Below are 56,849 nucleotides of genomic sequence, written 5' to 3'. Positions count from 1 at the left end.
CCACCAGGGCACCCACCTGATCCCCGCAGACTTCATCGGGTTCGCGCAGGCACTCGACGATCTGCCCGCCGGCGACGGATCGATGCAGCAGGTGCTGGTCGCGAACATGTTGGCGCAATCCAAGGTTCTCGCCTTCGGACGAACCGCGGAGCAGGTGCGCGCCGAGGGCGTCGCCGAAGCTCTGATACCGCACAAGGTGATGCCCGGCAACCGTCCGTCGACGACGATCCTGGCACGGCGCCTCACGCCGTCGACACTCGGCCAGCTGGTGGCGCTCTACGAGCACCAGGTGTTCGTGCAGGGTGTGGTGTGGGGCATCGATTCGTTCGACCAGTGGGGAGTCGAACTGGGCAAGGCACAGGCGACCGCGCTGACTCCTGTCCTGGCCGCCGACACGGACCCGGCCACCGGCGATTCGTCGACCGACCACCTCGTCCGCGTCTATCGGGAGATGTCGAAGGGAGATCGCTGATGCCCGCGTTGAAACTGCTCAAACTCCCACCGCCGGTCACCGAGGAGTGGGAGTGGCAGATGAACGCGTCGTGTCGCGACATCGACGGCTCGCTCTTCTTCCACCCCGACAACGAGCGGGGCGAGGCACGGGAAGGCCGTGTGGCAGCCGCCAAGCGGATCTGCGAAGGCTGCCCGGTCCGTCGCGAGTGCCTGCGGTATGCGCTCGAATCCGGTGAGCGGTACGGAATCTGGGGTGGCACGACGGAGGAGGAACGGCGCGCCACCCGGGCACGTCGCCGCGTCCGCTGAGTGAGCCCGCCTCCGGCCTGAGTGAGTCCGCCTCCGGCGGAGTGAGTCCGCCTCCGGCGGAGTGAGCGAATGTATCGTCTGCTCGACTCGATCGAGCAGACGATACATTCGCTACCGTAATCCGGCTGGTCGCGAGCCCTGTCGGATCGCAGGCTACGAGCCGGTGTACGGTACTGCGCCCGGGCTGGGAGAACACGGTCGAGATCCGGCTGCGGTCACAGGGTGAGTCATCGCTTCGATCGGCGGTGTCGGCCCGCGGAGAGCGCTACCATCCGTTCACCGAAGCTTCATCCACCGACGATCGGATCCGGAATGGGCAAGCTCGAGAAGTCGCTGTCCGAGGACGAATTCCTACTGGTGCGGGAAACGAAGAAACAGCAGATGGCGGAGCTCGACGAAGATGAGCTGCTCCTCCTCCACGCTCGGGTCAGACGTGCCCGCAACAAGTACGTCAAGCTCTATCGGCGGGCGGGCGCCGAGAAGGTCGGGAAGAAGAAGTCGCGGGCTGCGGGCAAGAATGCCAACGTGCGCAACGCCGCCAAAGCGGAGGTGTTCGAGAATGCGCTGGCCCGGGTGAGCCGGCAACTCGGTGCCGTGGCGCGTGCATCCGCAGAATCGCTCAAACAGGAGCGGCTGGCGCGTGCACGCCGCGACAGCTTCGTACCCGGCGCTGCTGTGCCGGGTAGCGGCGCGGTGTCGTCGCCGGGTGTGGACCGGGTGGATCGGACCCGGGAGTCACCCGGACGGATGAAGTACGAAGCCTCGACGAGCGCTGCGGGCGCACGTCGTCAAGCGAAGAAGGACGACCGCCACAGCTGACGCGTGCGTCGACACCGAGCCGCGCGGGAATCTCCGGGGTGGGTCGAGATTGGTCAGGAGGGCGTTCCGCAGCTCGGTCGCACCCCGGATGAAGTAAAACTCTCGTGATGAGAGAGTGATATTCTCATCGAAGTCGTCGACGGTTCCGGTTCCAGCGCGTGGTCGAGCGAACGGTACCGTCGCTCGATCGAACGCAGCGAGGGTGCCGTTCGCTCAGAACGGCGTCGTCACCTCCCGGCGAAACCGCGGGAGCAGAACGTCCAGACCTCGTCGGACGTGATGGGCCCTGCCGTGAGGTCGTCGCCGCTGGACTGCGCGATGAACATCACGGTCTGCATGGTCATCGCGGCTGCGTGGCGTGGATCGACGTCGTCGCGCAGGCCGCCGGCCGCCGCGACCTTCTCCATCAACTCCGTGAACAGCGCGAGCATCGGTGCGTGCGCGACCTTCACCTCGGTCGGGTGGGTGAGCAGCAGTTGCGGCGTGAAGTCCGTGAACAAGGGGCGCTGCGCCGCGGGATCCGGTCGCGACGACTCGAACAACAACTCCACTGCGACGCGGAGCTGATCGAGCGGGTCGTCCTGGCCCGCTGCGGCCGCGCGGATCTGATCGGCCGAGCGGCCGAGAGCGTCTTCGAACAGGGCCAGCAGAAGTTCGTGCTTGCCGTCGAACTGCAGGTAGAAGCTGCGCAGCGACTGCTTCGAGCGGTCCACCACCTCTTGTACCGTGAAGTCGGTGCTGCCCTTCTCGGTGATGATCGCCTGGGCGGCGTCGAGGAAGCGCTGCACGCGTTGTTCGGCACGCAGTTTGGCGGTCCGGATGGACCGCTCGACGGCGCGCTGCTTCCAGGCCGGCTCTTCGCTGGAGCCGGTCACCGCGGGGTCTGCCCTGTGCTGCGTGGAGCGAACATAGCTGCACTGTACCGGAGAAATTTCGCCTTCCGTGCCGCGCCCCGCCTGCTGATTGCCGCGAACGAGATGATTACTTTCCCTCACAGGGAACGATGTTCTCGCAGGAAGGTCGACTCCTGCGACGGGAGGCGAAGAGGAATGCTCTTCGAGTTCGATTCCGGTGAGGGGGATGCGAATTCGAGGTGAGGTGAGGTGCCACCACCCGCTCCACGGCGACCGCGAGGCGGGCGGTGGGTGTTCGACGACTACGCGAAGATGATCGCGCGCTCCGGACAGTTGGACGCGGCATCGCGCACCGCGTCCGCGTGCTCGGTGGGAACCTCGTCGACGGTCACGACGGCGTAGCCGCCGTCGCTGAGATCGAAGACTTCGGGACACGTTGCGAGGCAGACGCCATGGCCACGGCACGCGTCATCGTCGACACGGACCTTCACTTGTCGGCGCCTTCTGCGACGGTGTACTCCAGGCCGAGGTTCATCAGACCGCGGAGGATGAACGTCGGCAGGTAGGCGAACTTCCGATCGCCCTCCGGGCCGTGCACCTTCTCCGAGATCGTGATGTCGGTGGTCCGCTCGAGGAGTCGCTGGATGCCCACGCGTGCCTCCGTGCGGGCGAGCGGTGCGCCGGGGCACGAGTGCACGCCTCGGCCGAACGCGATGTGCGTACGCGCGTTGCGTCGATCGAGTTCGAAATCGGCCGGGTCGGAGAACTGCCGGGGGTCGCGATTGGCGGCGCCGTTGACGAGCATCATGATCGTTCCGGCCGGGATGTCGACGCCGCCGACCTCGGTCGGCACCTTGGCGAGCCGGAAGTCGCCCTTGATCGGGCTCTCCATGCGCAGCGTCTCTTCGATGAAGTTGGTGATCTTCTCCGGATTGTCGCGGAGGGTCTGCTGGATCTCGGGTCGCTCGGCGATGATCCGGAGTGCGGAACTCAGCAGTCGCACCGTGGTCTCCTGACCCGCGGAGAACACGTTCGCGGCGATGCGGAGGACGTCGTCGACCGGGGGCAACGTGCCGTCCGGGAAGGTCGCGGTTGCGAGCCCGGTCAGGACGTCGTCGGTGGGGTTCGCGCGCCGCTCCTCGATGTACTCGCCGAACTTCTTGTAGAGGAACTCGAGGGGGTTGAGTTTCAGTGCCTCGCCCTCGGTGCTGCCGAGCGAGAAGCCGCCCTCCGTCGCCAGGTTCAGGCCGGCGATGAACTCCGCGTGGTCGCTCTCCGGAACACCGAGGAGGTCGGCGATGACGAGCATCGCGAAGGGGCCGGCGAATTCGGTGATGTAGTCGCCTTCACCCTTGGCGAGGACGTTGTCGAGGAGCTTGTCGGCGAGGCGGTGGATGAACTCCTCGTTCTCCTTGAGGCGCTTGGGGGTGATCAGGCGCATCAACAGCGCGCGATGGTCCGAGTGCTGCGGGGGGTCCATCGTGGGGAGCTGGTCGTGCATCGGAAGCGACGGCCGATGCTCTTCGATCAGATCGGTGAGGTCGTCGCTGTCGTCCGGGATGGGGAAGCCCGAGAAGGGGCCGGTCACCGAGATGCACGACGAGAAGACCTTCTCGTCGCTGAGGACCTGGACGGCCTCTTCGTATCCGGTGACCATCATGACGTTGTGATGCGGTTCCCGCTTGACGGGGCATCCCTCGCGCATCGCGTCGTAGTAGGGATTCGGATCCTCGACGAGGTCGGGGTCCGTGAAGAAGTTCTTCGACTCGAGTTCGGTCATCCTGGTCCTCTCAGGGGCACGGGGTGGGCTGCTGACGAAGAACGGCGCTGCCCGGCAGGCCCGCTCGCGCCGCGTCCGACGCGCGCGTACACCGCTCTTCATGATCATCCAACCACGCTCCAGAACCGGCTCGCCGCCGCCGTATTTCGTACATATCGGACCTGTGATCGGCTACAACGGGAACGGGATCCGATGTGGTCGATCATGGCGGGGCCGTGGATGAGATCGGCCCGGGCGCCACCGCGGTCGGGGGTGCGGGGTTGTTTCCGGACTTCGGCGGGGAGGGTCGTGACCGGCGAGTGCATGAGGCGCATCGGGGTGCGCGCGTCGTCGGGAAGGTCGTCGAGGTGATGAATCGCGCATGAGGACCTCGGTGGGTGACCTCGGCCACCGTTTCGCTGTGCCACCGCGGAGCTGGTGCGGGCTTGCGGTGCTCATGTGACTCACGAGGCGGAATTTCGGGCATTTCAGGAGTGCTTGATCAGAATGTGTCAATTCGACACGCCGCCGTTGCCTGCGGTAGACGTAGTCTGTAACGAAATCGTGATCCTTTCGTTATCGACTGGGTCGTACGGGCCGAGAGGGCCGAGCAGGCAAGGAATCGAATTTGTCTTCCACATCCCGGAACATCGAGCAGAACGCAGCCGAACGTCGGCGTCCGTCCGCGGCCCGGTTGGGCAAGTGGGCCTCCGTCGTCCTCGTCGCCGGGGCGGTGACCGTTGCGGGAACGACGGTCGCGCACGCCACCGGGGAGCGCGCCACCGCGGGCCTGTCGTGGACGGGCGCGGACGAAGCGCTGTCGACGGCACCGCAGGTGCTGACCATCCCGGGGATGGACGTCTCGGACTACGCGGAGAAACTGCGCCGCGCCACCGAACGGGAGCAGCAGCGCCTCGCCGAACAGGCTGCGGCGGCAGCCGCCGAGGCCGAGCGGATCGCCCACGAGGAAGCCGAGCAGGCGGCCCGTGAGGAAGCGGCCCGCCGTCCCGCGTCGGTGTTCCCCGCCGCGGGGGTCTTCACGTCCGGTTACGGTGCCCGCTGGGGCACGCACCACTTCGGAATCGACATCGCCAACGCGATCGGTACCCCGATCCTCGCCGTCACGAACGGCACCGTCATCGAGGCCGGACCGGCGTCGGGCTTCGGTCTGTGGGTGCGCGTCCAGCAGGACGACGGCACCGTCGGTGTCTACGGACACGTCGACCAGTTCAGTGTGTTCGTCGGCCAGCAGGTCGCTGCCGGCGAGCAGATCGCCACCATGGGCAATCGCGGCCAGTCGACCGGACCGCACCTGCACTACGAGGTGCACCTCGCCGACGGCACCAAGATCGATCCGGCGCCGTGGCTCGCCTCGCGGGGCATCCCGGTCCCGGGCGCACACCGCTCCTGACGCACCCCCACCCGTGCGCACTTCTGGTAGTGGGAACTACCAGAAGTGCGCACGGGTCACCAGATCTTGACGCGCTCCTCGGGTGCGAGGTACAGGGCGTCGTCCGCGGTGACGTCGAACGCGTCGTAGAACGCGTCGATGTTGCGGATCACCCCGTTGCACCGGAACTCCGGCGGCGAATGCGGATCGACCGTCAGGCGTCGTAGCGCCTCCTCGTCGCGAACCTTCGTGCGCCACACCTGCGCCCACCCGAAGAACACGCGCTGCAGCCCCGTCAGGCCGTCGAGGACCGGAGCCTCCTCGCCGCCGAGCGCGATCTCGTACGCGGTCAACGCGATCGACAGTCCACCGAGATCGCCGATGTTCTCACCGATCGTGAAGCTGCCGTTGACGCGGTGACCGGGAAGGGCCTTCGGTTCGAATCCGTCGTACTGGGCGATCAGTGCGGTCGTGCGCTTGCCGAATTCGGTGCGATCCGAATCCGTCCACCAGTTCTCGAGATTGCCGTCACCGTCGTACTTCGCACCCTGGTCGTCGAAACCGTGCCCGATCTCGTGTCCGATCACCGCACCGATCCCGCCGTAGTTCGCGGCGTCGTCCGCGTGCAGGTCGAAGAACGGCGGCTGCAGAATCGCTGCGGGGAACACGATCTCGTTCATTCCCGGGTTGTAGTAGGCGTTGACCGTCTGCGGAGTCATGAACCATTCGTCGCGGTCGACGGGGCCACCGAGCTTCGCCAGCTCCCGGTCGTACTCGGCCGCGTACCCGCTGCGATAGTTGCCGACGAGGTCGTCACGGGTCACCGTCACCGCCGAGTAGTCCCGCCACTTGTCGGGATACCCCACCTTCGGGGTGAACCTGTCGAGTTTGCGCAGCGCGGCCGCCCTGGTCTGCGGGCTCATCCACTCCAGGTTCGTGATGCTCCGCCGGTACGCCTCGATGAGATTGTCGACGAGCACCTGCATGCGGACCTTCGCCTCCGCGGGGAAATGCCTTTCCACATACAGTTTCCCGACGGCTTCGCCCAGCAGATCCTCCACGAGCGACACGCCGCGCTTCCAGCGTTCCCGGATCTCCTGCGCACCGGTGAGGGTGCGGCCGTAGAAGTCGAAGTTCTCCTCGACGACCGCCTCGGTCAGATAGGGCGCGCGGGCCCGCAGCACCCGCCACGCCGCCCAGGCCTTCCAGTCGTCGAGGGATTCCCGGGTCCACAACGCGGTGAACGTGTCGACGAAACTCGGTTGCCGCACCACGACCTCGGCCCACTGGTCGACGGCGGCACCGGCCGCGGTGACCCAGCCCGACCAGTCGAACCCGGCGTGGTCGGCGACCAGGGCGTCGAAGGTGACCAGGTTGTAGGTCAGGTCGGCGTCGCGACGCTTGACGACATCCCAGTGTCCGGCGGCCAGTTTCGTCTCGAGCGCCAGCACACGCTGCGGATCGTGGTCGAGTCCGGCGAGAGCGAACATGCGGCCCATGTGCGCGACGTACTTGCCGCGGATCTCGGCATGGCCGTCCTCCCGGTAGTACGACTCGTCGGGAAGACCGAGCCCACCCTGCGCCAGGTGCATCAGGTACCGCTGTGAATTCTTCGAATCCGTGTCGACATAGTGGGCCAGCGCCCCCGGCACGCCCACGCGCTGCAACCGGCCGAGGACCGCGGCCAGCTCGCCGCGGTCGGCGGCGTCCGCGATCGCGCCGAGTTCGTCGGCGATCGGTGTCAGTCCCGCCGCCTCGACGGTGTCCGTGTCGGTGAAGCTCGCGAACAGATCACCGATCTTGCGGGCGTCGGTGCCGTCGGCCGCTCCCGATGCCGAGGCCTCCTCGATGAGGGTGCGCACGTCGACCTCGGCCTTGTCGGCGAGGGTGCGGAAAGCGCCGTCGAGCGCGCGATCGGCCGGGATCTCGTGTTCGGCGAGCCAACGACCGTTGACGTGCTCGAACAGGTCGTCCTGGGCTCGCGTGGCCTCGTCGACGTGGGTGAGATCGATTCCGGATCGGAGCTCCGGTCGGTGCGAGGTGGTCATGCGTTCCATCCTTACACCGAAACGCCCGATGATGCCCTCGCGTGGCGAACTCCCACGGAACACCGACCCCGCACCTACCATCGGGGCGGATTGTGAGGAATCGCGGGGTACGGAGGTATCACGACGTGACGGCAAGCGACGACGACACGATGGGGGTCGAGGACGACGGGTGCACACGGATGCTCGTCGACCCCGCATTCCTTCCTGTCGCCGACCAGTTCTTCCGCATGTTCCACAAGCCGAGCCAGGGCGGCGGAGCCCTCGCCGCGTATCTGCACGGCGAGCCCGTCCTCGACATCTGGGCGGGCTGGGCCGCGAAGGACCGCCACTGGACCCGCGACACGGTCGCCCTGTCGTTCTCCACCGGCAAGGGCGTCGCCAGCACGGTGCTGCATCGCCTCGCCGACCGCGGGCTCGTCTCCTACGACCGACCGGTCGCCGAATACTGGCCCGAGTTCGCGGCCGCCGGGAAGGGCGGGATCACCGTGCGGCACCTCATGTCGCACCGCGCGGGACTGCACCGGGCGCGGGGGCTCGTCCCGGGCCGGTTCGGATTGCTCGACGCCCAGAAGGTGGCGACCGCGCTCGCCGCCGCCACCCCCGACCCCCGCCGCTTCCGCGGGCCCGGCTACCACGCCGTCACGTACGGAAACCTCGTCGCCGAGGTCGCGTCACGTGTGACGGGCACTCCGTTCGAGGAACTCGTCCGCACCGAGATCGCCGAACCCCTCGGCGAGGACGAGTTCTGGTATCGGGTTCCCGTCGATCAGCGGCATCGCATCGCCCGGGTGTTCCCGAAGGTCAACTTCCTGCCCGCGCCGTGGGACGCCGCGAGCAGTGTGCTGTCGCGGCTGCCGGGTGTGCGTGGTCTCGCCGAGGCGGGCATGGCCGAGGGATTCGACGAGGTGATGCGCAGCCCGCAGGCGCACGACGCGGTGATGCCCGGCTGGAACGGGGTGTTCACCGCCCGCGCGCTCGCCCGCATGTACGCGGCGCTCGCCGGCCGCGGCCGCATCGGAGACGTGCAGTTGCTGTCCGAGGACACCGTCCGTCAGTTGCTCGAGGTGCAGACGCGCAGTCACGACTACGTGATCGGGATCCGGGCGAACTGGCGACTCGGCTACCACCCGGGCTGGGTCGCGATGCGCCGGCAGCCCACCGCGTCGGTGGGGCACTACGGGTTCGGTGGGTCCGGAGCGTTCGGCGACCCGGAGACGGGTCTGTCCATCGCATTCGTCACCAACCGTCTAGGAAACGTGTACACCACGATCTCCGACGGCCGGTTCCCGCGGCTCGGTGCGGCAGCGGTGTCGGTGGCGCGACGGATCTGATCCGCGGCACCCCGTCACGCAGTGGATGTCAGCTCACGCAGCGGCCATCAGCTGCACGCTCGTCGATGCCCGCACGAACACGGTGCCGTCGGCCGCGGTGAGCGCGGTGTCCACCGACGCCAGGCGACGGCCCGCCCGGGTGACCTTCGAACGGACCAGCACGTCCGGGCCCGGAACGGCGGGGGACCGCAGGTAGTCGACGGTCAACTGCAGCGTCCGGTACTCCTGACCCGGCGCGGTGAGGGTCTGCGCGGCGAGCGACGAGGCGACGTCGACGATCGACACGAGCACCCCGCCCTGGATCGACCCGATCGGATTGGCCGTCCACTCGGCGGGCGCGAGCGCACCCTCGATCGTGCCGCGTGCGGCCGCGTCCACCCGCATACCGAGGACCCCGGCGAGCGGACCCCGCGGGATCGAGCCGTCGGCGATCCCCGCGACGATGTCGAGACCCGATCTCGACGCGAGCAGGTCGGAGTCGGCCCACGCTTCGGGCTCGGGCACGGACCGTTGCTCCGCGGGCTGCGCGGTCGCGGCGTCGACGGGCACGCGGCCCACGACCATCGATCGCCCGGTCAGGTGCAGGACGAGTCGGCCGTCGTCGTCGCGGATCTCGGCGGCGGACAACCCGACCGCGTCGTCGAAGTGGAGGCTGCGGGCCGTACCCGACACCGAACCGGTCTGCGGGAAGGTGTCCGCGGTGGAGGCGCTGAGCTGCGCGAGCACGCCCTGCGTGTGGATTCCGGTGGCGAGTTGGCGGGCGAGTCCGGCGGGATAGCCGACCGCGATGTCGGTGAGCACACCCATCGACCCGATGGTGGTGCGACCGCGGTGGTCGTAGAACCGGGGCCCCACCGGCTGGGTGACGGTGATCGTGCCGTTGCCGGTGACGTCGACGCCGACGCCGGTGAACAGGGACGGGCGGTCGAGCGGGCGGGTGATCTCGGTCCTCATGGACTATGCCTATCACCGCGCCTCGTGCGCCAGAATGGCGGCCTGGATCCGCGACTGCAGGCCCAGTTTGTGCAGGACCCGAGCGACGTGCGTCTTCACGGTCGTCTCACCCACCCCGAGTCGCGTCGCGATCTGCCGGTTCGACAGCCCCTCCCCGATGCAGTCGAACACCTCGCGTTCCCGGCCGGTGAGCGTGTCCAGCCCCGGCACCGGCGTGGCCGGTGGGCGGTCCTGTTCCGTCGCGAAGGTGCCGATGACGGTGCGGGTCACCTCCGGGGCGAGCACCCCGTCACCGGCGTGGACCGAGCGCACCGCGCGCAGCAGATCGTCGGCCGAGGCAGTCTTCAGCAGATACCCGCCGGCGCCGGCCCGCAGGCTCCCGAAGACGTACTCGTCGATCTCGAAACTGGTGAGGACCAGTACGCGGCTGCCGGTCTCCGCGACGATCGCGCGGGTCGCGGCGATCCCGTCGGTGTGGGGCATACGGATGTCCATGAGCACCACGTCGGGTTTCAGTGCGCGGACCTGAGCGACGGCGACGGCGCCGTCGGCGGCCTCGCCGACCACCTCGATGTCGGGATCGGATTCGAGGATCATGCGCAGGCCGCTGCGGATGGCGGCGTGATCGTCGGCGAGCAACACGGTGATGGTCACGAGGGGTCTCCGGTTCCGTTCCTGATCGGAAGGTGGGCTTCCGTCCGCCACAGCCCGTCCGTCGCGGCGGAGCGGGCCCGGCCACCGACGACGGCGGCTCGGTCGACGATGTTGCGCAGGCCGTGCCCCACCGCGTCGTCGGTGGGGGTGTCGGCGCCGAGCGGGTTCGTCACCGAGATCGTCAGTTCCCGGCCGTCGACCCGCAGCGCGATGTGGACGGCCTGCCCCGGTGCGTGTTTCGTGGCGTTCGTCAGGGATTCCTGGATGATGCGGTACGCGGTGACGTCGACGTCCGCGTCCATTCCGGGCAGGTCGACGGTGTCCACCGTGACGGGTGTGCCGCTCGCCTCGGCGGAGGCGACGAGCACCGACAGGTTGGCGAGGCGCCCCGCGGTCGCGGCGTCGTCGTCGGTTCGATCACCGCCGTCGCTGCGCAGCAACGCCACCATCGTCTGCATCTCCCGCAACGCCTCCACACTGTTCGACCGCACCGATTCGAGGACGGTCACGGCTTTTTCCGGGTTGCTGTCGCCGAGCCGCAACGCTGCTTCGCTCTGGATCGCGATGGCCGACAGGTGCCCGGCGACGATGTCGTGCAGATCCCGTGCGAGACGTTGCCGTTCGGCGGTGACCGCCGACGCGCGATCGAGCTCGGCGACACGCGCCAGTGCGCGGGCCTTGGCGCGTTCGGTGTCGGCCGCTTCGCGATGCGTCCGAACCGACCGGCCCCACCAGATCGGCAGCATCACCAGCAACGCGCCCATCGCGGCGACGAACACCCCGACCCGCAGATCGTCCAGGGCGACGCCGATACCGACAGCGAGCAGCAGGACCGGCACGATCGGTGCGCGTTCGAGCACGACGCTCAGTCGGGCACTGCCGTACAGGGTCGCGGCGAACAGCAGGTCGCCGTACGCGAGCCACACCGGCAGCGACACTCCCAGTGCCGCGTCGACGGCGACGGGAACGGACGCCAGCGCCAGACCGAGCAGGGGGTGCGAGCGGCGCAACAGGATCGGCAGGCACGTCGCGGCGAGGACGAGCACCCGCACCCGCGTGGACGGGCCGATGTCGTCGTCGTAGACCAGTTGCGCCAGGTCCAGGGAGTACAACACGATCCCGCACGCGAAGTACGCGAGCGCGATCAGGAACGGGGCGCAACGGTCGAGCACAGACGCCATTCGACCACAGGGGGCGGGTTCCGACGCCGGACGTCGTCCGAAGTGATGACGCCGCGCCACCCGTACGGCGGACGCGCCGACGATCGTCGCCGGGCCACCCTCGAAGCATGTTCGACAGCCACATCACCGCGTTCATCATCGCGAGCGAGATCGGTTTCTGGATCGCCCTCGCGCTCGGTCTCCTCCTCCGCTATCCGCTGCATCTGCCGAGACCGGGTGCCGTGGTGCTCGCACTCATCCCGTTGATCGACATCGTGCTGCTCGTCGCGGTGGCGATGGACCTGCACCGGGGGAGCGAGGTCGGCCACATCCACCGGATCGCCGGCGTCTATCTGGGGGTGAGTGTCGCGTTCGGGCCGAGCGTCGTCCGCTGGGCGGACCGCCGCGTCGCATACCTGTTCGCCGGTGGTGAGAAACCCGTTCCCGCGCCCAAGGACGGCCCCGAGGCGTTCCGGAACGAGTGCCGCAGTTTCGGACAGTGGCTGATCGCCGCCGGAATCAGCGGTGCGGTGATCCTGGGGCTCGGCGCGACCGTCGCGGACGACACGCAGAGCGCGGCACTCGAGTCGGTGTTCCCGATGCTCGGTGTCGTCACCGTGATCTGGCTGATCACCGGACCGGTGTGGGTGCTCGCACGAACCTGATCGCCGACCGCGATGAGTTCTGCGCGGTCGGGCGGTCTGTATCCCGTGACAGCCGTACACCGATCACAGGGAGACCGACATGTCCCGAATGCTGTTCGTCAACATGGCCGTCGAGAACGTCGCCGCGGCACGCGCGTTCTTCGACAAGCTCGGATTCACCTTCGACGAGACGTTCTGCGACGAGAACACCGCGTGCCTCGAGATCAACGACCGGACGTACGTGATGCTGTTGGAGAAGCCGCGTTTCCGCGACTTCATCAACGACGACATCTGCGACACCACCCGCGCCCGCGAGACGCTGCTGTGTGTGTCCGCCGACAGCCGCGAGGCCGTCGACGAACTCGTCGACGCCGCGATCGCCGCCGGCGGCAGCGAATGGGTCACCGAGGGCGCGCGGAAGGCGAACGCGGAGATGAGCGAGTACTCGCACGGCCGCGCGTTCCGTGACCTCGACCGGCACGTGTGGGAAGTGATGTGGATGGACGTCGCCGCCGCGACGAAGGCGTGGGAATCCGAGGCAGGGAACTCCGAGGGTGCCACCGCCACCCAGGCATGAGTCCGCGCGCCGGATTCGGGGTGTCAGGTTCGGGCTTCCGGTACCTCCGGAAGCCCGAACCGCTCGAACAACGCGACGGTGTCGTCGGCGAAGAACACGGTCACGTGAGTGACCTTCCCGTCGATGATGTCGAGCACCTGGAGCTGAAACGGACGGTGCACGCCGTCGGCGCCGCGCATGTACAGGCCGAGGGCGGGCTGCCCGTTCGCGACCGTCGGAAGCAGCACCTGATCGCCGGGGCCCTTCGCCGGGCAATTGTGCTTGATGAGCGAGACGATCGCGGCCGGTCCCCGGTACCAACCGTCGAACGGCGGCATCTCCCAGATCGCGTCCTCGGTGAGCATCGTGACGAGCGAATCGATGTCGTACTTCTCGAATCCGTCCACCCACTTCTGGACGAGTGCGCGAGTCTCCGACGTGTCGGGTTCGCTCAATTCGGCGTCGGAGAGTTCGGCATCGCGAATCTGCGCGCGGGCACGTTGCAGCAGGCTGTTGACCGCGGCGACGGTGGTGCCCAGTGCCGCGGCGACCTCCGATGCGCGCCACTGCAGCACATCGCGCAACAGCAGTACCGCGCGTTGCCGCGCGGACAGGAACTGCAGGGCCGCGACGAACGCGAGCCGCACCGAGTCGCGGGACGCGACGATCGTCGCGGGATCGGTGGGGTCGTCGACCCTGCCGTCGTCGGTGTAGGGGCCGGGCAACGGTTCGAGCCACGGCACCTCCTTGCGTTCGACGAGGTCGGCGGTGGGGTCGGAGCCGGGCGCGCCCAGCCCGGTGGGAAGGGGCCGGCGCTTGCGGCCGTCGAGCGCGGTGAGGCACACATTGGTGGCGATGCGATGCAACCACGTCCGTAGCGACGCGCGACCGTCGAATCCGTCGTAGCCGCGCCAGGCCCGCAGATACGTCTCCTGCACGAGGTCCTCGGCGTCGTGCAGGGATCCGCTCATGCGGTAACAGTGCGCGAGGATCTCGCGCCGGAACGGCTCCGCGAGCGTCATGAACTCTGTGTCTGCGGTCGTGAACTCTGTGTCTGCGGCGGTGCCCGCGGCATCGTCGAGGAGTTGGTCCGTCATGGGTCCGTCCGGTTCGGTGGCCTGCATGGACAACTACTCGTCCGAGGGTAGTCGGAGGCACCGACAGGCAACAGCCCGAAGCGTCGTTCCGGGGCTCGATCGAGAACTGACCGGCAGGTAACCTGCACTCGGCTGCGTCGCGGTGGGCGCGGCGGAGCACCGATTGGGGGCAGGCGTTGCAGGAGAACTCTCGCCGGGAGGATGCGCCGGAGACGGACGACCGCGCACAGGAAGGGCCGGTGGGGCCCGACGGGCCCGTGGGACCGTTCTCCGGTGGCCCCCCGCCCGGCGCGCTGCACGTCGAGCGGCCGCCGCTGGAACGTTTCGGGCTCGCCGAACTGGGCCGTGCCGTGGTGGTCGTGGGCGCGCTCGTCGTCTTCGTGACGTGGGCGCTGCTGCGGTGGACGGTGCGCCCGCGTGAACGCAGCGTCGTGGTGGCCGCGGCGAACGGCACCGTCGACGCCTTCGAGCACCTCGGTCCCACCTTCGTCAAACTCGGCCAGCTGATCGCATCGTCGCCCGGACTGTTCCCGGCGCCCCTCGCCGACGCCTGCCTGCGGATGCTCGACGACGTGCCCACGTTTCCCTCGGAACAGGCCCGCGCCGTCATCGAGGCGGATCTGGGACACCGCATCGACGAGATGTTCGCGTCGTTCGACGACGTCCCCCTCGCTGCGGCGTCGGTCGCGCAGGTGCACGGATGCGTGCTGCGTGACGGTCGCCCGGCCGTGGTCAAGGTGCAACGCCCCGATATCGCCCGCCGGATGCTGGTGGATCTGCGCGCGGCGTACGTGGGTGCGAAGATCCTGTGCGTGTTCGAGTTCTTCCGGATCGCGAACACCCCCGCGATCATCCGGGACCTCTACACCGCGACGACGACCGAGTTGAACGCCGCGGTCGAGGCGGATCGTCAGGATCGTTTCCGCGGCAACATCGGTGCGTTCGGCGACAACCGGTTCGTGACGGTACCCGAGGTGTACTGGGACTGGTGCGGTCCCCGCGTGATCTGCATGGAGCGGTTGCGGGGGCGTCCACTCGACCGGGTCGTGCCGGGGCAGGGCGGCATCGACAGTTCGCTGCTGGTGCGCCGCGGTGTGAAGGTGTGGATCGAGGCCGTCCTGCTGCACGGGCCCTTCCACGGTGATGTGCACGCCGGCAATCTGTGGCTGCTCGACGACGGGCGGGTCGCGATGCTCGACTTCGGGATCGTCGGCGAGCTTCCGGAACAGTGGCGGACGGTGATGCGCGAGTTGTTCCGGGGGGCGTTGCTCGACGGGAATTTCGTGTCGGTGGCGCGAGCGATCCGGGGGCTCGGCGTGGCCGCGGATCTCGATGTGGACGACGCGGCGGTCGGGAGGCAGGTGGCCGAGGCGTTCGGTTCGCTGCTCGGGCGCGACATGGGGGACCTGCGGCTCAGTGAGCTGATCGGAGCCCTGGTGTCGCTGGGCCGGATGTGGAACATGACCAGCCCCGAGGAACTCGTGCTGTTCGGCAAACAGGTCGGCTACTTCGAGCGGTACGCAACGGCACTGGCACCGGGTTGGGTGCTGGGGCGTGATCCGTTCGTGTTCCGCAACGTCTTTCCCGACGAGGTGTCCATAAGAATTGCCGAATCGGGTGTGAGCCTTCCCGACTGACCGAAACGCGCCGGGGCCCTTTACAGCCCGGTCCACCCTCCGTAGTTTAACGATCGTTCGACCCGATTATGGCGCGGACCACATCGATACGGAAGGACCAGGCCCCTCATGTCTGCAGCACCGGAGTCCGCATCGCAGGACGTAGTCCTCGCCACCCGCGACGGACACGTCGTCACCTGGACGATCAACCTTCCGGAGATGCGCAACCCGATCTCCGGCGACGACGTCGTCGAGCGCCTCGTCCGACTCGTCGACGAGGCGAACACCGACGTCGACACCCGAGTCGTGATCCTCACCGGGGCGGGCTCGGCGTTCTCCGCCGGCGGCAACGTCAAGGACATGGCCGACCGCACCGGCATGTTCGCCGGGGCACCGCACGCCCTGCGCGACGGGTACCGCCGCGGGATCCAGCGACTGCCGAAGGCGATCTTCCACTGCGAGGTGCCGATCATCGCCGCCGTCAACGGACCCGCGGTCGGCGCCGGTTGCGACCTGGCGATGATGTGCGACATGCGGATCGCCTCGACCACCGCGTTCTTCGCCGAGAGCTTCGTTCGGCTCGGCATCATCCCCGGTGACGGAGGGGCATGGTTGCTGCCGCGCGCGATCGGTGCGGCCCGCGCCGCCGAGATGGCGTTCACCGGCGACCGCGTCGACGCCGCAACCGCACTCGACTGGGGCATGGTGTCGCAGGTCGTCGAGCCCGACGAACTCCTCGGCGCCGCCCGTGCGCTCGCCGACCGCGTCGCCGTCAACCCGCCGCACGCTCTGCGCATGACCAAGAAACTGCTGCGCGAAGGCCAGCGCGTCGACCTCGACACCCTCCTCGAGCTGTCAGCGTCCCTGCAGGCGCTGTCGCACCACACCGAAGACCACCGCGAGGCCCTCGCCGCGTTCCTCGAACGCCGCGAGGGCGACTTCCGCGGCCACTGAACCGAACCCGAACCGTAAGGACACCACCGTGAAACGTTCGATCATCACCGAAGATCACGAACAGTTCCGAAAGATGGTGCGCGACTTCATCGAACGCGAGGTCGTGCCGCACCGCGAGGAATGGGACGACGCGGGCCGGCCCCCCAGGTCCTTCTTCGAGCGTCTCGGCGAACTCGGGATCCTCGGCATCCAGGTGCCCGAGGAGTACGGGGGCGGCGGCGAATCCAGCTTCGTGTACAACGCGATCGTGTTCGAGGAGGTCTCCCGCGCGGGTGTGTCCTTCGGCTCGTACACCGTGCACACCTGCCTGATCCTGCCGTACCTGCTCGAATACGGCACCGACGAGCAGAAACAGCGTTGGCTTCCCGGCTTCGCCGACGGCTCCCTCATGACCGCCATCGCGATGACGGAGCCCGGTACCGGATCGGATCTCGCCAACATCGCGACCACCGCGAAACTATCCGACGACGGATCCCACTACGTCGTCAACGGTGCCAAGACGTTCATCACCGGTGGTGTGACCGCCGACCTGATCCTGACGGTGTGCCGCACGGCCCCGTTCGATCCGGAGAACCGGCGCGGTGGGCTCTCCATCATCGCGGTGCCCACGGCCGCCGAGGGGTTCGCCGTCGGACGCAGGCTCGACAAGATCGGCCTGCACCAGCAGGACACCGCGGAGCTGTCCTTCACCGACGTGAAGGTGCCCGTGGAGAACCTCCTCGGTGAACAAGGGCGGGGCTTCGAGTACCTCACCCACAATCTTCCGCAGGAGCGGCTCAGTATCGCCTTGAACCAGGTCGGGTTCGCCGAGGCCGCCATCCACCACGCGATCGAATACACCAAGGACCGCAAGGTGTTCGGCAAGCCCGTCGCCTCGTTCCAGAACACCAAGTTCGTCCTGGCCGAATGCTCCGCCGAGACGCAGGCCGCACGCGTGTACGCCGACCACTGCCTCGAACTGCTCGACCGGAACGAACTGACCGTCGCCGACGCCGCGCGAGCCAAGCTGTTCTGCACCGAGGTCGCCGGCCGTGTCGTCGACAAGTGTCTGCAACTGCACGGCGGCTACGGTTACATCACCGAGTACCCGGTCGCGCGGCTGTACGCGGACACGCGGGTCACCCGCATCTACGGCGGCACCAGCGAGGTCATGAAGACGATCATCTCCAAGGACCTGGGGTTGTAGCCGATGTACCCGGGACGCTACGCCGCGGTCGACCCGCACCGGATCGCCGTCCACGAGACCGTGATCGGCAGGGCCGTCACCTATCGGGAGCTCGACGAGGGGTCGGCGCGGTTCGCTCACTGGCTGCGCGCCCACGGCGTCGACGTCGGCGACCACATCGCCGTTCTCACCGTCAACGACGCCGCCGCGTACGAACTGTACTGGGGTGCAATGCGATCGGGCGTGTACGTCACGTTCGTCAACTCGCATCTGGCGCCGGCCGAGGCGGCGCACGTCGTGGACGACTGCGATGCGAAGGTTCTCGTGGTGTCCGCTCGGCTCGCGGACCTCGCCGAACGTCTGGTACCGCTGACCCCGGCCGTGCACCACCGGATTGCCTTCGGGGGATCGGTGGCCGGACACCTGGTGTACGAGGACGAGGTCGCTGCCCGGCCGTTGACGCCGCCGGCGGATCAGCCGCGCGGCGCCGACATGCTGTACTCGTCGGGTACCACGGGGCGACCGAAGGGCATCAAGTTGCCGCTCACCGGCGCGCAGGTCGGCGACGAGCCGGGGCCACCGGTGCTGCAGATGCTGCGGCACTTCGGATTCGGTGAGGACACGGTGTACCTGTCGCCGGCGCCGATCTACCATGCGGCGCCTCTGCGCTACAGCGCCGGAACGCAGGCGCTCGGTGGCACCGTCGTGCTCATGGACCGGTTCGCCCCGGAAGAGTGCCTGGCCGTGATCGAGAAGTTCGGCGTCACCCACAGTCAATGGGTGCCGACGCATTTCGTGCGGCTGCTCGCCCTGGACGGATCTGTGCGTGACCGCTACGACCTGTCGACGATGCGGGTGGCCCTGCACTCCGCGGCGCCGTGTCCCGTCGACGTCAAACAGCGACTCATGCAGTGGTGGGGCGAGATCGTGTACGAGTACTACTCGTCCACCGAATCGATCGGCAGCACGCTCATCGGACCGCGCGAGTGGCTCCGCCGCCCGGGCAGCGTCGGCCGGACGGGGGCGCCCGGATCGGCGGGGATCGCCCACATCTGCGACGGCGACGGGCGGGTACTGCCGCCTGGCGAGATGGGGACCGTCTACTTCGAACGACCCGGATACCACGTCGGATACCACAAGGACCCGGAGAAGAGCGCATCTATCCGGCACCCGGAGTTCTCCGACTGGTCGACCACCGGCGACCTCGGATACCTCGACTCCGACGGGTATCTGTACCTGACCGGACGGGACAAGTTCACGATCATCTCCGGGGGTGTCAACATCTACCCGCAGGAGATCGAGAACGTCCTCGCGCTGCACCCGTCGATCGCCGACGTCGCCGTCGTGGGCGTACCGGATGCCGACCGGGGCGAACGCGTCGAGGCGTTCGTGCAACTCGTCGACGGAGTCGTCGGTGACGGTGAGATCGAACGCGACATCATCGACCACTGCCGGGAGAAGCTGTCCCGCTTCAAATGTCCGCGACACGTGCGGTTCGTCGACGAACTGCCGCGCACCCCGACGGGCAAGATGGTCAAGGGCGCGTTGAGCGACCTCGTCCGGTCGTATGCGGATCCGGATGCCGCGCCGTTCCCGGGTGCCGTGTGATGGTTCCGTCACCGAAGCAGCGGGTGTTCATCGAGGCCGGTCGTAAGGAGTTCGTGCGCAACGGCTACGGCGCGTCGTCGATCCGGACGATCGCGCAGGAGGCGGGCGTGAGCCTGTCGGCGCTCTACTACCACTACAAGAACAAGCAGGACCTGCTGCTCGCGACACTGCTCGACGGCGTCGACACCTACGACGCGGTGTGTGACGCCGAACTCGACTCCGCGGGAGATGATCCCGTCGATCGGTTGCGGGCGCTCGTGCGGGGGAACGTGAAGTTCCGTACCCGCTATCCCGACCACGGGCGGATGATCGCAACCGAGGTCCGCAATCTCGACTCCGAGGGGGCGAGGCGGTACGACGAGCGTCGTCGTGCCGGGCGCCGGCGGATCCGCGACATCATCGACGACGGCATCGCGTCCGGAGCGTTCACCACTGCGCACCCCGACGACTGTCGCCGCTCGATCCTGGCGATGACGTCGGCGATCGCGAACTGGTACGACCCGAACGGGCCCGCGACACCCGACGAGATCGCGGACCGCTACGCGGATCTGGCATTGGCACTGCTGTGCCCGAACGTGGCCGCGCTCGCGGCCACCGGTGAAGGAGACATGCGTTGAGAACCCGACTCGTTCCGCCGGCCGGGGTATCCGACCCCGCACTCGCCGAGTTGCGCACGCAGGTACGAACGTTCCTGCACGAACAGATCGACGCGGGGGTGTTCACCCCCGGAATCGACACGTGGCTGACCCGGTGGAACCCCGAGTTCACCCGGGCGCTCGCCGCGCGAGGCTGGCTCGGCATGACGATCCCGGTCGAATACGGGGGTCACGGCCGGTCGTTCATGGAACGGTTCGTCGTCACCGAGGAGCTGCTCGCCGTCGGAGCACCGGTGGCCGCGCAGTGGGTCGCGGACCGGCAGGCCGCACCGTCGCTGTTGAAGTACGGCACGGAAGAACAGAAGCAGCGCTTCCTCCCGGGAATCGCGGCGGGGCAGATCTGCTGGGCCATCGGCATGTCCGAACCCGAGTCCGGTTCGGATCTCGCCGGCGTGAAGACGCGGGCGACTCGGACGGACGGAGGCTGGTCGGTGACCGGCACCAAATTGTGGACGTCCGGCGCCCATTACGCCGATGCGTTCTTCGCGTTGGCACGGTCTGCACCGCTCGACCCTGCGCACCGGCACGACGGTCTGAGCCAGTTCATCGTGCTGCTCGACTCGCCCGGTGTGACGATCCGGCCGATCCTGTCGATGTCGGGCGACCATCACTTCAACGAGGTGATCCTGGACGAGGTGTTCGTTCCCGACGATCTCGTGCTGGGGAGGATCGGCGCCGGTTGGGAACAGGTCACGAGCGAACTCGGATTCGAACGCAGCGGACCGGAACGGTTCCTGTCGACCTTCGGTCTGCTCGACGGACTCGTCGGGGGTGTCGCGGCGGGAACGGCCCCGCGCGACACCCGCATCGGTGCGATCATCGGCCGGATGGTGGGCCTGCACGGCATGTCCACGGCCGTGTCCGAATCCCTGCAGCGCGGTGAGAACGCCGAACTCGCGGCATCGGTGGTGAAGGTACTGGGCACGAAGACCGAGGGGGATGTCGCGGATCTCGCCGACGAGCTGTGCGGTTACACCGCCTCGGACGAAGGTCTCGCAGATCTCGTCCGGGCCGGCGTCATGCAGCGTCCGGGCTTCACGTTACGCGGTGGAACCAGCGAGATCCTGCGCGGGGTCATCGCACGAGGATTGGGAATGCGTTGAGCAACAACGGTAGCGACATCGACCACACGGAACTTCGCGACTTCGCGGCGATGCTGGCAGAGGTACTCACCCCGGGCGACGACCACCGCATCGGCGCGGTGGTCCGACTCGACCGGCCGCTCTGGTCGACGCTGGCCGATCTCGGACTGACCCGGCTGACCGGGCGCGAGGAATCCGGCGGCAGCGGTGCGGGGTGGGCGGAGGCGGCGCTGCTCCTGACGGCGGTCGGAGCGTCGGCGGCCGCGGTACCGGTCGCGGAGAACGACCTCCTCGCCGGGTGGCTGCTGGAGGAGGCCGGGCTCGCCGCCGCCGATGCGGTGCGCACGGTGGCGGTGGTCGACGACAGCGGTGCCGCGCGATCGGTGCCGTGGGCTCGCGACACCGATTCGATCGTCGTCACGTGGCGGGCAGGGGACGGCACGTGGCGGGTGGCGGACGTGCCCCGGGACCGGATCGAGCTGACCGCGGCAGTGGATCTCGCGTCCGAGCCGCGTGATCACATCCGCGTCGACCTGTCTGCGGTGGACGGGGTCGAGATCTCGGGAGCCGTGGTCGAGCAGATCCGCTACCGAGGCGCATTGGCGCGTGCTCTCGCCTCGGCGGGCGCGATGGAACGAATCGTCGAACTGGTCGTCGAACACACCACCGCGCGAGTGCAGTTCGGTCGTCCGCTCGGAAGGTTCCAGGCGGTGCAGGCGCTCGTGGCGGACCTCGCCGCGGAATCGGCACTCGCTCGCGCGGCGGTGGACGGTGCGGTCGCCCGCGTGAGCGAGCACGGGTTCGGAGGCGACGCGACGCGCTTCGCGGTCGCGGCGGCAGCCTCGTGCGCCGGTCACGCCGCGGCGGTGGTCGCTCGCAACGCGCACCAGGCGCTCGGGGCGATCGGGTTCACGATGGAACACGAGCTGCATCGGCACACCAACCGGATCCTGTCGTGGCGCAGCGAATTCGGCACACTTGCCGCGTGGGATGCCGAGCTGTTGGACGCCGCGATGACGGCGGGGCAGGTGTGGCCGCTGATCACGGGGGCGGATCGAGCACCACGGAACGGTCGGGAGAGAGTCGGGCCGGGGCGCTCCGAACGACCCGGCGGATGAGATCGCGGGTGCGGCGACACCGAGCGCACCCGTGGACGAGGGCAACGACCGCTACCGGGGTGTCGAGAACCTGCGGACACTGATCTTCATGAACGCGGACGACATGAAGGTGCGGGGCGTCGGCGAGTTCGACAGGGTGGACATCACCAGCCATGCCCGCGACGGCAGCACCCGCACCCTGCGCGGCTACACCGCGCTCCCGTACGACATCCCGCCCGGCTCGGCCGCCGGGTACATGCCCGAGATGAACGTGCTGTGCGCGATCGGCGACTACAGCACACAGAGCGATCAGCCGATCATGAAGAACGTGAAGGTCACCGTCGAGCGGTCGGATCGGAACGGCTCCGCGTGACCGTCGGCCCCGCCGGTCCCGACTCTCATCGGGGGTACCGTCCGGTGGTGGGTGCGCCGCGGTAGTGCTGCGAGCCGCAGGTATCCGGCCGCGGCGGAGTACGGACGCGCACGTGTCCAATACCTGATGGGAATGTGACCGTGAGCGAATACGTATCGGTGTGAGGTTTGCGTCCGGTGTCGCACGGCGGCAGCATGGAACACCGATTCCGGTGCCGGGTGCCCGGTCGTGCGCACGGGTACGCGCACGCGAGGAGGAGAGGGGCCGATCGTCGAGATGGCCGAACAGTCGATGTCCGACGGGGAACGCGACGACCTGCCGTTGCACGGTGTCACCGTGGTGAGCCTCGAACAGGCGGTCGCCGCGCCGCTCGCGACGCGACATCTCGCGGATCTGGGAGCCCGCGTCGTCAAGATCGAGCGTGTCGGTGACGGTGATTTCGCGCGCGACTACGACAGTGCCGTGCTCGGGATGGCAGCGCATTTCGTGTGGCTCAACCGCGGCAAGGAGTCGTTCGCGGTCGACCTGAAGGCACCTGCCGGTATCGATGCGGTGCGGACGCTGATCGCCGGTGCGGACGTCTTCCTGCAGAATCTCGCGCCGGGAGCCGTCGAACGCCTCGGACTCGGCGCCGACGATCTCCGCGCCGACCACCCCGAGCTGATCGTCGTGAACATGTCCGGGTACGGCACCGACGGACCCATGCGTGATCGTAAGGCGTACGACCTGCTGGTCCAGTCCGAAACCGGGTTGTGTTCGATCACCGGGACCCCGGAGACCGCCGTCAAGACGGGCATCCCGACCGCGGACATCGCCGCCGGGATGTACGCGTTGACGTCGATCCAGGCAGCGCTGCTGCGGCGCGTCCGCACCGGGGTGGGCGCGACCGTCGACGTGTCGATGTTCGATGCCACCGCCGAGTGGCTCGGATACCCCATGTACCTGCAGATGTATCAGGATCGGCAGGTGCCGCGGATGGGCCTGGCACACACGTCCATCGCCCCGTACGACAAATATCCGACAGCCGATGGGGAGATCCTCATCGGTGTGCAGAACGACCGCGGCTGGCGCACTCTCGTCACCGACGTGCTCGGCATGCCCGAACTGGCCGACGACCCTCGGTACGCGACGAATGTGGAGCGAGTGCGTCATCGCGCAGAGGTCGACGACCTCGTCGGCAAGGCGACCCGCGTGTTCGTCGGTGCCGATCTCGACGAGAAGCTCTGTGCCGCAGGGATCCCCGCCGCCCAGCTGCGTGATCTGGGAGGTCTGGTAGATCATCCGCAGCTCGCCGCCCGCGATCGGTGGCGGGAGGTGCAGACCGGGGCCGGTGCGATCCGCGCGATCCGCCCGCCGATGAACTTCCGTGACGTCGAACTGCCGATGGGGGCCGTCCCGGAACTCGGCGAGCACACCGACACCGTTCTGGCGCAGCTCGGATCGACCGACGAACAGATCGAGGGCCTGCGCAAGGCCGGCATCGTCGGGTGAACCCTCCCTGCCGCCGGGTCTGCCACCCCTGGGTTCGTGCGGTACGGGGAGCCGATGTCATGCGACGAAGCGGCGGGGTCAGACCTTCGTGACCGGGATCAGCGCGCCGGTGACCGGGGAACCGGCATCGGAGAGCAGGAATCCGATGACCTTCGCGACGTCCGCGGGTTGCGACCATCGGCCGGTGTCGGCTGCGGGCATCGCCGCGCGGTTGGCGGGCGTGTCGATGACGACCGGCAACAGTGCGTTGACCCGGATGTGGTCGTCGCGGTACTCGACGGCCATGGTCTCCACGAGTGCGGACACCGCGGCTTTGGAGGCGATGTAGGAGGCACCGCCCGCGAACGGGTTACGTGTCGCGGCGGCGGAGATGCACACGATGGATCCGCCGCCGTGGCGGATCAGGTGGGGTAGTGCGGCCCGGCTGACGGCGTATGCGGTGCGCACGTTGATGTCGAGTTGGGAGTCGAGGGCGTCGAGGGGGGTCTCGTGCACGCGCGGGCCCGCGCTGAATCCGCCGACGAGGTTGACGACACCGAACAACGGTGCGTCCGGGTCGTCGGTGGCCGCGGACAGGGCGTCCTCGAGCTGCTGCGCGTCGGTGAGGTCGGCGCGCACGAGGTGCAGGTTCGGGTGTGTGCCGACGCGGTCCAGTTCCTCGCGCACCAGCCACGGGACGACGACACGCCACCCGGACTCGAGCAGATGTGCGGTGACCGCGGCGCCGAGGCCACCGGTGCCGCCGCTGACGAGTGCGGTGCGGGTCATGTCCCACCGTCCTTCCGTGGAGTGCTCGGCGTACCGGTGGTGTGCGCCGTCGCCGAGGTCGGTCCGTTCGGGCCACTCGCCCGAGGCGGTACCGAATATACCCGAAACGAAAATGGCATTCTCGTTCGTCTTGTTCAGTGGGAATTCGAGTGTCGATCGGTGTTCGTGGGCATCATGGCAGGCGCACAGTGGTCCCGACGGCGAATGTGGCGTACGAAGAGGGAAGAGCGGGACGAGACCGACACGGGAGGCGTACCGATGCGTGACATCGAAGCGGAGCACGTGCACATCGGTGGTCTGCGTGCCTACCTGGCTCGCCCCCTCGGCGGCACCGATGCCGGGATGCTGCTCCTGCCCATGGTCACCGGGATCGGCGAGCAGGTCCGTGAGTACGCGGCCGACCTCGCCTCCTCGGGTGTCACCGCGCTCGTGTGGGATCCCTGGCACGGCCGGAGCTCCGACGACACCGAACCGCAACGGCTCGCCGAGTCGATGACCGACCTGCGCGACGAGGACTGCCTCGCCGAGATGGGAATCCTGCTCGACCACGCCCGCGGAGAGCTCGGCCTGGCGCGGGTCGGGGTGATCGGCTGGTGCCTCGGCGGACGGTTCGCGCTGCTCCTCGGTGCCCGCGACCCGCACATCGCGACCGTCGTCGCGTACCATCCGTCGATCCTCGTTCCGGCGCCGGACCACCACGTGCTCGACGCCGTGGACCACGCCGCCCGGATCACCGCGCCGACGATGATCGTGCACGCCGGAGCGGACACCGTCATGACGACCGAGACGTTCGCGGCTCTGCAATCAGCGCTGCAGAGCCGCTCCGTCGGCGCAACGGTCGTGCACGTCTATCCCGGTGCCGCACACGGATTCAGCAACAGACCCCGGCAGGTGGACCCGGTGAACGCGGCGGCCTGGACACTGTCGTGGCCGAGCGTGCAGAGGTTCGTCGCCGACACCACCGCGACCGACGGGTGACAGCGCGGAGGACCGAACACCTCGCGACCCGAACAGCGAAGAGAGGAACCGGAACACAGTGGAGCAGTACCCCGCCTACGTCGTCACCGAACCGGGGCCGGCAGCCCTGACACGACTGACCGACACCGATCTACCCGACGGCGACGTCACCGTCGACATCGCCTACTCGTCCCTCAACTTCAAGGACGGACTGTCCGTCACAGGGAAGGGGAGGATAGCGCGTCGATTCCCCATGACCGCAGGCATCGACCTCGCCGGGACGGTCGCCCGGTCCGAGTCACCCGACTGGGCGCCCGGCGACGACGTGATCCTCACCGGCTGGGGGCTGTCGGAGACGCATCCCGGCGCGTACACCACCCGCCAGCGGGTGCGCTCCGAATGGCTCGTCCGGCGCCCCGAGGGCCTCGACGCCGCCCGCGCGATGGCGATCGGCACCGCGGGACTCACCGCCATGCTGTGCGTGCAGGAACTCGAGAACCACGGCGTGCGCCCCGGAGACGGGGACGTGCTCGTCACCGGAGCCGCCGGTGGTGTCGGCAGCGTCGCGGTCGCGGTTCTCGCGCAACTGGGCTACGACGTCGTCGCGTCCACCGGTCGGCCCGAGGAACACGACCATCTCACCGGGCTGGGCGCACGCTCGTTCCTCGACCGGGCCGAACTCGGTGGTGAGCCGGGGCGACCCCTGCAGACCGAGCAGTGGGTCGGCGCGATCGACACCGTGGGTTCGTCGACACTCGCCAACGTGCTCAGCCGCACCGCGTACCGCGGAACGGTCGCCGCGTGCGGCCTCGCCGGAGGCAACGACCTGCCGACCACGGTGCTGCCGTTCATCCTGCGCGGTGTCAAGCTCATCGGGGTCGACTCGGTGATGTGCCCGACGGACGTCCGCACCCGGGCGTGGCAGCGGCTCGCCACCGACCTGCCCGTCGACAAGCTCGACGCGCTCACCACCACGCGCGGCTTCGGGGAGATCCCGCAGCTCGCGGAAGACATCCTCGCGGGACGCACACGCGGCCGCGTGGTCATCGACATCGCCGGAACGGCCGGCGACGTGTAACCGAACCCGAACGTCCGCCGGGCGATCCGGGAGCGACCCGGCGGGGAATCGAGGCACGTATGGAGAGGCACCACAGCGACGTCGAGACCCGGACACTCGAACAGGTCGTCATCCGCATCGCGGGTGATTCCGGAGACGGCATGCAACTCGCCGGTGACCGGTTCACGGCCGAGGCGGCGGCCTTCGGCAACGACCTGGCCACCCAGCCGAACTTCCCCGCCGAGATCCGCGCCCCGCAGGGCACCGTGCCCGGGGTGTCGAGCTTCCAGATCCAGATCGCCGACCACGACATCCTCACGGCCGGTGACCGACCCGACGTGCTGGTCGCGATGAACCCGGCCGCCCTGAAATCCAACGTCGACGACCTGCCCGCCGGCGGCGTCCTGATCGTGGACGGCGACGAGTTCACCCGCCGCACCCTCGCGAAGGTCGGCTACGGCGGCGACCCGCTCGCGGAGGACCGCACCGGGCACCTGACCGTGCACACGGTACCGATGACCTCGCTGACGGTCACCGCCGTGGAATCCACCGGAATCGGGAAGAAGGACGCCCACCGCGCGAAGAACATGTTCGCCCTCGGGTTGCTGTCGTGGATGTACGGGCGACCCGTCGGCGGGGTGGAGACGTTCCTCGCCCGCAAGTTCGCCGACCGCCCCGACATCGCGCGGGCGAACACCCTCGCGTTGCATGCGGGATGGAACTACGGGGAGACCACCGAGGCGTTCGCCGTCGTCCAGCACGTGCCCCGCGCCGCCCTGCCCCCCGGCACGTACCGCCAGATCAGCGGCAACACCGCCCTCGCCTACGGGCTCGTCGCGGCCGGCCGCGCGACCGGGATGGACGTGTTCCTCGGCAGCTACCCGATCACGCCCGCCTCCGACATCCTGCACGAGCTGAGCCGGCTCGGACGGTTCCGCGTCCGCACGTTCCAGGCGGAGGACGAGATCGCCGGTGTCGGCGCGGCCCTCGGCGCGTCCTACGGCGGATCGTTGGGCGTGACCACCACCTCCGGTCCGGGTATCGCCCTGAAATCCGAGGCGATCGGACTGGCCGTCATGACCGAACTCCCACTGCTCGTCGTCGACGTGCAGCGCGGCGGACCGTCCACCGGCCTACCCACCAAGACCGAGCAGGCCGACCTGCTCCAAGCTCTGTTCGGACGCAACGGGGAGTCCCCGGTCGCGGTGGTCGCCCCCCGGTCGCCGGCCGACTGCTTCGACACCGCACTCGAAGCGGTGCGCATCGCCGTGACCCACCGGACGCCCGTGATGCTGTTGTCCGACGGCGCGATCGCCAACGGAACCGAGCCGTGGCGCATCCCCGACGCGGCGGACCTGCCGACGATCGACCCGGGATTCGCTCCCCCCGCCACCGACGACGACACCGGACACCTGCCGTACGCGCGGGACCCCGACACCCTCGCCCGAGACTGGGCGATCCCCGGCACCGCAGGGCGTGAGCACCGCGTCGGTGGCCTCGAGAAGTCGGACGGCACGGGCGACATCTCCTACCACCACGCCAACCACGAGATGATGACACGGGTGCGGTCCGCGAAGATCACGCGGATCGCGGTACCCGATCTCGACGTCGACGATCCGGACGATGACGCCGAGATCCTCGTCCTCGGTTGGGGTTCGTCGTACGGGCCGATCGGTGAGGCCGTGCGTCGGGCCCGCCGCGGCGGGCGTTCGGTGGCTCGCGCCCATCTGCGGCACCTGAACCCACTGCCCGCGAACACCGCCGACGTCCTCGCCCGCTACCGGCGGGTGCTGGTCCCGGAGATGAACCTCGGACAGCTGTCCCTGGTGCTCGCCGGTCGATTCGACGCCGACATCCAGCCCGTCACGAAGGTCGCGGGAATGGCGTTCCGCGCCGACGAGTTGCACGCGGCGCTGGACGAGGAGTTCGCGGGGACGTTGCACACGAGCGAGGCCGCGAAGACACCGAACGCGGCGGCGGCCGTCACGGTGCGGCCCGGCGTGCGGGAGAAGGAGGTTCGATGACAGGCCCCAGGCACAACGGGCACGCGCACGTGCTCGCCGGACACGACGTCGGGGTCGCACCGTCCGGCTACGCCGACGTGCCACGCGCGCACGGACCGTCGAAGGCGAAGGACTTCACCTCCGACCAGGAGGTGCGCTGGTGTCCCGGGTGTGGCGACTACGTCATCCTCGCGACCGTCCGCAGCATTCTTCCGGAACTCGGTCTCGCCCGGGAGAACATCGTGTTCGTCTCGGGAATCGGTTGTTCGTCGCGGTTCCCGTACTACCTCGACACCTACGGCGTGCACTCCATCCACGGTCGCGCGCCGACCTTCGCCACCGGCCTGGCGATCACCCGGCCCGACCTGTCGGTGTGGGTGATCACCGGTGACGGCGACGGTCTCTCGATCGGTGGAAACCACCTGATCCACGTGCTGCGTCGCAACGTGAACATGCGGATCCTGTTGTTCAACAATCGGATCTACGGACTCACCAAAGGCCAGTACTCACCGACCTCGGAGACGGGCAAGGTCGCCAAATCGACCCCGCGCGGGTCGGTCGACACCCCGTTCAACACGATGTCGCTCGCGATCGGAGCCGACGCGAGTTTCGTGGCGCGCGCCCTGGACTCCGACCGCGCCGGCCTCGGTGAGGTGTTGCGGGCAGCCGCGCAGCACCGCGGCACCGCCTTCGTCGAGATCCTGCAGGACTGCCCGATCTTCAACGACGGCTCGTTCGACCTGCTCCGCAAGGACGAAGCGGGAGCGCACCTGGTGCACGTGCGGCACGGAGAGCCGATCGTCTTCGGCGTCGACGACGAACTGTGCGTCGTGCAGAAGGGATTCGGTCTCGCCGTGGCGAACGTCGTGGACGTGGACCCCGACGACATCGTGGTGCACGACGCCCACACCGACGACCCCGAATACGCGTACGCCCTGTCGAGGCTGTCGCGGCAGGACCTGACGTACACCGTCACCGGCGTCGTTCGCGCCGTGTCGCGCCCCACCTACGACGACGGGGTGCGCGCGAAGGTGCGGTCGGCGGAGGAGTCCGCACCCGCCGATCTCCAAGGGCTGCTCGACGGCACGAACACGTGGACGGTGTCGTGACCGGTGGCGCGCCCCGAATCCACGTGGCCCACCCGGTTCGCCGGTGCCCGAGCGAATGCCCGGTTCGCCGGTGCCCGAGCGAATGTACCCATCGCTCTGATCAATCGATCGGACGATACATTCGCTCGGAAGCGGGTGGGGGCGAATGGAAGTCAGGCGGTGAGGGCGGTGAACCGCCAGTCCAGGACGGGGATGGGTTCCGTCGCGTCGGCGCGGTGCGCGTGCACGATCGAACGCAGACGCAGGACCCCGCCGCCGGTGGCGAGTGACTCCGCGGACTCGACGTGCAGGTCGCTGGTGAGGGTGTCGCCCTCGTGCACCGGTCCGGTGTGGTCGCAGGACTGCCAGCCGAGCACGGTCACCAGGTTGGGGAGAGCGCGGGAGGCCTGCGCGAGCGCCAGTCCGATCGTGTGCCCGCCGTACACGAGTCGTCCTGCGGCGCCGACGCGTTCGTCGTGGTGGGTCGCGGCGATGTTCAGGCTGAGCCGTGCGAGTTCGGGCGCGCAGGTGACCACGTCACCGCTCGAGGTGAGCACTGCGCCGACGAGGTCGGGATCGAAGTGCGCGCCGGGGACCTTCGCGCGGTACGCATCGAGATCCCACCCGTCGGGCACCGACCAGGCAGGTTCGTCCCGCGGACCGATCGTCGACAGGTCGTCGGTGTGGACGGTGCGCTCGGCGCTCGGCGAATCGCCGAGCGGGAGCATCGCGCACCGGTAGAAGTCCAGGACCGTGTTGCCGTCCTGGTCCACCGTGTTCATCCGTAACGCCGCCAGCCCGGTGGGCCTGCGACCGGGTTTCGCCGAGTTCTCCCTGAGCCCGACCACTTCCGTTGTCGTGTACAGGGTGTCGCCGATGAACGGGAACCGGTGGAACCGCAGCCCCCGGTAGAAGAGGTTCGCCTTCACATGGTGTGTGGCGAGGGTCGACTGCCCGATCGCGATGTCGGTGACGAGTCCTGCATGTGCGACGGGGCCGCCGGCGACCGCGACGGACAGATGCTTGTCGAGCGACAGTCGCAGCCGGTCGCCGAGGATCGCCTGGTGCGTTGCGGCGAGTCCGTCGGTGAGAGTCACGGCGGGCGCGGTGTCGAAGACCTGTCCGACGATCAGTTCGTCGAAGTAGGGTCCGCCCACGGGCAGAGGAGTGTTCACGTCATTCTCCGATCCTGGTGAGGGTGCGGCGTGCGGCGACCGCGACGGCCTCGTCGAGCATCTGCCCGTCGAGTCGGGCGGCACCGGCACCGCGGGCCTCGGCGTCTGCCAGCGCCACGAGAACCTTGCGTGCAGCTGCGACATCGCCGTCGGTGGGGGTGAACGCCGCTGCAGCAGAGTCGATCTGAGACGGGTGGATGACCCATTTCCCGTCGAAGCCGAGATCGGCGATCCAGCGGGCGGCGTGACGAAATCCGTCGTCGTCGGCGACCCCGAGGTAGGGGCCGTCGACGGCCTGGACACCGGCAGCGCGCGCAGCGTGCAGGACGCGGTCCTGCACGTACAGCCAGTGCTCGGGCGCGGCGGTGCGAGCGCGCCCGAGCGTTGCACCGAGGTCGGCGTACCCGATGACGACCGCGACGACGCGCGGTGCCGCAACGATCGCGTCGATGTTCTGCACGCCCGCCGGGGTTTCCACGAGCGCCTGGACGGCGAGCGGGGAGTCGCCCAGGATGGCGTCGGCCTCGACGAGGTCGGCGGCCGACTCGACCTTGGGGATCACGACGGACGCGAGGGTGTCGCCGAGCGCAGCACACGCGAGGAGGTCGTCGCGGAACCAGGGCGTACCGCGACCGTTGATCCGCACGGAGACGGTGCGTCTGGGTCCGTGGTCGAGTATCAGCGGCGCGATGAGTTCACGCGCGTCGGCCTTGCGGTCGACGGCGACGGCGTCTTCGAGGTCGAGGACCACTTCGTCGGCGGTGGAGGTCAGGGCCTTGCCGGCCTTGCGCTCGTCGGAACCGGGGGCGACGAGGGCGGCGCGCCGGCGGAGATGCTGCTCGGATGTCACGGAGAACCTCGGGTGTCTGAGGCGGCGGGGAACGCCGTCAAATGTACGGCCATTATTGTGTGACGCGCCAGTCGCATAGGTGGATGCAGCGGGATGCATCACGGAAAACTCTGGATTCGTGCCGGTTCGAGCGTCGGATTCGATTGACAACCGCACCCGCCGATCAACAAAATGGCCGTACAAATAGTTCGGTCCGGTGATCCGGGCCCGGCGGCACGAAACGAAGGAACCCCGCGTGAGCACTCTGAACGACGAAGAAACCTTCCTGGTCGAGACCGTCCGTGACTTCGTCGACCGCGAGGTCAAGCCGTCGGTGCAGGAGGTCGAGCACGCGAACGAGTACCCCGAGAAGTGGATCGAGCAGATGAAGCAGATCGGCATCTACGGGCTGGCCGTGCCCGAGGAGTACGGCGGATCGCCGGTGTCGATGCCCTGCTACGTGCAGGTCACCGAGGAACTCGCCCGTGGATGGATGTCGCTCTCCGGTGCGATGGGCGGGCACACCGTCGTCGCGAAGCTGCTCACCCTGTTCGGCACCGAGGAGCAGAAGCGCACGTACCTGCCCCGACTCGCGACCGGTGAGATCCGCGCGACGATGGCGCTCACGGAGCCCGGCGGCGGCTCGGACCTGCAGGCGATGACGACCACCGCCAAGCGCGACGGCGACGACCTGGTCATCAACGGCGCGAAGACGTGGATCACCAATGCGCGCCGCTCGGGGCTGATCGCGTTGTTGTGCAAAACGGATCCGACCGCGCAGCCGCGGCACAGGGGGATCTCGGTGGTGCTCGTCGAGCACGGGCCGGGACTGACCGTGTCGAGGGACCTGCCCAAACTCGGCTACAAGGGCGTCGAGTCGTGCGAGCTGAGCTTCGACGACTACCGGATCTCCGCCGACGCGATCCTCGGCGGCGAGCCGGGTAGGGGCTTCGGCCACATGATGAAGGGCCTCGAGACGGGGCGCCTGCAGGTGGCGTCGCGTGCGCTCGGGGTCGCCACGGCCGCCCTCGAGGATTCGCTGGAGTACGCGCAGCAGCGCGAGAGCTTCGGGCAGCCGATCTGGAAACACCAGTCCATCGGCAACTACCTGGCCGACATGGCGACCAAGCTCACCGCCGCTCGGCAGTTGGCACGGTTCGCGGCGGAGAAGTACGACGCCGGCGAACGCTGCGACATGGAGGCGGGTATGGCGAAGCTGTACTGCTCCGAGGTGGCGATGGAGATCGCGTTGAACGCCGTCCGTATCCACGGCGGCTACGGTTACTCCACCGAGTACGACGTCGAACGCTACTTCCGCGACGCGCCGCTGATGATCGTCGGTGAGGGCACCAACGAGATCCAGCGCAACGTGATCGCGGCGCAGCTCGTCGCCCGAGGCGGGCTCTGAGCATCGGACACCAGGATCGACTCCGTCATGGACAGGGCACGTGAGACCGAACCGGCGTACGCGCAGCTCGCGCGGGAACTGCGCGAGGCCGTGGAGGCCGGGCGCTACAGCGACGGCGCGCGCCTGCCCACCGAGGCCGAACTCGCCCGGCAACACGGCGTGAGTCGGCAGACGGTGCGCCGTGCCTTCCAGGATCTCGTCGCCGACGGCATCGTCTACCGGGTGCCGGGGCGCGGCACCTTCGCGAACGAGTCGGCCGGACGGTACCGCCGTCAGCTCGGTTCGATCGAGGATCTGCTGGCGTTGTCGGCCGACACCGTCATGGAGATCGTCGCGCCGCTGCGGCGCGGCGTCGACATCGACGCCGCGAGCCGGCTGCGCCTGGACACCGACCTGCTGTATTCGGTGGTGCTGCGTCGCGTGCACGACGGCATCCCGTTCGTCCTCACCACCGTCTACCTCCCGGACGGCGTCGCCGCGCACGTCGTCGACGAACCCGCACTGCAGGCGGGGGCATCGAGCCGCAACACCGTCATCGGCCTGCTCGAACCCCACTTGGACAGTCCGATCGTCGAAGCGGCACAGTCGATCACCGTGGCCCCCGCGTCGGCGCGGGTCGCCGCCGAACTCGATTGCGCAGTCGGTCATCCGCTGCTGCGCGTCGACCGGCTCTACTCGAACGAGGCGGGGACTCCCACGGAACTGTCGGTGAGCTGTTTCCTGCCCGAGCACTACACCTATCGCGTCACCCTGCGGCGCTCCGGTCACTGACCGGCGTCACGAACCACAAGGAGTCGAACACATGCGGGTATTCAACGGCATCGACGAGGTCGAGAAGGCGGTCGGCGAACCCCTCGGGCACAGCGACTGGGTCGACATCACCCAGGAGCGGGTGGACCGGTTCGCCGAGGCCACCGGTGACCACCAGTGGATCCACGTCGACCCCGAACGCGCCGCCACCGGTCTTTTCGGTGGAACGATCGCCCACGGCTATCTGACGCTGTCGCTGCTGCCGGTCCTCGGTTCGCAGATCTTCACCCTCGACGGGTTCGCGATGCGGGTGAACTACGGGGCCAACAAGGTTCGTTTTCCGTCTCCGGTTCCGGTCGGCTCGAAGGTGCGCGGAGCGGCGGAGTTCGTCTCGCTGGAACGCACCGCCAAAGGTGCGAATCTCGTGGTGAAGTACACCGTCGAGATCGAGGGTGCCGACCGACCGGCGCTCGTCGCCGAGACCATCGTGGTGCTCGTCCCCTGAGGTGTCGTCCCCGATCCCGGTGTCGCCGAACCCGTTGGCACCGAATCGATGTCGTCGACTGCGGGATCAGGGGACCTCGACGCGCAGAATCCGGTCGTCCTCCGGTCCGGGTGTCCCGCTGCTGTCGTGGTTCGACGTGGTGACCCACAGCGACCGGTCCGGCGCGACCACCACCGTCCGGAGGCGACCGTATTCGTCGGTGAAGAACTCGGTGGCCGTCGGTTGCTCGGATCCGATGTCGATGCGCCACAGGCGCTCCCCGCGGAGCGCTCCCAACCACAGTGTTCCGTCGCGATACGCGAGACCGGACGGTGACGCCTGCGCCACCGGCCACGTCAGCACCGGGTCGACGAACTCGTCGCCACCCCCGACACCTTCGACGAGCGGCCACCCGTAGTTGCCGCCCGCGACGATCAGGTTCAGTTCGTCGGCGTCGCTCTGACCGAACTCCGACGCCCACAATCGCCCCTCGTCGTCGAACGCGAGTCCTTGCACGTTGCGGTGGCCGAGCGAATACACCGGCGAGGACGGGTCGGGGTTGCCCGGTGCCGGTGCGCCGTCCGGGGTGACCCTCAGGATCTTGCCGCCGAGCGATGCGGGATCCTGCGCCAGATCCTGTTCTCCCGCTTCTCCGGTGGTGATGTAGAGCATGCCGTCCGGGCCGAACGACAGCCGCCCGCCGTTGTGTGTCGGACCGGCGGGAATGCCGTCGACGATCACCTGCGGGTCCGTCAGGGTCGTCCCGTCGAACGTGGCGCGGAAGACGCGGTTCCCGGCGGTCGTCGTCGCATACAGGTAGACGGCGCCGTCGGTATCGAAATCCGGCGACACCGCGACACCGAGCAGACCGGATTCGCGGACGGCGACGACATCGTCGACCACACCCACCTCCCGGACCGGCGCGCCGGGGGAGACGAGCAGGACCCGGCCGCTGTTGCGTTCGGTGACCAGCGCCGAACCGTCCGGCAGGAACGCCAGGCCCCACGGCGTGTCCAGGCCGGTCGCGATCACATCCGCCACGTGCGGTGCGCCGGCGACGGCCGCGCCCGGGGCGTCGTCGGCGAGGGCGGGGACGGTGGCCGTGGTCGGGGGAGCCTCCGCCGGAGAGTCCGGAGTCGAGCACGCCACCAGGGGTATCGCCACGGCCACGGCCGCGACGAACCGCAACCGTACGGTCGTCACGTCGTACATCCTCTCGCAGCGACCCGCCACCGGTCCAGTGTCGAGCCGTCCGAGTCGACGACGACGAGGTCGTCGGCGAGGTTCACGGCGTTGCACACGTGATTCGGGACGACCCGGACGCGGTCACCGAGACCCGGTCGGGTGGCCGTGCCGGGCCACCGGACGGTGGCGTGATGCTCCGACAGCGCGGCGATACGAGCGTCGGGGACGCCGAGGATCCGACCGTATCCGGTGGCCCACGGTGCGCGGTCGGCACCGAGCGTCTTGCTGCCCGCATCCAGCACCACGACGTCGTCGCGCGCGGACACCACCGTCGCCAGGGCGGTCAGAGCGACATCGGATCCGGCGATCACACCCAACTCGAGTTGCTGGGCGTCGCCGAAGACGTAGACCCCGGGGCGAAGTTCCGTCGCCGCAGAAGCAACCCCGATCGGTGCCGTCGGTGATGATCCTCCGCTCACGATCAGGGGACCGGTGGAGGAGCTCCGCAGGCTCGCGGACGCCGCTGCGAGCGCGTCCGCCTCGTCCGCTGCCGCCGCACCGGGAAGACCCGGTCCGTACGCGTGACCGGGAAACGTGAACACACCGCGCACATCGAGGCCGGCGGCGCGCGCCGCCCCCGCGACCGCGTCGGCCCGATCCGGTGGGACACCCGTGCGATGGTGGCCGCTGTCGATCTCGACGAGCACGCCGGCGCCCGTTCCCGCGTGTCGCGCGAGCATCCGCGCTCCGTCGGCGGAATCCACACCCACGGTCAACCGGATCCGTTCGGCCAACGCGCGCACACGCGCGCCGCGCGCGGCGTCGACCCAGAGCGGATACGCGACGAACAGGTCGGTGAAACCCGCGTCCGCGAACACCTCGGCCTCCGACACCGTCGCCACCGACAGGCCGACCGCCCCGGCATCGACCTGGCGGCGTGCGATCTCGATGCACTTGTGGGTCTTGGCGTGCGGGCGCAGGTCGAGACCACGCGTGCGCGCGGACTCGGCCATCCGGGTGATGTTGCGGTCCAACACGGCGAGATCGACGACGAGGGCGGGGGTCGCGTCGATCGAGGCGAATTCGGGCATGCGGTGCGCGGGGTGTCGTGTCGTCGGGGACGTGACGCCCCGCCCTCCTTCCGGTGAGCGACGGTGGGTCCCCACATGGTCTCAGCGCACTCGGTTCGCGGCGAACGATGCATCGTCGCGCGCGGCACTTCCGGCCCGGATACCGGGGACTCGACCGGCGACGGTGCCTCTCGCCCGAACCTGTCCATCGGACGCGGTGCAGTGTGGTCGCTCCGCCCCATCCAGTACACGCCGGTCCACCCTCGAGACCGTCCACGGAGTCAGGCTAAGTTCGGGTGATGAGCAATGACAACGGTTCCGCTCCGCTGTGGTTCGTCGACGCGCTCGCGGCCCCGGTCGAGACGGGCCGCACCGACGTGGACGGTGCTTCCATCTCGTATCGGGCGTGGGGCGAGGCCGGTCGCCCCGGCGTGGTCCTCGTCCACGGCGGCATGGCGCATTCGCGCTGGTGGGACCACATCGGTCCGCAACTCGCTGCGGGCCGCCGCGTCGTCGCGCTGGATCTGAGCGGGCACGGCGACAGCGACCATCGCGAGGACTACAGCCTCGACGCCTGGGCGGCGGAGGTGCTCGCGGTCGCCGCCGCCGGTGGGATCGACGGTCGTCCCGTGCTGATCGGCCACAGTATGGGTGGCATCGTGTCGTTCGCCGCGTCGCATCTGCACGGTGATCGGTTGGCGGGTGTCGTCATCCTGGATTCCCCGATCCGGGACCTGACTCCCGAGGAACTGGAGCTGCGGATCAAGGCGGTGTCGAACGCCGGCCCACCGAAGGTGTACCCGACGGTGGAGGCCGCGGTCGCGCGGTTCCGGCTGGTTCCGCCGCAGGAACAGGCCGAACCGTACGTGTTCGACCACATCGCCCGGAACTCCCTGAAACAGGTGGACGGCGGCTACTCGTGGAAGTTCGACAATCTGCGGATGGGTCGTGAACACCGCCGCAGCCTCGAGGAGATGCGGCAGCGGTGCCCGCTCGCGTACTTCCGGTGCGAGCACGGAATCATCGGCGACGCACTCTTCGCGCAGTTGCGGAACCAGTTCGGTCCGGATGCGCTCGTCACGGAGTTGCCTGCCGCCGGACACCACCCGATGATCGATCGGCCCCTCGCGGTCGTCGCCGCCGTCCGGACGGTGCTGGCCGCCTGGCACCACCCGCGGCGATGAACCCGATCCGCTCCGTCGCGGTGCGCCTCGGTGCGAAACCGTGGTTGCCGCGGTACACGAAGCTGATCGTCGGATCCGATCGGCTGCTGCAGAGAGTCTCGCGTGGCCACATCACCCTGCTCACGGTTGCGGGTCTGCCGGGGCTGAAGCTGACCGTCCGCGGGCGTCGCAGCGGGTTGACGCGCACCACGCCGCTGCTGTGCGTGCCGCGTGACGACGGTTGGCTGGTCGCCGGGTCGAACTGGGGTGCGCCGGAGACCCCGTCGTGGGTGCACAATCTGCGTGCCGCCGAGTACGCGACCGTCGGCTACCGGGGGCGGTCGGTGCGGGTGTCGGTGCGGATCGCGGAGGGCCCCGAACGGGACGTCCTGTGGGCTGCACTGGTCGCGACGTGGCCGAACTACGAGTTGTACGCGCATCGGACGACGCGGCGCATCCCCGTGTTCGTGCTGACACCGGTGCGGTGATCTCCGCCGGTGCACTCGGCAGCCGCCGACCGATGATCGGTTCCACGAGGGGGTCGACGATGTAACCTGCTGCGACAGTGGTGAATCCGATCGCGGAGCTGTCGACGCCGAACACGGTCGCCACGAGCAGCAGTGTGGCCGCGCGGGCGGTGGCGCGTCGTCCTCGATGTGCACGGCGACGACGCCCGGCGGTGACCCCCTCGGCCGGAACTGTGATCCGGTTCACCGGTTCACCGGTTCACCGGTTCACCGGTTCGCGGGATCCACCGTATACACAGAACAGGAACGTGTTCTATATTTCGTTCATGTACGAGTGGTCAGACACAGACCTCATGTTCCGCGATGCGCTGCGCGGATTCATCGAGAAGGAAATCCGCCCCAACGTCGACAGGCTCGAGTCCGGTGAGCTGCCACCGTTCGAGATCATCCGCAAACTCTTCGCAGCATTCGGCATCGACGAGATGGCCCGGGAATCCCTCGAACGTGCACTCGAGAAGGAGGAGAAGGGGGAGAAGCCCGGCAAGAGCTCCGGCGCAATGGGTGGGTCGCCGGGTATGGCGGCACTGCTGAACATCGAGATCGCCGGTGTGAGCCTCGGCCTCGTCGCGTCGATGGGAGTGAGCCTCGGACTCACCGCGGGCACCATCCGCAGCCGCGGCACCCTCGCGCAGAAGAAGCGCTGGCTTCCCGAACTCGTCACCTTCGAGAAGGTCGGTGCGTGGGCCATCACCGAACCCGATTCCGGCTCCGACGCGTTCGGCGGCATGAAGACCACCGTGCGGCGCGACGGCGACGACTACATCCTGAACGGTCAGAAGACGTTCATCACCAACGGCCCGTACGCCGACACCGTCATCGTCTACGCCAAGCTCGACGACGGCGACACCTCGATCGACCGTCGCGACCGCAAGGTCCTCGCGTTCATCCTCGACAAGGGGATGGAGGGGCTGACACAGAGCCCACCGTTCAAGAAGATGGGGATGAACTCGTCGCCCACGGGCGAGTTGTTCTTCGACAACGTGCGGATCACCCGTGACCGTCTCCTCGGGGAGACCGAGGACGGCGGTAGGAGCGACGGAAAGGACAGCGCGAAGGAATCGTTCGCCGCCGAACGCATCGGCATCGCCTACCTGTCGCTGGGCATCATCGAGGAGTGCCTGAAGCTGTCGACCGAGTACGCGAAGTCACGCAAGCTGTGGGGCAAGGAGATCGCACAGTTCCAGCTGATCCAGCTCAAGCTCGCCGAGATGGAGATCGCGCGGGTGAACGTCCGGAACATGGTGTTCAGCGCGATCGAACGCGCACAGGCGGGTGAGCCGGTCGGGCTGGCCGAGGCGTCCGCGATGAAGCTGTACTCCTCGCGCGCGGCCACCGAGGTCGCGATGGACGCCGTCCAGCTGTTCGGAGGCAACGGCTACATGGCGGAGTACCGCGTCGAGCAGCTCGCCCGCGACGCGAAGTCGCTGATGATCTACGCGGGCAGCAACGAGATCCAGGTGACCCACATCGCGAAGGGTCTCCTGGCGGGCTGAGGTCCCGCCGCCCGAGTCGGTTCGGTTCGCCTCGGGGAGGTACGAAGACACCGCGTGGTGGTCATCGCGCGGTGTCTTCGCCTACTCTCGGTGCGGGATGACGGTGACGTCCGAACCGTGTGCGGTACCAGCGGTTTCGGGAATCGTGATCGACAACAGAATCGACGACGGGACGCGGGGAATGGCCATGGATGGCGGTGCAGTGCGTGCGGAGGGTGTGGAGAAGGATTTGCGGGCCGCGAGTGCGTTCACCGGCGCGATCGCGGGCGACGGGCGTTCGGCCCGGGGCGAACGGACCCGCCGCGCGGTCATCGACGCGCACATCTCGTTGATCCAGTCGGGTGAGCTCAAACCCACCGGTGCGCAGGTCGCCGCCCGGGCCGGGGTGTCGCTGCGGTCGCTGTGGGGGCACTTCGGGGACCTCGAGACACTGTTCGCGGCCACGGGATCCGAGATCATGCGTCGGCAGGGCGAGGCCCACGTACCCGTCGATCCGGATCTGCCGTTCGACGACCGCATCGAGCGCTTCTGCCGTCAACGCGCCGAACGTCTCGAATTCGTCGCACCGTTCGCGCGGTCGTCCGAGATCCGGGCCCCGTTCTCGCGGGAGTTGCAACGCTACCGATTCCGCTACTTCGAGAGCGCGGTGACCGAAGCCGAGATCCTGTTCTCTCGGGAACTCGCCGGACTCGACGACGTTGCCCGAAGCGAGATCCTGCAGTCCGTCGGCGTGTGCACGACATGGCCGATGTGGGTGTCCCTGCGGGACGTACTGCACCTGCAGGTGCCCGCCGCGACCGCCGTGATGACACGCGCGGTGTCGGCGCTGCTGCGTGACGCCGACACCGGGCCGTCCGCCCTGCACCACGAATCCGCCTGAGCGATCCCCGCGCGCACGGATCATCGTTCGAGGTCGACGGACCGGGTCACACCGATCTCGTCGAGGAACCGTTCGTCGTGGGACACCACCACGAGCGCACCCTCGAACGCCTGCAGTGCCTGGGTCAGGTGCGCGAGGCTCGGCAGATCGAGATTGTTGGTCGGTTCGTCGAGCAACAGCAACTGCGGCGCCGGATCCGCGGCGAGGATGATCGCGAGCGCCGCCCGCAGGCGTTCACCGCCCGACAGCACCCCGATGGGGACGTCGGCGTCGCTGCCGCGGAACAGGAAGCGCGCCAGCCTCGCCCGGATCTCCTGTGGTGGGAGATGTGGTGCGCGACGTTCGGTCTCCGCGACCACGGATCGGGAGTCGTCGAACACGTCGAGTCGCTGCGGAAGCAGGGCATGGGGCACGAGGGGGCCGGCGTCGACGATCTTCCCGAGCAGGGTCGTCTTCCCGGAACCGTTGGGGCCGCGCACCGCGATCCGTTCGGGCCCGACGATCTCGAGCGGCCCTTCCGCGACACGACGGCCCGGATGGACGACGGTGCCGGGAAGGTCCACGCGGATCTCCCGATCGTCACGGACCGCGTCCCGGGCCTGTTCGAGAGACGCCCTCGCCGCGTCGAGATTGCCCTCGTGTTCGCGCCGGTACCGCCCCGCGGATTCCTGTGCGGCCCGCTTGCGCATACCCATGACGATCTTCGGTTCGCGCTTGGTCTCGAACATCTTGCGGCCGTATCGCGCACGGCGGTCGAGGGCGACCTGGGCGGCGGCGAGTTCGCGGGCCTGCCGCCGCACGTCGCTGCGGGCGTCGCGCACCGCAGCGCGCGCCGCCTCCTGTTCGACCTCGACCATGTGCTCGTAGTCGCTGTAGCCGCCGCCGAACATGCGGAGCCGCCCGTCGCGGAGTTCGGCGATCGTATCCATGCGGTCGAGCAGCGCCCGGTCGTGTCCGGCGAGGAGGACGGTACCCGGGAAGCGGTGCAGCGCGTCGTCGAGCAGGTCGCGTGCGGCGCCGTCGAGGTTGTTGGTGGGCTCGTCGAGCAACAGGACGTCCGGCTGCTCGATCAGCCGCGCGGTGAGTGCGAGCAGGACGGTCTCGCCGCCGGACAGGGTTCCGACGGTGCGATCGAGGTCGGCATCGTCCCGGACGATCCGGTCGAGTCCGAGCCGGTGCAGCGTCGCCAGTGCCCGCTCCTCGACGTCCCAGCGGTCACCCACGGTGTCGAAGTCCGCCACGGTTCCGTCCCCGGACTCGATGCGGCGCAGGGCCGCCCGGATCTCGGCTATGCCCAGAACGGTTTCGACTCCGACCGTGGGGTCGAGCGTGATGTCCTGGGGCAGGTATGCGACGGTGCCGCGCACCGTGACCGACCCGCGTGTCGGCCTCGATGAACCTGAAATCAGTCGCAGGAGAGTCGATTTCCCCGATCCGTTGCGTCCGACCAGGCCGGTGCGCCCGGTGCCGAGGTGGGCGTCGAGTCCGTCGAAGATGCGGGTGCCGTCGGGTAGGTCGAAGGTGAGATCGGACAGCGACACGCTGCCTGATTCGAGTGCGGCGGAAGAAGGGGACGAAGGAAAGGACATGCGTGCTCCGGTGACAGCAGAGGGCGGCACGTGCGCAGTGGCACGTGGGATCGGCGACCTCTACAGGAGCAACGCTCTCTCCGTCCGTCGGGAACAGTACGTCCACCACGGTAGGAGATGCGTCGTTCGTTGCGCAACCGAATATGTCCACCGCCACGCGGCGTGTGGTCCGCGGCGCGGCGCCGCCCGATGCGGCATGATCGGGATCGTGCGATTTCGACGGAGTGCGCTTCCCGTCGCGACGGTGCTGGCCGTCGCGACGGTGGCGGGATGCAGTTCCGGACCCGACCAACCCGAGACGATCGCCGACGCGTTCGCCGCCGCCGTCGATGCCGGCGACGCGCAGACCGCGGCCGCACTGACCACCGACCCGGTTGCGGCGGAGGCCGTGCTGTCCGGATTGTTCGAGGGGCTCGGCACCGACCCGATCGTGACGGTCGCGGGGACGGGCGACGGCGACACCTTCGATCTCGACGTCGCGTGGGAGTTCGGCGACGACCGCACCTGGCGATACCGCACGAGTGGCACAGCGACGGAGCGACCCGCGTCCGACGACGACGGTTGGCGTGTGGACTGGGATCCGGGGGTGCTCGCCCCGGGCCTGACGGACGGCGAATCGTTGCGGTTCACCCCGACGACGGGCAGTCCACCGACGATCTTCGACGCCGCGGGCGGCACGTTGATGAGCGAGCAGGTCGTCACTCTCGTGAACGTCGACGCGGGGGCCGACGCGGCGGCCGTGGCGTCCCTGCTGGCAGGGCCGGCGCCGTCGATCACCACCGAGTCGATCACGTCCGGTGTCGCCGCCGGTGCGGGAGAACCGGTCACGGTGGTCGCGCTGCGCGAATCGGATCTGGCGCCGATCGAGGACGCGCTGACCGCGTTGGACGGCGTCACGCTCGTGCCGCAGCGTCGGTTGCTGATCGACGACCGCGCACTCGCGTCGCCGGTGTGGTCGGGCCTCGAACAGCTGTGGCAGGAGGGGCAGGCGGCGAGCGCGGGTTGGGCGGTGCAGGAGGTGGCCGCGGACGGCACCGTGACGACGGTCGCGGGCGCGGATGCGGTCGACGCCCCGGATCTGCACACGACCGTGGATCCCGATCTGCAGTCCCGCGCGGAGGCCGCGCTGGCATCGCTCGACACCCCCGCGGCAATCGTCGGTATCGACGCGTCGACCGGCGCGATCCGTGCGGTCGCGCAGAACTCCGCTGCCGACGCGCAGGGGCCGATCGCTCTCACCGGGCTGTACCCGCCGGGATCGACGTTCAAGACGGTGACCACGTCCGCGGTGTTGCAGGCGGGTGCGGCCGCGCCCGACACCGTTCTGCCGTGCCCGGGTGTAGCAACGATCGGTGATCGGACGATTCCCAACGACGAGAGCTTCGATCTGGGGGAGGTGCCGTTGCACACCGCGTTCGCACAGTCGTGCAACACCACGATGGCGCAGCTCGCCGTGGACCTGCCGGCGGGAGCGCTGACCGACGCCGCGCTGCAGTTCGGGTTGGGTGTCGACTATGTCACGCCGGGCCTGGTGACGGTCACGGGAAGTGTGCCCCCGGCGGAGTCGACCGCGCAGCGCGTGGAGGAGTCGATCGGGCAGGGGCAGGTCACCGCGTCACCGTTCGGGATGGCGCTCGTGGCGGCCTCGATCGTCGCGGAGGGGACCCCGGCGCCGACGATCGTCGAGGGGCGTCCCGCCACCGCCGACATCGATGTCGCGCCGGTGCCCGCGGACACGGCGGATCGACTGCGAACGATGATGCGCGAGACCGTAACCGGCGGTACCGCCAACGCGGTCGCCGACATTCCGGATCTGATCGGGAAGACGGGGACCGCGGAGTACGCTGGCACCAGCGATGCGTCGGGGGACTCGGCCGGGGCTCACGGATGGTTCATCGGGGCACAGGATAACCTGGCGTTCGCAGTGTTCGTCGAAGGGGCAGGCGCGTCGGCTCCAGCTGTGCTCGCCGCTGGACGATGGCTGAGGGGGTGATCTCCGCGTATCCGCGACGGAAATTGCGTAGTGCAATCGTGACGGCTTCGTAGGCCACTCGTGCTTGTTGCTGGTGTTACTCGAGTGAAGGTTGATGAGTATGAGTTCTCGAGAGTGGCTGCGCGCCCGGCGTGTCCGCGTTGTCGCCCTCGCCGCGGCCGTGGCGGTGCTCGCCGCCGTCGGGCTCACCGCGTTCATGCTGAACGACCCGCGGAGTGACGCACAGAAACTCGTCGACGACTTCGTCGCGGCTCTCGACGACCGCGACGCCGCCGCGGCCGCGGCCCTGACCTCGTATCCCAATGCGGCCGAACCCGCCATCGCCCAGATGTTCGACGGACTGTCCGACGGCCGGGGAGACTACGCCGTGTCCCAACTCGTCGAACTCACGGAGGATTCCGGCTACTTCACGCTCTCGACCGAGTGGGATTTCGGCGAGGACAAGCAGTGGCACTACCAGGTCGCCGGCGCAGTGCGGAAACTCGCCGTGGGGTGGCGCGTGTCGTGGAGCCCGGACGTCATCGTCCCCGATCTCGCCGCCGACCGCACCGTCCACTACGTGCGCACCGACGCTGCCCCACCGAAGATCTTCGATCGCTTCGGCAAGCCGCTGATGGAGGAACAGACCATCAACGCCGTGGTCCTCGACCCCGCGAACATGCCCGATCCGGTCGGAACCACCACCCGGCTCGCGGAGGTGCTCGCGCCGGTGGCACCGGTCATCACCGCCGAATACATGCAGCAGCGGCTCGCCGAAGCGAAGGGCGAGCGGATCACCGCGGTCAAACTCCGCGACCAGGACTACCAGTTCCTCGAGGACGACATCGTCCCCATCCCCGGCGTCCGAGTGTTCAGCGACCCCACCCTGATCAGCTCCGACCGGCGCATCTCCACGCCGTTGCTCGATTCTCTGCGCTCGGCGTGGCAGCTCGAACGCGACCGCACCGCCGGGTGGGCGGTCACGCTCGAGGATCCCGAGGACGGACCCGTCCAGGTCGCCGGGTATCAGGGCCCGCCCCCGCCCGATCTGACCTCGACCGTGGACTCGCACATCCAGCTGGCTGCGAAGGAAGCCGTCGTGACGGTCGGCACCCCCGCCGCGCTCGTCGCGATCCAGCCGTCGACGGGCGGCATCCTCGCCCTCGGCGTGAACAACCAGGCGATGGAGATGGGTGCGGTCGCCACCCGCGGGCTCTACCCGGCCGGGGGTGTTCTCGACCCGGTGCGTGTGGCCGCGGGTATCGAACGGGACGTCGATCCGGCGACGGTGAGCACCGACGACCTCGCCGAGACCGCGAGCCGTCTCGGTCTCGGTCTCGACTACGCCGTGCCCGGGTTCGAGTTCGAAACGGCGCAGGTCGGCCAGGGGAGGTCGGGGGTCGTGCAGTTCGCGGGAGCCGACAGCGACGGGGACGCGACGATCAGCCCGCTCGGTGCCGCCCTGCTCGCGGCGTCGATCGCGCGCGGCGGGGTTCCCGCGCCGATGCTCGTGCAGGGGCAGCCCGCCACGATCGCCGACGCACCCGACGCCCTGCCCGCCGACGCCGTCGACGCGCTGCGCGCAATGATGGTGGACGACGTCCGGAACGGTGCGGCATCGTATCTGAAGGGGCATCCGGGTCTCGCCGGCATCGCCGCAGCCAGCGGCGACGACCGGTGGTTCTACGGATACACCGGTGACGTCGCGTTCGCGATCTATGTCGCCGACGCCGACGGCGGCGACCGCGCCGTGAAGATGGCCGACCGCTTCCTCACCGAGATGGCGAAGCCGGCCGAATGACCCGGCGCCGCGCTGTCCGGCCGGTCGCGGAACCGGTCAGTGCACGCCCTGCATGAGCTTGCGGATCCACGGTGAGCACAGCGCCAGAACGACACCGATGGTGATCGACGCGCCGCCGATCCACAGGAAGTACGGGGTTTCGTCGTTCTCGTCGTAGTACTTGGCCAACGTCCCCGCCATGGCCGTCCCGAGCGCCACTGACAGGTAGAACAACGCCACCATCTGCGTGTGGAAGTTCTTCGGGGCGAGTTTCGTCGACAACGACAGGCCCACCGGCGACAGGAACAGTTCCGCCATCGTGAACAGGAACAGGATGCCGATCAGGCCGAGCAGCGGCGCACTGTTCGGACCACCGCCACCCATCGGGATGAAACCCAGGAACGCGATACCCATGATGATCGTGCCGATCGCGAACTTGATCGGTGACGACGGCTGGCGCGGCCCGAGCTTGGTCCAGGCCGCGGCGAACACCCCGGCGAAGACGATGATGAAGACGGGGTTGATGGACTGCACCCACGACGGTGGGAACTCCCAACCGAACAGGTTGCGGTCCAGCCGGGTGTCGGAATACACGGCGACGGTCGTGAACTGCTGCTGGAACAGCGACCAGAACGCGGCGCTCGCGAGGAACATCGGGATGAACGACCACACCCGGCTGCGCTCGACGGGTGTGATCTGCCGGCTCGTCAGGATGAGGACGAAGTACGCGACCGACGCGACGATCGTCGACGCCACGACGATGTCGGACATGTTCCCGCTGGTGATGACACCGGTCGCGGCGAGGACCGCGACGACGACGACCGCGACGATCCCGATTCCGGCGACCCGCAGCCTCAGGTCGGACGGCAGCGGATGCGGTGGATACCTGCCGATGTCGCCGAACTGGTGGCGATAGATCGTGTACTGGGTGAGACCGAGGAACATGCCCACCGCGGCGAGCCCGAAGCCCCAGTGGAATCCGTAACGGGTCTGCATGAACCCGGTGAGCAACGGTCCGAGAAGCGCGCCGATGTTGATGCCCATGTAGAAGATGGAGAACCCGGCGTCGCGCCGGTCGTCGCGTTCGTCGTACAGGTCGCCGACCATCGACGTGGCGGTGGCCTTGAGGCCACCGCTGCCGAACGCGACGCACACCAGGCCGACACCGACACCGAGGAAACCGGGCAGGACCGCGAGGGAGATGTGCCCCAGCATGATGAGCACGGCACTGTAGAACAGGGTGCGTTCGGCACCGAGGAGTCGGTCGGCGATCCACGCGCCGAGGATGGTCGACAGATACACGGTGCCGCCGTAGGCGCCGACGATCGACGTCGCGGCGGCCTGGCTGATCCCCAGTCCACCCTCCGAGACGGAGTAGTAGAGGTAGTAGATGAGGATGCCCTGCATGCCGTAGAACGAGAACCGCTCCCACATCTCGACACCGAAGAGGTTGGCGAGGGGGAGCGGTTGCCCGAAGAACCTGCGGTCGTGCGGTGTGACGGTCTCGCTCATGGGTGCAACTGTGGCACCGGTGAGGACGGTGTGGTGACGAATCCGCACGCTTCGTGCGGGATCGTCATCGGGAGTGGGCGTTGCGTCGGGTGACGACCCGTGCGATCAGGCGCCAGCCGACGAGGAACAGGCCGAGGAACACGGTGGCGACGACGATGAACGCGCCGGCGGTGCCCTGACCGGTGACTGCGCGCAGCACCATGCCGATCACGAGTGTGCTCAGCCAGAGGAGGACACCGGTGGGCACGGCGGCGCGCGCGTCGAACTTGTCGCGGTAGAGCCATGCGGTGAGAAACCATCCCGCGGTCAGACCGCCGAGGAACGGCCATGCCGTTCCGGCGAGACCGACGATGTCGAGTGCCTCGTCGTGACTGGAACGTCCGAGCGCGGCGAACACCACGACCAGAACGACATCGACGATCAGCGCGGGCGCGTACTTTCTCACGGACCCAGGGTATCCCCGACACGCCGGTCTCCCGGCAGAGGCATCATGCCTGCTGAAGGGCCTCGATCTCGAGGTTGATGGTGATCTTGTCGCCGACCACCGCGCCGCCGCCTTCGAGGGGCATATCGATGCTGATGCCGAAGTCCTTGCGGTTGATCACGGTGGTGGCCTCGAAGCCGGCGACCGGGCCGTGGCCCATACCGGGATTGACGCCGTTGAACTCGAGCTTCAGTTCGACCGGTCGGGTGACACCGTGGAGGGTGAAGTCGCCGGTGAGCACGTGGTCGGAGCCGTCGGCGCGCACACCGGTCGAGGTGAAGGTCGCGGTGGGGAATTGCTCGGCGTCGAAGAAATCGGCGGAGCGGATGTGCGCGTCGCGGTCGGCGTTGCGGGTGCTGATCGACGCGACCGAGATCTCGGCGGTCACGGACGGGGTGCCGTCCGCAGCGACGGTGACGGCACCGGAGAAGTCCTCGAACGAGCCGCGGACCTTGCTGACCATCAGGTGCCGGACGGTGAAGCCGACGTTCGAATGGACGGCGTCGATGACCCAGGTTCCTGCGGTGAGGCCGGGGAAGGTGGTGGTGGCGGTGGTCATGGCAACTCCTCGTAGCGCAGTGGTGTAGGTGAAGTTTCAACTTCTTTCATTGAAGTTTCAACCTTCTGGGCACAGCATGTCACCCTTGTAGTTGCGTTGTCAACCAGTTTTGGGAAATCGGTTGCTCGTCAGGTGGGGGCGGCGCTCCCGACCCCGCCGTCCGCCTCGGGGACCGCGACCGGCCGCGGAGCGGTGCCCGCTGCCGGCCCGCCGTCCGCGACGGCCTCGAACTCGCGACCGATCCGCACCTCGCGGTACAGCAGAGCGACCGTCGACCAACCCACGAGCGCCACGAAGACGACGCTCACGACCCGGTACACGAACACCGCGGCGAGGGACTGCGATGCGCTCAGCCCCGCCGCGGTGAGCGTCGCGATCAGCGTGCCGTCGACGAATCCCAGGCCGGCGGGAGCCAACGGCACACTGCCGACGGCCTTCGCCGCGGCGAAGGCGATCAGCAGTCCCGCCGCCGTGGGCTGCCCGCCCACCGCGAGGCACGCCAACCCGAGACAGGCCGCATCGAACACGCGATGCACACCGGACCAGGCCAGCGCCCCGGCGGCGTCCCGCCGACGTAGTTCGACGGCCTCCAGTTGCGCCAGCGCGCGTGCGAGCGCATCGGACCCCGTACCGTGGGGTCTCTTGCGGACGCGGTTGTACACACCGAGGATCCGGACACCGGTGGATTCGATCGACGACGGGTTCCGCACCACGTGCCGCAGCCCGTATCCGAGGGCCGTCACACCCGCCAGGGACAACGCCAGGGTCAGCGGGCTGGCGCTGGACCCGACCGCCAGCGCACCGCAGACACCCAGCGCCGTGAGCGTGCCCGTCGAAATGACACCCGCCACCGCGAGCTGCCACGACGCGACGACCGGAGTCGCACCCCACCGACGGGTCTGCCGGTACGTGAACGCCGTCGAGAACACCGTCCCGGCGGGCATGGTCACGGCGATCGCCGTGGATGCGTACACCACGGACGTCGCCCGCAGATGCCCGACGTACACACCGGCGGCCCGCAGCAGTCGCTGCTGCATTCCGGTGAATCCGACCAGCGAGATCATCTGCGCGAACACGCATGCGACGACCCAACCCCAGCTCATGTCGGTCAACGCCCGCCACGACGAACTCATCGTCGGCCACAGGTACAGGGTCTCGGCCGTCAGCAACGCGGCGAGCGCGAACCCCAGCGCCCACCGGACCCACCCGAAGCGGCCCCGCCGCGGTTCAGCGGCGGGGCCGGGTGGGTCGTCGTGGTTCCGGGCCACCGGACCAGGGTATCCACACCGCGTCGCGGAGCCGGACGGGCTACCCGTCCGCGGAGTCGGAGCCGGGGAACTGCAAGGGCCACGCGAGGTGCGTCATACGCCGCCGTCCGCGCAGCTGGACCTCGTCCCCGAGCTCCCAGTGACCGCGCTCCTCGTCGTCGGCGAAGTACAGGGCGCTCGACGACGCCAGCACCCGGCTCGGCCGCAGTTTCGCCAGCTCGGTGAGCCGCGAAGCCTCGTTCACCGGGTCGCCGATCACCGTGTACTCGAACCGCTCCGCGGCACCGATGTTGCCGGCGACCGCCAGCCCCGCCGACACCCCGATCCCGATGTCGAGCCCGGTGATCTCGTTCAGCGCGAATCGCAGTTCGCGCGCCGCGGCGAGCGCCGCCGTCGGTGCGTCCGGACGGTCGAGGGGAGCACCGAAGATCACCAGCGCGGCGTCACCCATGAACTTGTTGACGAAGCCGTGGTGCCGGTCGACGACGTCGACGACCACTCGGAAGAATTCGTTGAGCAGGTCCACGACCTCACTGGGCGGTCGTTCCGCGGCCGTCGCGGTCGACCCGACCATGTCGACGAACAGCACCGCCACGTACCGGGTCTCCCCGCCGAGTTCGGTGCCGTACTGCAGAGCGCGCCGCGCCACATCCTCACCGACGTGCTGACCGAACAGTTCGCGCAACCGGCGCCGCTCGTCGGACTCGGCCATCATCCGGTTGAAGCCCACCTGCAGACGACCGATCTCGCTGCCGTCGAACACCTCGACCTGCACACCCGTCGCGCCCCGCTGCACCCGTTCGATGGCCCAGCGCAGTTGCTTGACCGGGTCGGAGATCTGGGACGACGTCAGCAACGACAGCACGAGAGCCAACCCGATCGCCACCGCCGCCAGCGCGAGCACCGACCACGCGAGCGCGTCGCCGCCGAAGTCCTCCTTCGCCGTCAGCTGGGTGACACACAGCAGGACGATGCCGGCGACCGGCATCAGCGTGCCCAACCCCCACGTCATCGCGAGGCGGGTACCGACGCCCGGTGTCATCGTCCGGTCGAAATTGCCCTCGCTCAGGGCCCGCGCCGCCACCGGACGCAGGATGCGTTCGCCGAGCATGTACGTGAACCCGAAGGTGCTGGTCGCGGCCATCGCGACGGTCGTTGCGACGGCGATCGCCAGCGACGGCATCTCCTCCGCGGTCAGGAAGACGAACAGCACACCGCCGAGCAGCCACAGCACCAGGTGGACGATGGCCTGCCGGAGCGGTGCGTGCAGCGCAGCCATCTGCTCGGAGTGCGTCGGCGGGCCACCCCGCAACTGCCAGCGCACCACCGAGCGCAGCATCGTCGCCGCCGCGGTCAGACTCACCACCCCGGCGAACCCGAGATACACGGCGAACACCCCGAAATTGCGGACCCGGTCGGCGATGATTCCCTGGCTTTCGTCGAACGGGATGCCGTACCGGACGAACGCGAACACGAGCATCGCGCCGAACAGATTCGACGCGCCCATCGAGACCATGTAGAGCGGCCAGCGACTACGCAGAGTCGCGGCGACGGCTCGATAGGACCTCAACACGACTTCCCATCAAACCATTGTGCGAACGGTCACACCGCCACCTGGTCTCGGTACGTCATCACCGGTGGTTGGATTCTCCGGGTATCGACCGGGTATCGACCGGGCATCGGAACGCCCGGACCAGCCGGATCCAGGAGAGGGATCGACATGACGGCGGAAGTTCGGAGAACCGATCCCGACGCACCACTGTGGCGCGCCGCGCAGGTGTTCCGGCTGGTCACCGTGGTGTACGCGGTCAGCTCCCATTTCTCGACCGTCGGCAACTACACCAACCCGAACCTGGCGTGGTTCTTCGTCGCGTTGCTGGTCGCCTGGTCGCTGGTCTCCGCGGGGCTGCTCGCGTACGGTCCGCAGCTGCGCACCATCGTCGTGATCGTCGACCAACTCGCCGCCGTCGGGCTCATGGCTGCGACCCGGCTCGTCGCCGACCACGAGTGGTACTCGAACCACCAGACGATGCCGACGACACTGTGGGTCGCGAACTCGGTGATCTCCGCGGCCGTCTACGGTGGGCCCGCCGTCGGTACCGCATCGGCACTGGCGATGGCCACGGTCAGTGCGGTGGTCCGCGACCAGATCAACCTCGACCTGTGGCGCGACGCGACCGCCCCCGTTCTCGTGGCGTGCGGAGTCGCCATGGGCTTCGCCACGGTCACCGCGCGGCACGCGCACCGCCAACTCGAGCAGGCCGCGCGGGTGGCCGCCGCGACCGAGGAACGCGACCGGCTCGCACGACAGGTCCACGACGGCGTCCTCCAGGTGCTGGCGCTCGTGCAGCGTCGCGCGACCGAGACCGGCGCGGTCGGCGCCGACCTCGCGCGGCTGGCCGGTGAGCAGGAGGAAGCGTTGCGCAGACTCATCTCGGAGCAGGACACCGACGTCGACCGCGGTGGTGAACGCGTGGATCTGACGGCGCTGCTGCGCGCCCGCGCCGATGCGAGCGTGACGGTGTCGGCACCCGCAGAACCCGTCGTCCTCGCCCGAGCCCTCGCCGAGGAACTCGCGGCGCTCGCGTCGACCGCACTGGACAACACCGCGCTGCACGCCGGACCCGACGCGCGTGCGTTCGTGTTGCTCGAGGATCTCGGAGACGAGATCGTGTTGTCCATCCGCGACGACGGCGTCGGGATCGCCGCGGGACGGCTCGACGAAGCCACCGCGCAGGGCCGGATGGGTGTGTCGAAGTCCATCGTCGGGCGTGCACAGTGGCTCGGTGGGGTCGCGGTGCTCGACTCCGCTCCGGGTGAGGGCACAGATTGGGAGATTCGGGTACCGAAGGAGAAGTCGCATGGCTGAGATCACCGTGATGGTGGTCGACGACCATCCGATCTGGCGTGCGGCGGTGGCCCGCGACCTCGATGCCGCCGGATTCCGGGTGGTGGCGGAAGCGGACGGCGTCGCCGCTGCGGGTCGTCGCGCCGCGGTCGTGCAGCCCACCGTGGTGCTGATGGACATGTCGTTGACCGACGGCAGCGGCACCGACGCGACCCGATCGGTCCTCGCGGCGTCGCCGCGATCCCGGGTGCTGGTGCTGTCCGCGTCGTCCGAGCGTGACGACGTGCTCGGAGCGGTGAAGGCCGGTGCGTCCGGCTACCTCGTCAAGAGTGCCTCGGCGCCGGAACTCGTCGACGCGGTCGTTCGGACCGCTGCGGGGCACGCCGTGTTCACTCCCGGTCTGGCGGGTCTGGTACTGGGCGAGTACCGGCGTATCTCGGCGACGGGACCGAAGGGTGGTGCGGGGCCGTCGCTCACCGAACGGGAGACCGAGGTGCTGCGGCTCGTCGCGAAGGGACTGTCCGCGAAGCAGATCGCGTCGAAACTGGTCCTGAGTCATCGCACCGTGGAGAACCACGTGCAGGCGACACTGCGCAAACTGCAACTCGCCAACCGGGTGGAACTGACCCGGTACGCGATCGAGCAGGGCCTGGACTGAGAGCGCATCCGAAACTCCGGCCACCCACCTGCGGGAAGGACCACCCCGGCAGGAACGCCATCTCATAACCCCACCCGATTACGCTGTCTACCCGTCGACACCACATGCTCCGGCGCAGGGTGCTCGCACCCGCAGCGGCGAGTGCCCGCATCGGAGGCAATTCCCCATCGTGTACCGGTCGAGACTTCCGGTCGCTGGTCGCTCTCGTAGTGCCTCGCGGGCTCCGCCTCATCTGGGGTCAGTGCCTTGACTCGATCCGCTCGCGCAGCGTGTCAACGTATCCGGCAGCAGATGCTGCTATGCGTACGCGGGCGCTTCCCGGCGTTGATGCCCGCAGCCTGCTCAGAGTGTCGGTGGGGATGTCCGGTCGGTCGGCAGCCAGATTGCGGAACGTTTCGTCGAGAATCTTCTCGGTCCACCGGGCGTGCACAAGTCCGGTCTGGGCAAGGCGAATCAGTACGTCGCGAAGCACGTTCGGGTACAGCACATTCGCGTCGTAGAGCACGGTGAAGGTCACGTCAGTGGAGTCCGAGTTCTTCGGACAGCGCGGCAAGGTCGTCGGCGGCACGACGCGCGTCGCCCTGCTGGGTGCGTCGGTATTCGAGAAGCGACGAGGCCAGGATCCGGCGATGCCGGCCCACCAGCCGGTATCGGATGTGGCCTTGGTCGAGGAGTTTGATCACGTGCGGGCGCGACACGTTGAGCAGTTCGGCGGCCTGCTGGGTGGTGAGCTCGGCGTGTGCCGGGACCACGGTCACACCCTGGCCGGCCGCCATATTCGCCAAGACCTCTCTGATCAGCTCCAGGGCGGAACTCGGCAGATGAACGGCCTCCGACGTCCCGGTGACGGTGACATCGAATGTGCTATCGCCGGGTTTGACGTCCCGTAGGGCGTTGAGTGCCTGTCGTGCCTGTTCCTGCTCCACGGTGCTGGGATTTTCGATGGCAGACATGCCGCACCTCCTCCAAATGCAATATACGCAGTAATCGAAATAAACGCAATACTCCGATATGCCGGCTCGGGTCCGTCATGAGGAAGACCTTCGCGATCCGGTGTGCGGTTTGGGGGCACGCCGGCTCAGAGATGTCGAGTCGTGGATTACAGTCCGTCCAGCACCGCGAGGAGTTCATCGAACAGCGCATCGGCACGGTCTGCGATCTCGTCGAAGACATCACCGAGGCCCTCGAAGCTGTCGTGGTCGCGGCGGCGGGCAGCGGTGCCTCGTTCGTAGTAGGACTGGTCGAGCTCGATCGCAGGCTCAATCCAACTGCTGGAGGCATCGTCGTGCTTGCGCTGGCGCATCGGCAGCGCCTTGCGTATCGGGGCATGTCCGGACACATACGCCCGCACCAGCGCCGACACCGACTGCGACGTCATCGACTCGCCATACGGCAGATGCCCCCAGCGGTCGATCGGCACCAACAACGGCTGCCGTCCCCGCCGCCCCGTGAGCGGCTCCCGCACCACGTCACCCGACTCGAGCAGATGCTGCCGCAGCAGATCGGTGCTGTGATGCTCATCGAGGAACGCGTGGATCTCCGCCCATCGGCGGAAGATCGACACGGCCGGATTCTCGCAGGTCTCGGGATCTGCAGTCAGACAGAACCGTTCACCCTCGCGGGTGGTGGCCACGACTATCCCGGTGTCGACGATGACGTCGCAGCGGCGAAGCCGAGTCGCCTCGGTGAAACGCATACCGGTCGCGGCCAGGACCAGCAGTAGCGCGTCGCGGCGGCCGAACAGTCCGGTCGGCCACCCGGCGGTCGGCAGTTCGGTCGCCTGCTGCAGCAGAGTCTCGGCGAGCCGGTCGACACGATCGGCGCGACTGGTGTCGAGACGGCGGCGCACCTCTTCGCTGCGACCAGGCGCGGAGTACCCGTGACGCGTGTGGACTGTGTTGATCGCCGACACCCGGCGCCGCTGCGTCGTGGCCGCGGCCGGGTGTTCGCGCAGGAACAGCGCGAGTGTCTCCGGGGCGGCGGGCATGGGGGAGTGGTCGCTCGCGTGACACCAGTCGGTGAACAGGGCCCAGTCGTGCCGATACCGCGCCGGCACCAGCACCTCCGGCGCCGAGGCGCCGTTGCGGAACGCTTGGGTGACGAACCCGGCCCGCAGCGAATGCCCACCCAACTGCGCCACGAGTTCGGGGTCGTAGCCGGCGTGTGCGGCACGGCGGCGGATGATCTGGTTCACCGCGCTCCCCGACAACGCCGTGTCGGACAGGTTGCCGTTCTTGCGGATCGAGCGCACAACGGCGCGGCCGAGGCGGTGCGGGGCCGGGCCCCGCGGCACACATGCGACTCGAACGGCTCCGCGGTGCGCAGCAGCCGGATCACCGCCGGACGGCCGCCCACATCATGGGCGGCGACGACCTGGGAAGGCCCCAGCTCTGCGTCAGCCACCGCAGGTCGAAGCGGCGCTGGGTGCGGCGACCACCGGGTTGCTGGGCATCATCGCGTCGATGCACCAGGCCGTGGACGCGCTCGAAAACGAGCTGGCACGCGCATTCGACACGCACCCATGGGCGCCGATCCTCCGGTCGGTTCCGGGCCTCGGGCCGATCCTTGCAGCCCGAGTCCTCGCCGAAATCGGCGATGATCCAACACGGTTCACCACCGCTGCCGGACTCCGGGCCTTTGCGGGTACCGCGCCGATCACCCGGGCTTCGGGGCGCTCGCACTACGTCAAAGCCCGCAAGGTCCGCAACAAGCGACTCGGTGACGCCTGTCATTGGTGGGCGTTCGTAGCGCTCACCAAATCGGTCGGCGCCCGCGCACACTACGGCAAACGCCGGGCCGCCGGAGACCACCACAATGCGGCGCTGCGCAACCTCGCCAACAAGCTTCTCGGACGATTGTGGTGGTGCCTGCAGCATGGCGAACCCTGGGATGGTCACGCCGCCTGGCCCGACCTCCCGAGGGAAGCTCAGCCGGCGGCCGCTTGACATGTGACTCGCGTGGGATGTCTACATTCCGGTGGGATCGTCGTGGTTGTATTCGGCGACGGTGATCGACATCTGTTCACGTCGGGTGGTGGGGTGGTCCATCGCCGAGCACATGCGTACCGAGTTGGTCACCGACGCGCTTGCGATGGCCGTCCTCACTCGGGGTGGGGACGTGCGCGGGGTCTTCTTCCACAGTGATCGCGGAGCACAGGGTGGATTCAATCGGTCGTCGCAACACCTCGATGACGGAGGTGTGCGATGGGACACAGCAACAAGCAGACACGCCAGGCGCCGGTGGGTGCCCGACGGCAGTGGGCGGCGGATCGG

The 56,849-nt window shown here is 68.5% G+C and carries 53 protein-coding genes and 2 pseudogenes (1 of these 55 running past the window's edge); 33 read left to right on the top strand and 22 right to left on the bottom strand.

What is annotated here, in order from left to right:
• The 3 genes from pgi to LDQ05_RS02080 form a co-directional block, all read left to right on the top strand.
• Window positions 1-472: the 3' end of a glucose-6-phosphate isomerase gene (pgi, locus tag LDQ05_RS02090; protein ID WP_226435240.1), read on the top strand. It extends 1,172 nt beyond the left edge of the window; 472 of the gene's 1,644 nt are visible here — the last part of the coding sequence; its start codon lies beyond the left edge, outside the window; its stop codon occupies window positions 470-472.
• The gene (locus tag LDQ05_RS02085; protein ID WP_226435239.1) at window positions 472-762 is read left to right on the top strand and encodes a WhiB family transcriptional regulator; all 291 of its coding nucleotides are present in this window, start codon (window positions 472-474) and stop codon (window positions 760-762) included. Before pgi ends, LDQ05_RS02085 begins: the two co-directional genes overlap by 1 nt.
• 312 nt (window positions 763-1,074) lie before the next feature.
• Entirely contained in the window at window positions 1,075-1,581 is a 507-nt protein-coding gene (locus LDQ05_RS02080) for a hypothetical protein (protein WP_226435238.1), read from the top strand.
• A gap of 227 nt (window positions 1,582-1,808) precedes the next feature.
• Here the strand turns inward: LDQ05_RS02080 and LDQ05_RS02075 are convergent, their stop codons facing one another.
• The 3 genes from LDQ05_RS02075 to LDQ05_RS02065 form a co-directional block, all read right to left on the bottom strand.
• Window positions 1,809-2,456 (bottom strand): TetR/AcrR family transcriptional regulator, encoded by a 648-nt coding sequence (locus LDQ05_RS02075; RefSeq protein WP_226435237.1) that lies wholly within the window; start codon window positions 2,454-2,456, stop codon window positions 1,809-1,811.
• A gap of 281 nt (window positions 2,457-2,737) precedes the next feature.
• Window positions 2,738-2,926, bottom strand: a complete 189-nt coding sequence (locus LDQ05_RS02070) for a ferredoxin (protein ID WP_226435236.1) — start codon at window positions 2,924-2,926, stop codon at window positions 2,738-2,740.
• On the bottom strand, window positions 2,923-4,215 hold the full coding sequence (locus LDQ05_RS02065; protein WP_226435235.1) for a cytochrome P450: 1,293 nt from the start codon (window positions 4,213-4,215) through the stop codon (window positions 2,923-2,925). Before LDQ05_RS02065 ends, LDQ05_RS02070 begins: the two co-directional genes overlap by 4 nt.
• Window positions 4,216-4,888: 673 nt before the next feature.
• Between LDQ05_RS02065 and LDQ05_RS02060 the strand changes: the two genes are divergently transcribed.
• Window positions 4,889-5,605, top strand: coding sequence for a M23 family metallopeptidase (locus LDQ05_RS02060; RefSeq protein ID WP_226435280.1), 717 nt, complete (start codon window positions 4,889-4,891; stop codon window positions 5,603-5,605).
• A 56-nt stretch (window positions 5,606-5,661) separates the two neighbouring features.
• On the opposite strand, the gene LDQ05_RS02055 is transcribed toward LDQ05_RS02060, so the two are convergent.
• Window positions 5,662-7,632 (bottom strand): M13 family metallopeptidase, encoded by a 1,971-nt coding sequence (locus LDQ05_RS02055; protein ID WP_226435234.1) that lies wholly within the window; start codon window positions 7,630-7,632, stop codon window positions 5,662-5,664.
• 149 nt (window positions 7,633-7,781) lie between these two features.
• On the opposite strand from LDQ05_RS02055, the gene LDQ05_RS02050 reads away from it, so the two are divergent.
• Window positions 7,782-8,963 carry a serine hydrolase domain-containing protein gene (locus LDQ05_RS02050; protein WP_226435279.1) on the top strand — a complete coding sequence of 394 codons (1,182 nt, stop codon included), beginning with the start codon at window positions 7,782-7,784 and terminating at the stop codon, window positions 8,961-8,963.
• A gap of 33 nt (window positions 8,964-8,996) precedes the next feature.
• Here the strand turns inward: LDQ05_RS02050 and LDQ05_RS02045 are convergent, their stop codons facing one another.
• From LDQ05_RS02045 to LDQ05_RS02035, 3 genes are read right to left on the bottom strand one after another with little or no spacing between them, the layout of a single operon-like run.
• Window positions 8,997-9,917 (bottom strand): PaaI family thioesterase, encoded by a 921-nt coding sequence (locus tag LDQ05_RS02045; protein ID WP_226435233.1) that lies wholly within the window; start codon window positions 9,915-9,917, stop codon window positions 8,997-8,999.
• A gap of 12 nt (window positions 9,918-9,929) precedes the next feature.
• Window positions 9,930-10,571 carry a response regulator gene (locus LDQ05_RS02040; protein WP_226435232.1) on the bottom strand — a complete coding sequence of 214 codons (642 nt, stop codon included), beginning with the start codon at window positions 10,569-10,571 and terminating at the stop codon, window positions 9,930-9,932.
• Complete coding sequence (locus LDQ05_RS02035) at window positions 10,568-11,752, bottom strand: sensor histidine kinase (RefSeq protein WP_226435231.1); 1,185 nt, start codon at window positions 11,750-11,752, stop codon at window positions 10,568-10,570. The genes LDQ05_RS02040 and LDQ05_RS02035 overlap by 4 nt, the downstream gene beginning before the upstream one ends.
• 107 nt (window positions 11,753-11,859) lie before the next feature.
• Here LDQ05_RS02035 and LDQ05_RS02030 point away from each other — a divergent pair, with 107 nt between their 5' ends.
• Together LDQ05_RS02030 and LDQ05_RS02025 are read left to right on the top strand one after the other, a co-directional pair.
• The gene (locus LDQ05_RS02030; protein WP_226435230.1) at window positions 11,860-12,396 is read left to right on the top strand and encodes a hypothetical protein; all 537 of its coding nucleotides are present in this window, start codon (window positions 11,860-11,862) and stop codon (window positions 12,394-12,396) included.
• A 79-nt stretch (window positions 12,397-12,475) separates the two neighbouring features.
• A complete protein-coding gene (locus tag LDQ05_RS02025; RefSeq protein WP_226435229.1) occupies window positions 12,476-12,952 on the top strand; it encodes a VOC family protein in 477 nt (158 codons plus the stop codon).
• A 23-nt stretch (window positions 12,953-12,975) separates the two neighbouring features.
• Here the strand turns inward: LDQ05_RS02025 and LDQ05_RS02020 are convergent, their stop codons facing one another.
• Entirely contained in the window at window positions 12,976-14,028 is a 1,053-nt protein-coding gene (locus LDQ05_RS02020) for a sigma-70 family RNA polymerase sigma factor (RefSeq protein WP_226435228.1), read from the bottom strand.
• Between the two features lie 239 nt (window positions 14,029-14,267).
• Between LDQ05_RS02020 and LDQ05_RS02015 the strand changes: the two genes are divergently transcribed.
• The 9 genes and pseudogenes from LDQ05_RS02015 (at window position 14,268) to LDQ05_RS01975 (ending at window position 24,070) form a co-directional block, all read left to right on the top strand.
• Entirely contained in the window at window positions 14,268-15,665 is a 1,398-nt protein-coding gene (locus LDQ05_RS02015) for an ABC1 kinase family protein (protein ID WP_226435227.1), read from the top strand.
• Window positions 15,666-15,773: 108 nt separating this feature from the next.
• Entirely contained in the window at window positions 15,774-16,598 is an 825-nt protein-coding gene (locus tag LDQ05_RS02010) for a crotonase/enoyl-CoA hydratase family protein (protein ID WP_226435226.1), read from the top strand.
• A 28-nt stretch (window positions 16,599-16,626) separates the two neighbouring features.
• On the top strand, window positions 16,627-17,784 hold the full coding sequence (locus LDQ05_RS02005; RefSeq protein ID WP_226435225.1) for an acyl-CoA dehydrogenase family protein: 1,158 nt from the start codon (window positions 16,627-16,629) through the stop codon (window positions 17,782-17,784).
• A 3-nt stretch (window positions 17,785-17,787) separates the two neighbouring features.
• Window positions 17,788-19,371 (top strand): acyl-CoA synthetase, encoded by a 1,584-nt coding sequence (locus LDQ05_RS02000; RefSeq protein ID WP_226435224.1) that lies wholly within the window; start codon window positions 17,788-17,790, stop codon window positions 19,369-19,371.
• Entirely contained in the window at window positions 19,371-19,988 is a 618-nt protein-coding gene (locus tag LDQ05_RS01995) for a TetR/AcrR family transcriptional regulator (RefSeq protein ID WP_226435223.1), read from the top strand. The genes LDQ05_RS02000 and LDQ05_RS01995 overlap by 1 nt, the downstream gene beginning before the upstream one ends.
• Entirely contained in the window at window positions 19,985-21,130 is a 1,146-nt protein-coding gene (locus LDQ05_RS01990) for an acyl-CoA dehydrogenase family protein (protein WP_226435222.1), read from the top strand. The genes LDQ05_RS01995 and LDQ05_RS01990 overlap by 4 nt, the downstream gene beginning before the upstream one ends.
• A gap of 50 nt (window positions 21,131-21,180) precedes the next feature.
• The gene (locus tag LDQ05_RS01985; RefSeq protein WP_372461015.1) at window positions 21,181-22,227 is read left to right on the top strand and encodes an acyl-CoA dehydrogenase family protein; all 1,047 of its coding nucleotides are present in this window, start codon (window positions 21,181-21,183) and stop codon (window positions 22,225-22,227) included.
• A 43-nt stretch (window positions 22,228-22,270) separates the two neighbouring features.
• Window positions 22,271-22,579, top strand: a pseudogene (locus LDQ05_RS01980) (FdhF/YdeP family oxidoreductase); the annotation flags it as partial.
• 276 nt (window positions 22,580-22,855) lie between these two features.
• Window positions 22,856-24,070, top strand: coding sequence for a CaiB/BaiF CoA transferase family protein (locus LDQ05_RS01975; RefSeq protein ID WP_226435220.1), 1,215 nt, complete (start codon window positions 22,856-22,858; stop codon window positions 24,068-24,070).
• Between the two features lie 78 nt (window positions 24,071-24,148).
• Here LDQ05_RS01975 and LDQ05_RS01970 read toward each other — a convergent pair whose 3' ends face one another.
• Window positions 24,149-24,838: an SDR family NAD(P)-dependent oxidoreductase gene (locus LDQ05_RS01970; protein WP_226435219.1), complete on the bottom strand. Its 690-nt coding sequence runs from the start codon at window positions 24,836-24,838 to the stop codon at window positions 24,149-24,151.
• A 258-nt stretch (window positions 24,839-25,096) separates the two neighbouring features.
• Here LDQ05_RS01970 and LDQ05_RS01965 point away from each other — a divergent pair, with 258 nt between their 5' ends.
• From LDQ05_RS01965 to LDQ05_RS01950, 4 genes are read left to right on the top strand one after another with little or no spacing between them, the layout of a single operon-like run.
• Window positions 25,097-25,816: a dienelactone hydrolase family protein gene (locus LDQ05_RS01965; RefSeq protein ID WP_226435218.1), complete on the top strand. Its 720-nt coding sequence runs from the start codon at window positions 25,097-25,099 to the stop codon at window positions 25,814-25,816.
• Between the two features lie 58 nt (window positions 25,817-25,874).
• Entirely contained in the window at window positions 25,875-26,873 is a 999-nt protein-coding gene (locus LDQ05_RS01960; RefSeq protein WP_226435217.1) for an MDR family oxidoreductase, read from the top strand.
• Between the two features lie 59 nt (window positions 26,874-26,932).
• Window positions 26,933-28,876, top strand: a complete 1,944-nt coding sequence (locus tag LDQ05_RS01955; protein WP_226435216.1) for a 2-oxoacid:acceptor oxidoreductase subunit alpha — start codon at window positions 26,933-26,935, stop codon at window positions 28,874-28,876.
• A complete protein-coding gene (locus LDQ05_RS01950; RefSeq protein ID WP_226435215.1) occupies window positions 28,873-29,964 on the top strand; it encodes a 2-oxoacid:ferredoxin oxidoreductase subunit beta in 1,092 nt (363 codons plus the stop codon). The genes LDQ05_RS01955 and LDQ05_RS01950 overlap by 4 nt, the downstream gene beginning before the upstream one ends.
• Window positions 29,965-30,116: 152 nt before the next feature.
• On the opposite strand, the gene LDQ05_RS01945 is transcribed toward LDQ05_RS01950, so the two are convergent.
• The gene (locus LDQ05_RS01945) at window positions 30,117-31,118 is read right to left on the bottom strand and encodes a MaoC family dehydratase (RefSeq protein ID WP_226435214.1); all 1,002 of its coding nucleotides are present in this window, start codon (window positions 31,116-31,118) and stop codon (window positions 30,117-30,119) included.
• Between the two features lies 1 nt (window position 31,119).
• Window positions 31,120-31,968, bottom strand: a complete 849-nt coding sequence (locus LDQ05_RS01940) for an HpcH/HpaI aldolase/citrate lyase family protein (protein ID WP_226435213.1) — start codon at window positions 31,966-31,968, stop codon at window positions 31,120-31,122.
• 235 nt (window positions 31,969-32,203) lie between these two features.
• Here LDQ05_RS01940 and LDQ05_RS01935 point away from each other — a divergent pair, with 235 nt between their 5' ends.
• From LDQ05_RS01935 to LDQ05_RS01925, 3 genes are read left to right on the top strand one after another with little or no spacing between them, the layout of a single operon-like run.
• Window positions 32,204-33,355, top strand: coding sequence for an acyl-CoA dehydrogenase family protein (locus LDQ05_RS01935; protein WP_226435212.1), 1,152 nt, complete (start codon window positions 32,204-32,206; stop codon window positions 33,353-33,355).
• Window positions 33,356-33,382: 27 nt separating this feature from the next.
• Complete coding sequence (locus LDQ05_RS01930) at window positions 33,383-34,126, top strand: GntR family transcriptional regulator (protein WP_226435211.1); 744 nt, start codon at window positions 33,383-33,385, stop codon at window positions 34,124-34,126.
• Between the two features lie 31 nt (window positions 34,127-34,157).
• Window positions 34,158-34,610: a MaoC family dehydratase gene (locus LDQ05_RS01925; RefSeq protein WP_226435210.1), complete on the top strand. Its 453-nt coding sequence runs from the start codon at window positions 34,158-34,160 to the stop codon at window positions 34,608-34,610.
• Window positions 34,611-34,676: 66 nt separating this feature from the next.
• Here the strand turns inward: LDQ05_RS01925 and LDQ05_RS01920 are convergent, their stop codons facing one another.
• Both LDQ05_RS01920 and LDQ05_RS01915 read right to left on the bottom strand, forming a co-directional pair.
• Window positions 34,677-35,801 (bottom strand): PQQ-dependent sugar dehydrogenase, encoded by a 1,125-nt coding sequence (locus tag LDQ05_RS01920; protein ID WP_372461014.1) that lies wholly within the window; start codon window positions 35,799-35,801, stop codon window positions 34,677-34,679.
• Window positions 35,789-36,865, bottom strand: coding sequence for an alanine racemase (locus tag LDQ05_RS01915; protein WP_226435208.1), 1,077 nt, complete (start codon window positions 36,863-36,865; stop codon window positions 35,789-35,791). Before LDQ05_RS01915 ends, LDQ05_RS01920 begins: the two co-directional genes overlap by 13 nt.
• A gap of 278 nt (window positions 36,866-37,143) precedes the next feature.
• Here LDQ05_RS01915 and LDQ05_RS01910 point away from each other — a divergent pair, with 278 nt between their 5' ends.
• The 4 genes from LDQ05_RS01910 (at window position 37,144) to LDQ05_RS01895 (ending at window position 40,907) form a co-directional block, all read left to right on the top strand.
• The gene (locus LDQ05_RS01910) at window positions 37,144-38,028 is read left to right on the top strand and encodes an alpha/beta fold hydrolase (RefSeq protein ID WP_226435207.1); all 885 of its coding nucleotides are present in this window, start codon (window positions 37,144-37,146) and stop codon (window positions 38,026-38,028) included.
• The gene (locus tag LDQ05_RS01905) at window positions 38,025-38,495 is read left to right on the top strand and encodes a nitroreductase family deazaflavin-dependent oxidoreductase (protein WP_226435206.1); all 471 of its coding nucleotides are present in this window, start codon (window positions 38,025-38,027) and stop codon (window positions 38,493-38,495) included. Before LDQ05_RS01910 ends, LDQ05_RS01905 begins: the two co-directional genes overlap by 4 nt.
• A gap of 305 nt (window positions 38,496-38,800) precedes the next feature.
• The gene (locus LDQ05_RS01900; protein ID WP_226435205.1) at window positions 38,801-40,027 is read left to right on the top strand and encodes an acyl-CoA dehydrogenase family protein; all 1,227 of its coding nucleotides are present in this window, start codon (window positions 38,801-38,803) and stop codon (window positions 40,025-40,027) included.
• Between the two features lie 145 nt (window positions 40,028-40,172).
• A complete protein-coding gene (locus LDQ05_RS01895) occupies window positions 40,173-40,907 on the top strand; it encodes a TetR/AcrR family transcriptional regulator (RefSeq protein WP_226435204.1) in 735 nt (244 codons plus the stop codon).
• A gap of 20 nt (window positions 40,908-40,927) precedes the next feature.
• Here the strand turns inward: LDQ05_RS01895 and LDQ05_RS01890 are convergent, their stop codons facing one another.
• Window positions 40,928-42,496, bottom strand: a complete 1,569-nt coding sequence (locus LDQ05_RS01890; protein WP_226435203.1) for an ABC-F family ATP-binding cassette domain-containing protein — start codon at window positions 42,494-42,496, stop codon at window positions 40,928-40,930.
• Between the two features lie 196 nt (window positions 42,497-42,692).
• Here LDQ05_RS01890 and LDQ05_RS01885 point away from each other — a divergent pair, with 196 nt between their 5' ends.
• Window positions 42,693-44,489 carry a penicillin-binding transpeptidase domain-containing protein gene (locus tag LDQ05_RS01885; protein ID WP_226435202.1) on the top strand — a complete coding sequence of 599 codons (1,797 nt, stop codon included), beginning with the start codon at window positions 42,693-42,695 and terminating at the stop codon, window positions 44,487-44,489.
• A gap of 100 nt (window positions 44,490-44,589) precedes the next feature.
• On the top strand, window positions 44,590-46,269 hold the full coding sequence (locus LDQ05_RS01880; protein WP_226435201.1) for an NTF2-like N-terminal transpeptidase domain-containing protein: 1,680 nt from the start codon (window positions 44,590-44,592) through the stop codon (window positions 46,267-46,269).
• 36 nt (window positions 46,270-46,305) lie between these two features.
• On the opposite strand, the gene LDQ05_RS01875 is transcribed toward LDQ05_RS01880, so the two are convergent.
• The 5 genes from LDQ05_RS01875 to LDQ05_RS01855 form a co-directional block, all read right to left on the bottom strand.
• Window positions 46,306-47,760 carry a peptide MFS transporter gene (locus tag LDQ05_RS01875; protein WP_226435200.1) on the bottom strand — a complete coding sequence of 485 codons (1,455 nt, stop codon included), beginning with the start codon at window positions 47,758-47,760 and terminating at the stop codon, window positions 46,306-46,308.
• 64 nt (window positions 47,761-47,824) lie between these two features.
• The gene (locus tag LDQ05_RS01870) at window positions 47,825-48,205 is read right to left on the bottom strand and encodes a DUF3054 domain-containing protein (protein ID WP_226435199.1); all 381 of its coding nucleotides are present in this window, start codon (window positions 48,203-48,205) and stop codon (window positions 47,825-47,827) included.
• A 43-nt stretch (window positions 48,206-48,248) separates the two neighbouring features.
• Window positions 48,249-48,803, bottom strand: a complete 555-nt coding sequence (locus LDQ05_RS01865) for a YceI family protein (protein WP_226435198.1) — start codon at window positions 48,801-48,803, stop codon at window positions 48,249-48,251.
• Window positions 48,804-48,931: 128 nt separating this feature from the next.
• On the bottom strand, window positions 48,932-50,071 hold the full coding sequence (locus LDQ05_RS01860; protein WP_226435197.1) for a lysylphosphatidylglycerol synthase transmembrane domain-containing protein: 1,140 nt from the start codon (window positions 50,069-50,071) through the stop codon (window positions 48,932-48,934).
• 40 nt (window positions 50,072-50,111) lie between these two features.
• Window positions 50,112-51,587 carry an adenylate/guanylate cyclase domain-containing protein gene (locus LDQ05_RS01855; protein ID WP_226435278.1) on the bottom strand — a complete coding sequence of 492 codons (1,476 nt, stop codon included), beginning with the start codon at window positions 51,585-51,587 and terminating at the stop codon, window positions 50,112-50,114.
• Window positions 51,588-51,791: 204 nt separating this feature from the next.
• Between LDQ05_RS01855 and macS the strand changes: the two genes are divergently transcribed.
• Entirely contained in the window at window positions 51,792-52,940 is a 1,149-nt protein-coding gene (gene macS, locus LDQ05_RS01850; protein WP_226435196.1) for a MacS family sensor histidine kinase, read from the top strand.
• Entirely contained in the window at window positions 52,933-53,577 is a 645-nt protein-coding gene (locus LDQ05_RS01845) for a LuxR C-terminal-related transcriptional regulator (RefSeq protein WP_226435195.1), read from the top strand. Before macS ends, LDQ05_RS01845 begins: the two co-directional genes overlap by 8 nt.
• Before the next feature lie 238 nt (window positions 53,578-53,815).
• Here LDQ05_RS01845 and LDQ05_RS01840 read toward each other — a convergent pair whose 3' ends face one another.
• The 3 genes from LDQ05_RS01840 to LDQ05_RS01830 form a co-directional block, all read right to left on the bottom strand.
• Window positions 53,816-54,094 carry a hypothetical protein gene (locus LDQ05_RS01840; protein WP_226435194.1) on the bottom strand — a complete coding sequence of 93 codons (279 nt, stop codon included), beginning with the start codon at window positions 54,092-54,094 and terminating at the stop codon, window positions 53,816-53,818.
• A 1-nt stretch (window position 54,095) separates the two neighbouring features.
• On the bottom strand, window positions 54,096-54,530 hold the full coding sequence (locus tag LDQ05_RS01835; protein ID WP_226435193.1) for a helix-turn-helix domain-containing protein: 435 nt from the start codon (window positions 54,528-54,530) through the stop codon (window positions 54,096-54,098).
• 146 nt (window positions 54,531-54,676) lie between these two features.
• The gene (locus LDQ05_RS01830) at window positions 54,677-55,693 is read right to left on the bottom strand and encodes a site-specific integrase (RefSeq protein WP_226435277.1); all 1,017 of its coding nucleotides are present in this window, start codon (window positions 55,691-55,693) and stop codon (window positions 54,677-54,679) included.
• A 346-nt stretch (window positions 55,694-56,039) separates the two neighbouring features.
• Between LDQ05_RS01830 and LDQ05_RS01825 the strand changes: the two genes are divergently transcribed.
• Together LDQ05_RS01825 and LDQ05_RS01820 are read left to right on the top strand one after the other, a co-directional pair.
• Window positions 56,040-56,522, top strand: a complete 483-nt coding sequence (locus LDQ05_RS01825) for a transposase (protein WP_226435192.1) — start codon at window positions 56,040-56,042, stop codon at window positions 56,520-56,522.
• A 22-nt stretch (window positions 56,523-56,544) separates the two neighbouring features.
• Window positions 56,545-56,849, top strand: a pseudogene (locus tag LDQ05_RS01820) (DDE-type integrase/transposase/recombinase); the annotation flags it as partial.

Source organism: Rhodococcus yananensis, from assembly GCF_020515525.1.
Lineage (GTDB): Bacteria > Actinomycetota > Actinomycetes > Mycobacteriales > Mycobacteriaceae > Rhodococcus > Rhodococcus yananensis.
The sequence above is the reverse complement of the archived record's forward strand: the minus strand, read 5'-3'. Positions and strand labels throughout refer to the sequence as shown.

What these genes read in the sequence shown, in the direction of transcription:
- LDQ05_RS02085 (WP_226435239.1), top strand. Translation starts at nt 472, where the DNA reads ATGCCCGCGTTGAAACTGCTCAAACTCCCACCGCCGGTCACCGAGGAG.
- LDQ05_RS02080 (WP_226435238.1), top strand. Translation starts at nt 1,075, where the DNA reads ATGGGCAAGCTCGAGAAGTCGCTGTCCGAGGACGAATTCCTACTGGTG.
- LDQ05_RS02065 (WP_226435235.1), bottom strand. Translation starts at nt 4,215, where the DNA reads ATGACCGAACTCGAGTCGAAGAACTTCTTCACGGACCCCGACCTCGTC.
- LDQ05_RS02055 (WP_226435234.1), bottom strand. Translation starts at nt 7,632, where the DNA reads ATGACCACCTCGCACCGACCGGAGCTCCGATCCGGAATCGATCTCACC.
- LDQ05_RS02050 (WP_226435279.1), top strand. Translation starts at nt 7,782, where the DNA reads ATGGGGGTCGAGGACGACGGGTGCACACGGATGCTCGTCGACCCCGCA.
- LDQ05_RS02045 (WP_226435233.1), bottom strand. Translation starts at nt 9,917, where the DNA reads ATGAGGACCGAGATCACCCGCCCGCTCGACCGCCCGTCCCTGTTCACC.
- LDQ05_RS02035 (WP_226435231.1), bottom strand. Translation starts at nt 11,752, where the DNA reads ATGGCGTCTGTGCTCGACCGTTGCGCCCCGTTCCTGATCGCGCTCGCG.
- LDQ05_RS02030 (WP_226435230.1), top strand. Translation starts at nt 11,860, where the DNA reads ATGTTCGACAGCCACATCACCGCGTTCATCATCGCGAGCGAGATCGGT.
- LDQ05_RS02025 (WP_226435229.1), top strand. Translation starts at nt 12,476, where the DNA reads ATGTCCCGAATGCTGTTCGTCAACATGGCCGTCGAGAACGTCGCCGCG.
- LDQ05_RS02020 (WP_226435228.1), bottom strand. Translation starts at nt 14,028, where the DNA reads ATGACGGACCAACTCCTCGACGATGCCGCGGGCACCGCCGCAGACACA.
- LDQ05_RS02010 (WP_226435226.1), top strand. Translation starts at nt 15,774, where the DNA reads ATGTCTGCAGCACCGGAGTCCGCATCGCAGGACGTAGTCCTCGCCACC.
- LDQ05_RS02000 (WP_226435224.1), top strand. Translation starts at nt 17,788, where the DNA reads ATGTACCCGGGACGCTACGCCGCGGTCGACCCGCACCGGATCGCCGTC.
- LDQ05_RS01995 (WP_226435223.1), top strand. Translation starts at nt 19,371, where the DNA reads ATGGTTCCGTCACCGAAGCAGCGGGTGTTCATCGAGGCCGGTCGTAAG.
- LDQ05_RS01985 (WP_372461015.1), top strand. Translation starts at nt 21,181, where the DNA reads ATGCTGGCAGAGGTACTCACCCCGGGCGACGACCACCGCATCGGCGCG.
- LDQ05_RS01975 (WP_226435220.1), top strand. Translation starts at nt 22,856, where the DNA reads ATGGCCGAACAGTCGATGTCCGACGGGGAACGCGACGACCTGCCGTTG.
- LDQ05_RS01970 (WP_226435219.1), bottom strand. Translation starts at nt 24,838, where the DNA reads ATGACCCGCACCGCACTCGTCAGCGGCGGCACCGGTGGCCTCGGCGCC.
- LDQ05_RS01965 (WP_226435218.1), top strand. Translation starts at nt 25,097, where the DNA reads ATGCGTGACATCGAAGCGGAGCACGTGCACATCGGTGGTCTGCGTGCC.
- LDQ05_RS01955 (WP_226435216.1), top strand. Translation starts at nt 26,933, where the DNA reads ATGGAGAGGCACCACAGCGACGTCGAGACCCGGACACTCGAACAGGTC.
- LDQ05_RS01950 (WP_226435215.1), top strand. Translation starts at nt 28,873, where the DNA reads ATGACAGGCCCCAGGCACAACGGGCACGCGCACGTGCTCGCCGGACAC.
- LDQ05_RS01930 (WP_226435211.1), top strand. Translation starts at nt 33,383, where the DNA reads ATGGACAGGGCACGTGAGACCGAACCGGCGTACGCGCAGCTCGCGCGG.
- LDQ05_RS01925 (WP_226435210.1), top strand. Translation starts at nt 34,158, where the DNA reads ATGCGGGTATTCAACGGCATCGACGAGGTCGAGAAGGCGGTCGGCGAA.
- LDQ05_RS01920 (WP_372461014.1), bottom strand. Translation starts at nt 35,801, where the DNA reads ATGTACGACGTGACGACCGTACGGTTGCGGTTCGTCGCGGCCGTGGCC.
- LDQ05_RS01915 (WP_226435208.1), bottom strand. Translation starts at nt 36,865, where the DNA reads ATGCCCGAATTCGCCTCGATCGACGCGACCCCCGCCCTCGTCGTCGAT.
- LDQ05_RS01910 (WP_226435207.1), top strand. Translation starts at nt 37,144, where the DNA reads ATGAGCAATGACAACGGTTCCGCTCCGCTGTGGTTCGTCGACGCGCTC.
- LDQ05_RS01905 (WP_226435206.1), top strand. Translation starts at nt 38,025, where the DNA reads ATGAACCCGATCCGCTCCGTCGCGGTGCGCCTCGGTGCGAAACCGTGG.
- LDQ05_RS01900 (WP_226435205.1), top strand. Translation starts at nt 38,801, where the DNA reads ATGTACGAGTGGTCAGACACAGACCTCATGTTCCGCGATGCGCTGCGC.
- LDQ05_RS01890 (WP_226435203.1), bottom strand. Translation starts at nt 42,496, where the DNA reads ATGTCCTTTCCTTCGTCCCCTTCTTCCGCCGCACTCGAATCAGGCAGC.
- LDQ05_RS01885 (WP_226435202.1), top strand. Translation starts at nt 42,693, where the DNA reads ATGATCGGGATCGTGCGATTTCGACGGAGTGCGCTTCCCGTCGCGACG.
- LDQ05_RS01880 (WP_226435201.1), top strand. Translation starts at nt 44,590, where the DNA reads ATGAGTTCTCGAGAGTGGCTGCGCGCCCGGCGTGTCCGCGTTGTCGCC.
- LDQ05_RS01875 (WP_226435200.1), bottom strand. Translation starts at nt 47,760, where the DNA reads ATGAGCGAGACCGTCACACCGCACGACCGCAGGTTCTTCGGGCAACCG.
- LDQ05_RS01865 (WP_226435198.1), bottom strand. Translation starts at nt 48,803, where the DNA reads ATGACCACCGCCACCACCACCTTCCCCGGCCTCACCGCAGGAACCTGG.
- LDQ05_RS01855 (WP_226435278.1), bottom strand. Translation starts at nt 51,587, where the DNA reads ATGGTCTCGATGGGCGCGTCGAATCTGTTCGGCGCGATGCTCGTGTTC.
- macS (WP_226435196.1), top strand. Translation starts at nt 51,792, where the DNA reads ATGACGGCGGAAGTTCGGAGAACCGATCCCGACGCACCACTGTGGCGC.
- LDQ05_RS01845 (WP_226435195.1), top strand. Translation starts at nt 52,933, where the DNA reads ATGGCTGAGATCACCGTGATGGTGGTCGACGACCATCCGATCTGGCGT.
- LDQ05_RS01835 (WP_226435193.1), bottom strand. Translation starts at nt 54,530, where the DNA reads ATGTCTGCCATCGAAAATCCCAGCACCGTGGAGCAGGAACAGGCACGA.
- LDQ05_RS01825 (WP_226435192.1), top strand. Translation starts at nt 56,040, where the DNA reads ATGCACCAGGCCGTGGACGCGCTCGAAAACGAGCTGGCACGCGCATTC.